Raw genomic sequence first — 56,885 nt, 5'->3', positions numbered from 1 at the left:
CAGAACCGGGACGGTCATGAAGGCTTCGTGTTCATGCGTGCCGTTGTCGTTCAGCAACAGCAGGGCTGCGGCAACCGCGATAACGCCTACGACACCGAACACGAGCAGGCCCCAGGTTCTTAGGAAGGCATAGATTGTCACGGCGCGGTGTGGGCCAAAAATGGCAGACAATATGTTCAGCATCAGAGTCTCGTCAAAAAAGCCCCGGCCAGTTTGACCGGGGCTGTCTGCGTATCAGAAACGCGGATCGCTTTCGTCTTCATCCTCGGCCTCGCCTTTGGGCAAGTTGAAGAAACTGTCGGCGTCGATGATCGGCTCTTCTTTCTCCTCGGGGGAGTCATCAGACAGCGAGAAGGTCTCGAGACCCTCGATCGCCGTTGGAATTTTGGGCGCTGCGTCCATTTCCAGTGACTGCTCGGTCGAAACCAGCTTGCGGCGCTCATCATCGCTCATGACGCCACCTTCAGCGGCTTTCTTGGCGGCGGCTTTCTGCACGATTGCGTCCAGCTCGGACTGTTTACACAAGCCCAGAGCGACGGGGTCAATCGGTTGCATGTTCGAGATGTTCCAGTGCGTCCGCTCGCGGATCGACTGGATGGTCGGCTTGGTGGTGCCGACCAGCTTGGCAATCTGACCGTCGCTGAGTTCGGGGTGGAACTTGACCAGCCACAGGATCGAGTTCGGACGGTCCTGACGCTTGGACAGCGGGGTATAGCGCGGGCCACGACGTTTTTCCTCGCCACTGGCAGCGGGGTTGAACTTGAGCTTCAGCTTGTGCAGCGGGTTGCCCTGCGCCACATCAATCTCTTCCTGCGTAAGCTGGTTGTTGGCGATCGGGTCGAACCCTTTCACGCCAGCGGCCACGTCGCCATCGGCGATGCCCTGCACTTCCAACTCGTGCATTCCTACGAAATCCGCGATCTGCTTGAAGCTGATCGTTGTGTTGTCTACTAGCCATACGGCTGTTGCCTTGGCCATAAGCGGTTTTGCCATCAGCCCGTCTCCTATGCATACATCTTTCCCGTCGCCGGAATTCGGCGGCCCCGTGATCTTGGGGCAGGTTTCCGTTGTCGGGGAACTTGGGCTGTATATAGTCGCGGCAGGGCAAGAAGGGAAGAGGCGAATGCGCTGGCTGGTTCTATGGGTTTTCAGTGCAATGACGGCGCTGGCCGAGGGTGAAAAACCGGGTGAGTTCGACTACTATGTCCTGGCACTTAGCTGGTCGCCGAACTGGTGTGCGCGCGAAGGCGACGCGCGTGGGTCCGATCAATGCGTTGTACGGCATGATCACGGCTGGATTCTACACGGGCTTTGGCCGCAATTCCATCAGGGCTGGCCATCTTATTGTCGAACGGCTGAGGCCCCGCCGACGCGGACCATGACCCGTGAAATGGAAGATATTCAGGGCAGTTCCGGCCTTGCCTGGCATCAGTGGAAGAAGCACGGCACCTGCTCGGGCCTGAGCGCTTCGGACTATTACATCTTGTCGCGGCAGGCCTATAGGTCGGTGGAGCGCCCAAAGGTGTTCCGCCAGTTGGACACATCTGTGAAGCTGCCCGCATCGGTCGTGGAAGAGGCGTTTCTGAAGGCCAATCCGGGCCTGGAGCGCGACATGATCACCGTCACCTGCAAACAAGGCTATATCGAAGAGGTGCGCCTGTGCCTGTCGCGCGAACTTGATCCGGTGCCGTGTGGCCGGGATGTGATCAAGGACTGCGCGGCCAAAGACGCGCTTTTTGATCCGATTCGTTAGGGTTTGCGGTAAAGGCGAGATGGTGGGTAATCGCAACTTCTACGTTGTTGCCACCGCATCCTGTTCAATAGCCAGATCGTGCCGAGGCTAAGGCCTACCTTGCTATTCCAAAGTCCTCAGGGCCACTGCGATACCATAAAGCTAGTCGGAATTGCGTTTCGGTTTTACTTCGGAATGGAACGCGCGCATGTTTCCCTTTTGGCGTGCGGCTGCCCGCCAGAGTTTCTTTCGCGCATCGCCCGGCTCTAAATGCGCGTATTCACCGCCGCAAAACTTGGGCCAGTTCAGAGCCAGTCCAAGTTTAACCAATTCTGCGGCGACATCAGTACCATCTGGAAGCGTGCACTTGGCGACGATCCGATCGTAGGAAACCTCTTCTTTGATTTCGGCTGTGATCATCATGCCTTTGCACATCTTGATCAGCGCAAACTTGGATTTCTTGCCCCAGGGATGCTCAAGCTCGGGCGCATCGATTCCGGCAACCCTGATCTTGGTGCCGCTTATCACGATCGTGTCGCCGTCGATTACGTGGCACTTGCCTTTGAGAGTCCGTGTGGTTGGATAAGCCGAGGGCGGCTGCTTTGACGGAACCGGTCGTGCTCCGGTGATCGCAGGTCGTTTAGTTGGTTGGAAGGGCACCACCCTGGATCGTTTGCGCGATGATTCGAACAGGGCCTTCAATATATATCTCAACATATGAAAAACGCATTCTAAATCTGCTTAATCGATGCGTAGAATGTTAGGCTGGATACAGTATTTGTGTAAACTTGATATTTGAATTCGACCAAGTGTCGAAGCTCAACTACAACTCCTTCCGCGCCCTCAGCGCCGCCGTAATCGTCCCGTCATCCAGGTAGTCCAACTCGCCGCCAATCGGCACGCCCTGCGCCAGCGAGGTCAGGCGCACCTGCCCGTCCAGTTGATCGGCTATATAGTGCGCGGTGGTCTGGCCATCGACAGTGGCGTTCAGCGCCAGAATGACTTCGGTGATCCCCTCGGCTGTGACCCGATCCTTGAGGCGAGGAATGCGCAGCTCATCCGGGCCGACTCCATCTAATGCCGACAAGGTGCCGCCCAGCACGTGATAGCGGCCTTTGAAAACCGCTGCGCGTTCCATCGCCCAAAGGTCGGCGACGTCTTCGACGACGCACAGCTCTCCGGTCGCGCGGACTTCGCTATCGCAGATGTCGCAGATATCCGAAGTGCCTACATTGCCGCAATTCAGGCACTCACGGGCAGTGATGGCAACCTGTTGCATCGCGTCCGCAAGCGGTGTCAGCAGAAGGGCGCGTTTGCGGATCAAATGCAGCACTGCGCGACGGGCCGAACGTGGGCCGAGGCCTGGCAGTTTGGCCATCAGGTCGATCAGATTGTCGATATCGCTGTTCGAACTCACTGCGCTTGCTCCTGCATAAGGGCCGGGCAGTTGGGCCCGGCCGGTATTTCGTCAGGAGTGCCTATCAGAACGGCAGCTTGATGTCTGCGGGCAGGCCCATACCTTCGGTCAGCTTAGCCATCTCAGCCTGCGACCGTTCTGCGGCCTTGGCCTGAGCATCTTTGACGGCGGCCAGGATCAGATCTTCGACCACTTCCTTGTCGTCGCCGTTAAAGATTGACGGGTCGATATCGAGACCTTTCAGCTCTCCCTTGGCCGTGGCTGTTGCCTTGACCAGCCCTGCACCGGATTCGCCGACAACCATGATGGTATTCAGCTCTTCCTGCATATCCGTCATCTTGGTCTGTAGATCCTGCGCGGATTTCATCATCTTGGCCATGTCACCCAGGCCGCCGAGTCCTTTGAGCATCGGTATTCTCCTAATATCCGGTTTGACGCCTAAATACGGGCGCGGTCGGCGCGGCACAAGGGCCGAGCTGGCTCCCGCCCGTCGTCAAGGCCTTTCCTCCCGTTGGGCCCGGGAGGTTTCCAGTTGGGTCAGATGGGACGGTTTCAGTCTTCCTCGAACGGGTCCCATTCGTCTTCGACCTCGGGCAGCGCCTCGGTTTCTACTTTGGCGGCACGTTCTTCCGGTGTTTCAATCCGCTTGATGCGTGCCTTCGGAAATTGCATGAGCACCGCCTGAACCAACGGGTGTTTCTCAGCCTCTGCTTTCAACGCCAGCTCGGCGGCGTCTCGAATCTCGGCGATGGTCGCAACCTCACCATCGGCTACAATCGACACAGCCCAGCGGTTGCCAGTCCATCGTTGCAGCGACGAACCCAGTCTCGCTGCCAGATCTGTGGGTGCGTTTTGTGTCGGGGTGAATTCGATCCGCCCCGGTTGGTAAGAAACCAGCCGCACCCCGTTTTCGACCTCGACCAGAAGTTTCACATCCCGATTGGTGCGGATCAATTCAACCACGTGGTCAAAACTCGGATACCGTGCCAGCGCCGATTGGATATCATGGGCCAGAGCGGCCGACGGCGCGCCGGCAGGGCTGCTAGTTGCGGACACGTAAGAAGATGATGCCGCTGGTACCGGAGCCTGAGAGGGCACGGCCATACCACCGCCCGGACCACCATTCGGAGGCGGTGGCGGGTTGTCCTGCAGGCGCTTGATCAGCTCTTCGGGGCTGGGCAAGTCGGCAACATGGGTCAGGCGGATAACGGCCATTTCAGCAGCCATCATGGCATTTGGCGCGGCCGATACCTCTTCCAGCGCTTTCAGCAACATCTGCCACATCCGGGTCAAAACGCGCATTGGCAGGGCCTCGGCCATTTGCTGACCACGGGCACGTTCATCAGGGGAAACCGTCGGGTCCTCGGCTGCGTCTGGCGTGATCTTCACAACCGAAACCCAGTGCGTGATTTCGGCCAGGTCACGCAGCACGGATAGCGGATCGGCCCCTTCGGCATATTGCCCGCCCAATTCAGTCAGCGCGCTTGCTGCATCCCCTCGCAGGATCATTTCCATCAAGTCCAATACCCGGCCCCGGTCGGCCAGACCCAGCATCGCGCGCACCTGATCGGCGCTGGTTTCACCGGCCCCATGGCTGATTGCCTGATCCAGCAGCGAAGTTGCGTCGCGCGCCGACCCTTCGGCCGCGCGGGTGATCAGCGCCAGGGCATCCTCCGCGATCTGCGCCTTCTCAGCCGCTGCGATCTTATTGAGCAGGCCAATCATGTCCTCGGGTTCGATCCGGCGCAGGTCAAATCGTTGGCACCGCGACAGAACAGTCACCGGGACTTTGCGGATTTCGGTCGTGGCAAAGATGAACTTCACATGCGCAGGAGGTTCTTCCAACGTCTTGAGCAGCGCGTTGAACGCGCTGGTCGAAAGCATGTGAACTTCGTCGATGATGTAGATCTTATAGCGCGCACTGGCGGCACGATAGCGCACCGAGTCGATGATTTCGCGAATGTCATTTACGCCGGTGCGGCTGGCGGCGTCCATCTCCATCACATCGACATGGCGGCCTTCCATGATGGCGACGCAATGTTCGCACTGGCCGCAAGGTTCGGTCGTGGGCTTGCCTTGCCCATCAGGACCGATGCAGTTCATGCCCTTGGCGATGATCCGGGCCGTGGTCGTCTTACCGGTGCCGCGGATGCCAGTCATGATGAAGGCTTGCGCAATCCGGTCGGCCTCGAACGCGTTTTTCAGCGTGCGCACCATTGCGTTCTGACCGACGAGGTCAGCAAAAGTTTCCGGGCGGTATTTCCGCGCGAGAACCTGATAGGCGGGGCTGGGCGTGTCGGTCATGTCTGCTCTGTTGGATTCGTGTCAGGTTTGCAGCGTAGAGACCCCCGCCGTCCGCGTCCACCGCGCGCGAAAAGGAATTTCGTTTTGGCAAGTTGCATCAGAGCCGGTAAATCATGAGGGGCTTCAGCCCCATGTGGTGATGCAGGAAAAGGAGCTGTGTTGGAGAGTTTTGCAATTCACCCTCTTGGATTGGGCAAAGGGCAGATCGCTCTGTGCCCACTGCCGGGTGTCACGGGCGATTATGCTGGGGATTTCGCAGTAATCCGGGATTGGGCGCCGGACCTGGTCATCTCGATGACGACCTCGGATGAGTTCCAGCATTCCGGCGGGCTGTCATTCGAGGCGGACCTGCAGTGCGAACGGATTGCCTGGGTTCACCTTCCAATCCGCGATTTCGGCGTCCCCACGCCTGAGGTTGAGGCGCTTTGGCCGCAAGCCAGTGAGGCGGCCCAACATGTCCTTGCCAGCGGTGGCAAGGTGCTGGTGCATTGCCGCGGTGGGTGCGGTCGCTCGGGGATGGTTGTGATGCGGCTAATGGTGGAATGCGGCGAAGCGCCTGGCCAAGCGCTTCGGCGGTTGCGTGCGGTGCGGCCCTGCGCGGTGGAAACCGACGCGCAAAAGGACTGGGCCGGGTTGCCGGCCCGAACCCTTCCCTGATTCAGGCAGACACTTGATACGGAATACTGTCGCTGCGCGGCGGCAGGGTCGAAACGTCGAGCATCGCACAGGGTGGTTCTGACAGAAAACCAGCGGATTTCTGGATGAACTCCGGCCCGAACATCATGTCGCCATAGGCGTCCAGCATTTCTGTCGGCGTGTCCGTACTGGTGCCGCAATAGACCCTGATCTGTTCTGATTGGGCCCGAAAACGGGCCGTGCAGCCTTCGGTGCAATGGGTCAGATCGCTAGTGCCTTCGACCTCGAATGTTTTGGATGCTGCAGGCGTTGCCGTCGCCATCGCCTCGGCCATGGCGCGTGCCATTCGGGCCAGGGCGGGGCAGGGTTTCCCGGTCCTCTGACAGACGGTTGCGGTGAATTCATGTGTCTTTGTCTTCCAGATCATAATGCGCCCTCCGCGCGCAGGACGAAGGGTGAGGATCAGGTGTGACAGCGCGCTGACGACCTGCCCGGACACCCCGCCCGAGTTTCGGTTTCGATACGATGGCAGGTCTCCTGACTTGCGGGTCGTCGCTTTGCCGACCTTCCCAGCCCTGGGGCCAGTGGTATTTCGGCATTGCTCACCGCTTACAGTTGCGGGGGCAGTCGCGGAGTTGGCCCTTTCCGGCATCGCCGGGGCAGACCGCACCGTGTTCCCTTTTCATCCCGCCCCAATTCCGGGGCAAGAACCATCACCACATCGCTAGCGGCTATGCAGACCCCGAGTCAAGCCACCTGTTGGGGTTCAAACCGGACGTTTGGTCATCTTGATGAAATCTTGACTCTGGTGGCCGAAATCGGGCCGATTGTTGAGTGAACCGAGTAGTTCAGAATTTGTCGGAAGCGCCATGCTTGATACCACGCCCTGCGTCCAGACTAAGGACTTTGATTTTGCCTCAGGCTCTGCCAGCCTGTCGGCGCGGCTGTATCTGCCTGAAACCGAGCCGAAGGTCGCCGTGGTGATTCACAGCGCAACTGCAGTGCCGCGCGAATATTACCAGCATTTTGCCCGTTGGCTGGCCGCCGAACAGGGTATTGCCTGTTTGACCTATGACTACAGCGATTTCGGGCATTCGCTGCGCGACAAACTCAAAACCTCCGAGGTGACCATGGCGGATTGGGCCTTGGTCGACATGCCCGCCGCACGGGCTGAGATGCGCAGGCGGTTCCCGGACGCTTTGCAGTGGAGCATCGGTCATTCCCTTGGTGGTTTGCTGGGGCCGGTGCAGCCAGACATTGATCAGATCGACCGGATGATCTGTGTATGTTCGGGGCTGGTTACTCTGTCCGACCATCCCTGGCCCTATCGCGGGCTGGCGTGGATGTTCTGGCATGTGCATGGGCGTCTGGCAGTGAATGCGCTGGGCTATCTGCCGGGCAAAGCGGTGGGGATCGGTGCCGATTTGCCTGGTCCGGTCTATTGGCAATGGCGTAGCTGGTGCACGGCGCCGCAGAATTATGTGCCGCAGATCGGTGACGCTCTGCCCGAAGCGAGATGGGCGCAATCGAATACGCCGGTGGACCTGTTCACCTTCGAGGACGACCAGATGGTGCCGCCAGACGCTGTCTGGCGGCTTGCCGATCTGTATGGACCAAAGGCGCGGCGGCATCTGCTGTCTCCGAAAGAGATCGGAGTGCCCGAGATCGGTCATATCGGTGCCTTTGCCCGCAGAAATCAGGCGCTTTGGCCCCGGTTGATTGCCTGAAGACGCGCTTTTCCGTCCCCGTTAGGGTCTGTTGCGAGACTTTTTGTCATGCATGACAGACCGCACCATTTTACCAAAGGCTTTGTCGCGCGCCCGGGATTGCGCAAGGGTTTCAGAGTTCCTCTGATCCTCGCGCCGCAGCTTGTTCCAGCGTACCAGCCGGTCCGGCGAGAGCAGGCCATCGGCAATCGCCTCTTGCACGGCGCAACCGGGTTCGGCCTGATGCTGGCAATCTGAAAACCGGCAGGTCGCAGCCAATTCCAGAAGGTCTGAGAAAACCTCATCCACGCCGTCTTGGGCATCCATCAAACGCAGGGCGCGCATTCCTGGCGTATCAATCAGCCACCCCCCGTTTCGCATCGGGTGAAGCGCACGATGGGTCGTGGTGTGGCGACCCCGTGCGTCATCCTCGCGGATCCCCGCCGTTGCCCCGGCCTGACCAGTCATGGCGTTCGCCAATGTGGTTTTGCCGACACCGGATGAGCCGACCAAAGCAGCAGTTTGCCCGGCAGGGCACCAGGACAGGATCGGATGAATCTCTGACGCCTCCAGCGCGTTGACGGTTAGAACGGTCAGAAACCGAGCCAGCGAACTGGCCTGACTGGCATAGCTCTCTGGGTCAGGGCAGCTGTCGGCCTTGGTCAGGACAACAACCGGATAGCACCCGGCCTGATGCGCCAGCGCCAGATAACGCTCAAGCCGTGCCAGATTGAAATCGGCATTGCAGGAACTGACGATATACAGCACATCCACATTCGCCGCGATCAGCTGAACCTGCGCACCGGTGCCTGCGGCCCGGCGTTGCAAGAGGCTTTTGCGCTCCAAAAGATGCCGAATGCGGTTTTGATCATCCGCAAGGACCCAATCGCCAACCGCAAATTCGCCGGTTGATCGGTCAGGGGTCAGATCAGATGTGCCGCCAAGCGCATTCAGGCCGATCAGGCGATCACGATGGACGGCGTTGATGCGATGCGGTGTGCAGGTAGGGTTCACAGCATGTTGGGCTGCAAAATGAGAGGACCATCCCAGGTCCGAAAGTGTTTTGGACATTGTTCTGCCTGTGTTCAGATACAGGAAACCATCAGGGTGGCAGGCGCGCACCCATCGGTAACGTGTTCAGGCAAAAGCGGGGGTTAGTCCCGGAAACGCTCTGCCCGAAGGGTCATTGCTACAATCATAAAGTCCCTCCTGCGGCAGTCGTTGCGCGTAAGTGAGAGGTTGGACATCGACCCAAGCGGGGCTCGTTGTGGCTGCTTCCTTCCGGATCTGACCAGGTTGGCGAGGCGCTCGCCCGCGCCAACCTCTCGAGGGTGGATATAGGCAGTTGGCCGGAAAAACACAACCCGTCAGAAGGTCAGAAGAATCCGTAAAAAGCCATTTCCGTCAGTTCCAAGGACTTGTGGATCAAATTCCTGAATGTCCTGCAGATGTCGGTGGGCATTTGGACCGGTGCGTAAGATCGCCTGCGTACCCGTGTTACTAGTGATTCTGAAGGGTTCCTGGGCCTCTTCCAGCGGATCGCTGACCAAGGTGCCTGACAGATAATCCAGCAGGGCTTGCTGGACCGGCAGGATGGGCATGTCGATACGTTGCGCATTACCCGCAAATGGGAAATGCCCGCCCCCGCTGGCGCGATAATTGTTAAGCGCGACGGCAAATTGCTGATCCGGTGCAATGGGGGTGGCACCGACCAGAACCTCTGAAACACGCCGGTTTTCGGCATTGATCAAGGTGCCCATATCGTCGAAACGCGGAGGTTGTGTCAGATCAATTCTGCAGGACAGCCCGTATAGCACATCAAAGTTGTGACCCACCCGATTTTCGCAAATAAGTTCGGATGCAGATCCGGTCGAAATCTGGTTGAAAACAGCTGCGGACATCTCAAGCCAGTCCACGATTTGGTCACCGGATACAATGACACCCTGCAATTCGTTTGGAAAAACATGCAGGTCAACCACGTTACGCAGGAATATCTCGCCAGGCTTAACATCCGTATAGAATCGCGGCCCGGCCCGACCGCCGAATTTCGAAGGTGAAACCGCCGATAAAATCGGAATATCTGCCAGGTCGGTATCGGACATACACAGACGTAACGCGGCAGCCTGGGCGGCGGCGACCAGCCTCAGCCCACGGTCCTCGGCGCAAAAGCTGAAATAGCTGTGCAGATGGTGCGGGGTGCGGCCGACCGGCTGGCCCGCTCGCCTGCGGGTTTCGGCATGACCAGAGGAAAACAGATGCAACAATTCCGGATCTTCGGGCGCCAGTGATACCATTTCGTCGGGACGCCCTGCAGATATCGGTCGTAGCGCCGCCCGGGCTTCGCCAACGGTCCAGCCGCCGCGCTCTGCCGAGTGAAGTTTCAAGTCGATCACCCCCAGATGTGATCCGGCCGTTCCGGGTAAGACAACTGGTTTGCCATGCACCAGAGTGTTTTCAGAGCCGGCCTTGACGGGATAGGTCAAATGGGAATGACCAGCAATTATTGCGTCGATACCTTCGATTTCGGCCAGCGGAATAATCGCGTTTTCCATATTCCGTTGTGACCTGTCCGGTCCGAAACCGGTATGGGCCAGCGCGATGATCAGGTCGCAATTTTCGTCTTGGAGCTTTCTGACTTTGTTTGCCGCACAAGTCAGGATGTCCTGAGTGGTAAGGGTGTCGTGCAGCTTGTGCGCCTCCCATTGCGCTGTCTGAGGCGGGAGGACCGAAAAAACCCCAATTTTCAAGGCCATAGGTGTCGGCGAGCCAGGGATCTCTTTGTGCAAAATGACATGATCTTGCCAGATCTGAGGCCCATTCGTGCGCAAGGCGTTGCTGCTGAGCACAGGGCAGGGGGCGTCAGAGATAACGTGCTGTAAGAATTGAAGCCCGAATCCGAAGTCGTGGTTTCCCAGGCCAATCGCGTCATATCCCAGGCTGCCGAAGGCCTGCATCAGGATGTGCGGCGCATTGGCGGGATCGGCAGCCCAATCCCCCAACGGTGTACCCTGCAGAGCGTCTCCGTTGTCGAAGAGCAAGACGATATCTCCGTCTGCCTCAGCCTCGTTCCGCGCCTGCCGGATCAGGCTGGCCGTTCGGGTCAATCCGATCGTAGGTTCGTCTTGATCCGCGTAATAATCAAAACTGCACAGGTTCATGTGCAGATCGGTGGTCGCCAAAATCCGGATACCTACAGACTGATCAGACAAATGCGAAATTGTTTTTAATACTCTACTTTTGGCAGTTTTATGAATAACAACTTCAACAAAAAGCATAGTAAGTGCAAATTTTTTTATGCACTTGCGGTAATTTGACGGGATCGCCTCGGTTTTCGGTCGTGGAATTGTCGTTGCAACACCGAAGCTGTCATGGCAGCCCTGTGCAGGCGAACCAGAGGAATTTAAATGAAGAACGCGGAACAGGTAACGTTTGGTGGATCAGGGCTGGATCGTGCCGCACATCTTCGCGGAGACGTCGACACGATGGCAGCAGCGCGAGCACATCCGAAAGCGAAATGCCTGTTGCTGTGGCGCGGAAAGCTGCTGGTTCAAGGAGAGGCCCTTGATCAACTCTGCTTGTTACCTGTCTTGCATGAGCTGATCGCAAATGGTCCCGGTGGGATCGTCCCAGCGCCAGTATTGCTTGGTCTCTCGGATGAAGTTCCGGTTTTTGCCTTTGATATATCCGATTGGATGCCCGAGGGCGTTGACCTGTCCGAGCTTGGGGCATTCTTCGACCGATCAGAGCAACAGCACCCGGATTTGCCTGAAGGTCAGGTTTTTGTCGAATTGCGCCGCATCATGGCGCGCCTTTCCCCACGTGATGCCGAACTTTCGGCTTCCGCCAAGGCGGTCATCGCCTGGCATGAAACCCATAGGTTTTGCGCCCGTTGCGGCGCCGCCAGCGAGATGTCGCAAGCAGGATGGCAACGCAGTTGCCCGTCGTGTGGGGGGCAGCATTTCCCACGCACCGACCCGGTCGTCATCATGTTGATCACATATGGGAATTCGGTGCTGATGGGGCGATCCCCGGGATGGCCTGAAGGGATGTATTCGCTACTGGCCGGATTTGTCGAACCCGGAGAAACGCTGGAAGCGGCGGTGCGCAGAGAGGTGATGGAAGAGGCCGGTGTCCCCGTCGGGCAAGTAACCTATCTTTCCAGCCAGCCCTGGCCCTTTCCGGCGTCACTGATGTTTGGCTGTGCAGGCGAGGCATTGTCGCAAGAAATCACTATAGATCCGGTTGAAATCGAAGATGCGATATGGGTGAATAAGGCTGAAATGATGCAGGTCTTTGCTGGGGAACATCCCAGCCTTCTGCCAGCGCGCAAAGGCGCGATTGCGCATTTTCTGCTGCAAAACTGGCTTGCAGATACGCTCGACTGACAAAATACTGGGCGAATAGGCAAGAGAACGATAACCCACCATGCAATTCTCCGCACGTGAAGATATTCAGGCCCCCGTCAACGCAGTGTTCGAAATGTTTGCGGATTTCGAACGGTTCGAGCGGATGGCAATGCGCCGCGGGATCGAGGTCCGGCGTTTGTCAGGGCATATGGGCGTTGTGCCCGGTACATCCTGGGAGACCGAGTTCCGTATGCGCGGAAAGCCTCGGCGCGTGGAAATCAATATGGCCGAATGTGATCCACCGACCCATATGCGGTTCGAGGCGGCAAGCAAGGGAATGAATGGCTCAACCAGGGTCGAGTTTCTGGCCCTGTCGCAACGTAGAACCCGGCTGACCGTGGATATGTCGCTATCGGCCAAATCCCTGCCTGCACGGCTGTTGCTGCAATCGCTCAGATTGGGTCAGTCGCGGTTCCGGCGACAGTTTCAGGCCCGCCTCAGCGAATTCGCGCGGGAAATGGAAGAACGTCATCTGCACGGTTCTTGAGAATTCCGAGACAAGAGGCCCTGAATGTCTGATGTGATATTGCGCAGCGCTGTTGTGGATGACGCCAAAGGTATTTCCGAGGTCCTGCAAGAGATCGTGACCGCCGGTAAGCGCACCAAACCCAGCGATGAGGGTTTTGCCAAAGAGCATTACATCAGCCACCACGGCAGCATCCAATGCACCGTGGCGGTGCAGGGTTCACAGGTATTGGGCTTTCAGGCGCTGAAACTGGCCGTCGACGGAAACCCTTATGGCGTAACAGCCGGTTGGGGCATCATCGGAACACATATACGTCCATCAGTCGCGCGCATGGGGGTCGGGCGGGCCCTATTTCAGGAAACGCTGCTGGCGGCCCGCGCCGCAGGTCTGCCTGCAATAGACGCGACCATTGGCGCGCAAAATGCCGAAGGCCTGGCCTATTACGCGGCCATGGGATTTGTCGATTACCGCTCACATGAAGGGGCGATGTGCAAGAAATACCGGCTGGGTTGAGCTAGCCGCGCGGCTGGACTGCCGGATAGACGCCCAGAATCTCGACATTGGTGGTAAAATGTTCCAGCTCTTCCAGGGCCAGTTGCACATTGCGATCGTCCGGGTGCCCGACAATATCCGCATAGAACTGAGTGGCCGTGAACGACCCGTCGACCATATAGCTTTCCAGCTTGGTCATGTTGACACCATTGGTGGCGAACCCGCCCATCGCCTTATACAGCGCGGCCGGGATGTTGCGGACCTGAAACACAAAGCTGGTGATCATCCCATGCGCCCCGCGCCGCGACAGGTCCGCATCGCGTGACATGATCAAAAAACGCGTGGTGTTGTCGTCGCTGTCCTCGATATGGCGGGCAAGGACGTTCAGGTTATAGATCTCTCCGGCCAACTCGCTGGCCAGCGCGGCAGAATGCAGTTCGGCAGCCTCGGAAACCTCGCGCGCGGCGCGGGCATTGTCCGGGCTGACGCGTCCGTGAATGCCGTGCTGCTTCAGGAACCCAGCGCATTGTGGCAGCAGTACCAGATGCGAATGCGCTTCGGTGATGTCGCTCAGCTTGGCACCGGGGACGGCCAACAAATTGATGTGTACGCGAACAAAAGCTTCGTCGATGATATGCAACCCGCTATGGGGCAGCAGGCGGTGAATATCGGCCACCCGCCCATAGGTCGTATTTTCGACCGGAAGCATCGCCAGGTCTGCTTTGCCGGACCGAACTGATTCGATCACATCCTCAAATGTGCGGCAGGGCAGGGCCTCCATATCGGGACGAGCGTTTCGGCATGCCTCGTGGCTATAGGCACCGGGTTCTCCCTGAAATGCGATACGTTTTGTCATTTGGTCGATTCCGTGCAACAAGTTCCAGAATTGGGCGTTTAGTCGCGGTGTCTATACCTTGCCTCTTGTAAGGGGAAGCCTTAGACACCCCGCAGACAGCTGAAATGGACTCGCGATCAATGTTCGACACGATGACAGTTACCAAGGCCGCAGCAGGCCTGTTTGGCACCTTCCTGGTGCTGCTTCTGGCCAAATGGGCCGCAGAAGAGCTTTACCACGCCGATGCCCATGGCGAGACGGCTTCGTACATCATCGAAACCGAAAGCGCAGGCGAAAGCGCCAACGGTGAAGAGGTAGTATTTGAAGAGCTGCTGGCCGCCGCCGACGTTGAAAAAGGCGCCAAAGTTTTCCGCAAGTGTACCGCGTGTCACAAGCTGGAAGACGGTGCAAACGGCACAGGCCCCTATCTGTATGGTGTCGTTGACCGCCCTGTCGCAACGGCCAGCGGTTTTACCGGCTATTCGGCACCGATGCAGGCCCATGGCGGCAACTGGACACCCGAAGCACTGGATGCCTTCCTGACCAAGCCAAGCAGCTATATCTCGGGCACATCCATGAGTTTTGCTGGCCTGAAAAAACCGCAGGACCGTGCCGATCTGATTGCCTATCTGCAGACAATCGGCAACTGATGCCAGACCGGCACATCTGAAATTCAAAGCCGCTGCCCCGTGCAGCGGCTTTTTTTGTATGAAGAAACCTTCACAATGCGCTCACGCATTCTAAACTTGAATCAGTCAACGCTGGACCTTTAGCTTCGTTCAGGCGCAAGACTATAAGAAGTGACGCAACAGGGGATGAGCCAAATGGAATCCAACCGACAGATTGTTCAGGCACGTGCATTGGATTTCAGAGGTTGGTTGACCATACCGATTACCGGCTTTTTGCTGCTTGCGCTCATGACCTCTCAACTGTTTGCCGAAGAGACCATCATCAAAAGCCACGGATTCTCGGAATTTGGCGATTTGAAATACCCTGAAGGGTTTGCCCATTTCGATTATGTAAATCCTGATGCGCCGCGCGGCGGAGAGTTGTCTTATGCAGCGCAAGGGACATTTGACAGTTTCAACCCCTACACGCGGCAGGGCCGCGCGGGTGCGCGTTCGGCGGATCAGTATGAATCCCTGATGGTCGCGTCCTATGATGAAACGGCCACTTACTACGGTCTGCTGGCAGAAAGCCTTGAATACCCGGAAAGCCAGGATTGGGTCATCTTCAACATGCGACCTGAGGCGCGGTTTTCCGATGGAACCCCGGTGACTGCCGAAGATGTTGTGTTTTCGCATAATCTGCTGCTGGAACAGGGGTTAAAATCCTATGCCGACGCCGTCCGCGAGATGATTCCGCGTGCCGAAGCGCTGGATGATCATCGGGTTAAATTCTACTTCGCACCGGATATCCCGCGCCGTGGCCTAATAAGTCAGGTTGCCGGGACATCTGTGTTTTCCAAGGCCTGGTTTGAGGCAGACCCCGAAAACCGGCGGCTCGACAAATCCCGGCTTGAGCCCGGTATCGGATCCGGACCTTATGTTTTGGACAGCTATGACATCAACCGGCGCATCGTCTACAAGCGCAACCCGGACTATTGGGGCGACCACGTTAATGTGAATGTTGGCCGCAACAACTATGACTCCATCCGGATCGAATATTTCGCGGACTCGATTGCTGCGATGGAAGGGTTCAAGGCGGGCACGTTCACACTGCGCCAGGAAAACAACTCGAAAAGCTGGGCAACGGCCTATGATTTTCCTGCCATAGCAAACGGAACAGTGGTTCGGGTAGAGCTGGAAGACGGGGATGTCCCCAACGCTTCGGGCTTTGTCATGAACCTGGACCGGCCGCAATTTCAGGATCCCAAGGTGCGCGAAGCCGTCCAGTTAGGGTTCAACTTCGAATGGACGAATGAAAGCTTGCAATATGGCCTGTTTCAGCAGCGCGACTCATTCTGGCAGGGAACTCACCTAGAGGCGACGGGGCTGCCCGAGGGGCGTGAACTGGAGGTTCTGCAAAGCCTGGGCGATGCGCTGGACCCTGCGGTACTGACCGACCAACCGGTCGTTGCCCATGAATCCCGCGCTGAGCGTCAGAATGATCGTCGCAATCTGCGCGCCGCGATGAAGCTGCTGGATGAGGCCGGTTGGCAGGTGGGCGAAGACGGTATCCGCCGAAATCAAAACGGTGAAGTTCTGGCCATAGAATTTCTGTCAGACCAGCCGACTCTTGATCGTATAATCCAGCCATTTGTCGCTAACCTGAGGACGATGGGCATAGATGCAACCTACAATCGTGTGGACAATGCGCAATTCACCCTGCGCCGCCGTGACCGGGATTTCGACATGATTTTCGGCGGGTACCCAAGTTCGCTGCAACCTTCGACGGGACTGTACCAGCAATTCGGAACCGAGGCGGCCTCGTATTCCGTATTCAACCCGTCCGGCGCGCACGGCCCGGATATTGAACCGTTGATCGACAACATCGTGGCAGCGACCAACAGCGAAGAGTTGTTTGCCAATGTTCGCGCCCTGGACCGTGTTCTGCGGGCCAAGCGGATCATGGTGCCCACTTGGTATTTGGGCAAATACTGGGTTGCCTATTGGGACATGTATGAATACCCGGAAAACCTGCCGCCTTATTCATTGGGAGTCGAAGACCTGTGGTGGATCAACGCCGAGCAGGAAGCCCAGTTGAAATCCTCCGGCGCCTTGAGGTAATCCGCCCAAATGGGAGCATATATTCTAAGACGCCTGCTGCTGGTCATTCCCACACTGCTGGGAATCATGATCGTCAACTTCACCCTTGTGCAGTTTGTGCCAGGCGGCCCGATTGAACAGATCATCGCCCAGATGGAGGGTGGTGGAGATGTATTTGAAGGTATCGCTGGCGGTGGTGGCGATATTGAGCAGCAGACCGGCGGAACAAATGACCGCTATATCGGCGGGCGTGGCTTGCCGCCTGAATTCATCGAAGAACTGGAAAAAGAATTCGGGTTCGACAAACCGCCCTTGGAACGGTTTCTGAATATGATGGGTAATTACCTGACTCTGGATTTTGGCGAGAGCTATTTCCGGTCGATCAGTGTGACCGATCTGGTGCTGGAAAAGATGCCGGTGTCTATTTCGCTAGGGCTTTGGTCGACGCTGATTGCCTATCTGGTGTCGATCCCTCTGGGTATTCGCAAGGCGATCAGGGACGGATCAAGCTTTGACACCTGGACCAGTGGCGCCATCATCGTGGCCTATGCCATCCCAGGATTTCTGTTCGCTATTTTGCTGCTGGTGCTATTTGCCGGTGGGTCCTATTGGCAGATCTTTCCGTTGCGGGGGCTTACCTCGGATAACTGGGACAGCCTGAGTGTATTTGGCAAGATTGCCGATTACTTCTGGCATATCGCGTTGCCGATCCTGGCGCTGACCATCTCGGCCTTCGCAACGCTCACCTTGCTGACCAAAAACTCGTTTCTGGACGAGATTAAAAAGCAATATGTCATGACCGCCCGCGCCAAGGGCCTGAGCGAAAGCCGGGTGCTGTACGGCCACGTGTTCCGCAATGCGATGCTGATCGTAATCGCGGGTTTTCCGGCCGTCTTCATCGGTGTTTTTTTCGGAGGGTCAATCATCATCGAAACCATCTTTTCGCTGGATGGATTGGGTCGCCTTGGGTTCGAGGCGGCGGTCGCGCGCGATTACCCGGTTATCTTTGGAACGCTGTTCATCTTTGGCCTGATGGGTTTGGTGGTCGGCATCATCAGTGATCTGATGTATGTGTTGGTTGATCCGCGCATCGACTTTGAAAAGCGGGAGGGGTAAATGGCGCTTTCCCCCCTGAATCAGCGCCGGTGGCGCAACTTCCGTCGCAATGGCCGGGCGTTCTGGTCGCTGATCATCTTCTCGATCCTGTTCGGCCTGTCGCTATTTGCTGAATTTATCGCAAATGACAAACCGATCCTGGTGAAATACCGCGGTGAGCTTTATACGCCGATCTTCAATTTCTACCCAGAGACCGAGTTTGGCGGTGATTTCCAAACCGAAGCAATCTATCGCGACCCCGAAGTGCGTTGTCTGATAGACAGTGGCGGTTTGGATCAGTGCTTTGACGATCCTGACGGCATTATCGAACAGATCGAGGCCGGATCCTTTGCCGCCGACGGGTTCGAGCGCGGCTGGGCCATCTGGCCGCTGATCCCATACTCTTTCAAAACCAGCGTTGATCGGCCGGGCGCCGCCCCGCTGCCGCCCAATGGTCAGAACCTGTTGGGCACCGATGACACCAAGCGCGATGTGCTTGCACGGGTGATCTATGGGTTCCGTCTGTCCATTCTGTTCACGCTGATGGTCACAGGTGTCGCCAGCCTGATCGGTATCTTCGCAGGCGCAATTCAGGGCTTTTTTGGCGGCTGGCTGGATTTGATCTTTCAACGGATCATCGAGATTTGGTCGGCCACCCCATCGCTTTATGTGATCATCATCATGTTCGCTATTCTAGGGCGCAGTTTCTGGTTGCTGGTGTTGCTTATGATCCTGTTCAGCTGGACCGGATTGGTTGGCGTTGTTCGAGCTGAGTTCCTGCGGGCGCGAAACCTTGAATATGTCCGGGCGGCACGGGCGTTGGGCGTCAGCAACAGGACGATCATGTTTCGCCACATGCTGCCCAATGCAATGGTCGCCACGCTGACCTTCATGCCCTTCATCGTCACCGGAACGATTGGCGGGCTGGCCTCGCTGGATTTTCTGGGCTTCGGCCTGCCGTCCTCGGCTCCGTCACTTGGCGAGCTGACCTTGCAGGCAAAACAGAACTTGCAGGCCCCTTGGCTGGCCTTTACCGCCTTTTTCACCTTTGCCATCATGCTGTCGCTTCTGGTCTTCATTTTCGAAGGCGTCCGCGATGCGTTTGATCCCAGAAAGACCTTCTCATGAGCCTGCTGGATGTAAACAACCTCAAGGTTTCGTTCCGGCAGGACGGGCAGGTCAGTGCGGCGGTCAAGGGCGTGTCCTTCACGGTGGATCGTGGGGAAACCGTGGCTTTGGTAGGGGAATCCGGGTCCGGAAAATCTGTGACCGCCTTGTCGACCGTCTCGCTGTTGGGAGACAGCGCGATTGTCGAAGGTTCGGTGAAATATGACGGGCAAGAGATGATCGGGACGTCCGAGCAACATCTGATGGATGTGCGCGGCAACGACATCAGCTTCATCTTTCAAGAACCGATGACATCGTTGAACCCGTTGCACACGATCCAGAAGCAGATGGCAGAATCGCTGGCGCTGCATCAGGGGGTGGTGGGCGACGCGGCCCGTGATCGGATTGTCGAGTTGCTGACGAAGGTTGGTATCCGGGATCCGAAGGATCGGTTGGACAGCTATCCGCACCAACTTTCGGGCGGACAGCGGCAGCGCGTCATGATCGCCATGGCGCTGGCCAATAAGCCGGACATTCTGATCGCAGATGAACCGACCACGGCGCTGGACGTGACCATTCAGGCACAGATACTCGAGTTGCTGGCAGACCTGCAGAAAGCCGAAAACATGGGAATGCTGTTCATCACCCATGACCTTGGCATCGTGCGCCGGATCGCCGACCGAGTTTGCGTCATGAAGGACGGAGAGATTGTCGAAGCCGGTGCAACCGCGGACATCTTCGAGAACCCTCAGCATCCCTATACCCGGAAATTGCTGGCGGCCGAACCGTCGGGCCAACCCGATCCGGTCGCCGCGGATGCAGAAGAGGTCGCCCGCACCGATCACCTGAAAGTCTGGTTCCCGATCCAGCGCGGCTTTCTCAAGCGAACTGTCGGCCATGTTAAGGCGGTGAATGACGCCAGCCTCAGCGTGCGCGCCGGCGAAACCGTGGGGATCGTGGGCGAAAGCGGGTCGGGCAAGACCACGTTGGCGCTGGCCATCATGCGGCTGATCGCGTCCGAGGGTGGTATCACATTTCGCGACCAGGATGTGCGCCGTTGGTCCACACGCGAATTGCGCCGGTTGCGCAAGGATATGCAGATTGTGTTTCAGGACCCGTTTGGCAGCCTGAGCCCGCGCATGACCTGTATGCAAATCATCGCCGAGGGTCTGGCAATCCACAAGGTTGATCCACACCGCGCCCCGCGCGATCTGGTGGCGGATGTGATGACGGAAGTGGGGTTGGACCCGGCGTCGATGGACCGGTATCCGCACGAGTTCTCGGGCGGGCAGCGGCAGCGTATCGCCATCGCACGTGCGATGGTGCTCCGTCCCAAACTTCTGGTGCTGGATGAGCCGACAAGCGCGCTGGACATGACGGTTCAGGTGCAGATCGTAGACTTGCTGCGAGATCTGCAGCGGAAATACGGGTTGGCATATCTGTTCATCAGCCATGACCTAAAAGTTGTCCGGGCGATGTCACATAATGTCATCGTTATGCGGAACGGTGACGTGATTGAAATGGGCGCTGCCGAAGACCTGTTCGAAAACGCGCAGACAGATTACACCCGCGAATTGATTGCCGCAGCGGGCTGAAGCCCGCTCTCCGTGTTTTTCACGCGTTTGCGGTTTCCCGTGTTGTCGCTTTCGGTATCGGGCCGCGCAGTTCTTCATAGTGATCAAAGCTTAACTTTACCCAACCGGTGCCGCGCGTGGCGCTGGCCAGGGTGCGATGCAACTCATCCTCGGCCACGGCAGGGAGTTGGGCATTGAAAATCTCCCAGCCCGAAGCGTTGGGGTTGCCTTCGAATCCCAGCACTTGACCCTGTAAGGAACTGATCGTGGGGACAAGGTCGCCGACAAAATCGGATGGCAGGTGAATCTCTGCGTTCAGAATGGGTTGCAGGACCACCGGTTTGGCCTGAGGCAGCGCCTCGCGTACGGCGTTCTTGCCTGCGGTGCGGAAAGCATAATCGGAACTGTCCACATTGTGGTGTTTGCCGTCACTCAGCGTGATTTTGACATCAACAACAGGGAAGCCCTCAGGCCCCTGCTCCAGCGCGTCCTTGGCTCCGTGTTCAACTGAGGGAATATAGTTGCGCGGCACCGAACCGCCTTTCACGATCTCTTCGAACTGAAACCCTGATCCGCGCGGCATGGGCGTGACCGAGATCACGACATCTGCAAACTGACCCGCACCACCGGATTGCTTGCGGTGACGGTGGCGGTGTTCGATGGGCGCACGGATGGTTTCGCGATAGGCGGTCTCGATCGGGTCGGCCACGATTTCGATCCCGAAATCTTCGGCCAGTTTGGCGGTGATCCGGCGCATGTGCTGCGGGCCTTGAGAGCCCAGCACCGCATGGCCGCTCAGCTCATCCTGCTCCAGATGGAGACCGGGGTCGATCTCGACCAGACGGGTCAGAGCGTTCGACAGGCGCACGTCATCTCGCTCATGCGCGGGTGATACGATCTGACGTTGGGCGACTGGATGTGATGATGCCCATTCCGGCAACGGAGATTCGGATTTGCTGTCGTAAATATTGCCGGGGATCAGGTGATCGGATTTCACGGCCAGCCCGATCTGACCTGCCTCCAGCCCGGAAATCTGGGTCTTGGCGTCAAGTGTCGTCAGATTGCCGACCGTCTCACCTCCCAAAGCTTCATGCGCACGCACGCCATCTCCCAAGCCACGAAGGACGATGATCTTGCCGATATGTTTCTTCACGTCCGCGAATCCCGCAATGGCGCGGGCAGTCTCGGTGGCCTCATCGCGGTTGGCGGCAAGGTTGAACTCAGGGGCTTCGTGCCGCAGGGCTTTCATCAGGCGGGTCAGGCCATTGCCATGGCTGGCCGCGCCCAGACAGGCGGGGATCAACTGGTGGTTCTGCAAAACCTGCGCGGCCAGATCGTAGATCTCGGCACTTGCGGGCTGTTTGTCTTCGATCAGCTGCTCTAACAGGTGATCGTCAAAGTCCGACAGCGTCTCTAGCAGCTCGGTGCGGGCTTCTTGTTCGCGGTCCTCGACCGAGTGCGGCAGTTCGATCAGGGCCGAGGGCTGGCCTTCCTGATATTTCCAAGCCCGCTCCGAGATCAGGTCGACCGCGCCGACTATTGTCTCACCGTCGCGAATAGGGACCTGACGTAGGGCGATGTGGTGGGTGCAGTAGGTCTGTAGCGCGGCGATGATATCCCGGATACGGCCATTTGGGGCATCCATCCGATTGATGAACAGGAAACAGGGAATGCCCGCCTCTTCAACCAGCCGCAGATAGGGCGCGCACAAGACAGCCGCGTCTGGGTCCGGCGGGACAACCACAACCGCCGCATCCGAAATCGCCATGGCTGGTCCGACATAACCCAGATTGTCGCTGCCCCCGTCCACATCGATCGCGCACCAGGGCTCGTCCAAGTAAGAAAAACCGTGCAAGTGCACGGTTCCGGAGACATCGAATGTGGTGGGTCGGTTGTCGAGGCGGCTTATGGCCTCGACCAGGGTTGTCTTGCCAGATTGGCTGGGGCCGAGGACGGTGAATACGCGCATGAGTGATGTCCCTCTTTTCAGGTTGCAGTAATACCTGCACGAAAAGGGCCGACCCACACGGCTGCGTGGGCGAGGACTGACTGCGAATTCACCTGCCTCAGGGTTCGGATCGTTCCGCCCAAGTGTGAAGACAACCAGAGGCTCGCGTCAAGCCCCTGTACTGGTATCTAAGCGGCAGGCCGCACAACCGGGCCCACCTGTAAGCAATCAGATCGCCGAGCTGTGGCCAGCCTTGCTCAGGTCATAGGCGTCAAAGCTGCGGGCAATCATTCGGGTCAGCGGCCGGGCCTCGGGTGGAATGAACAGGCCATCCTTGGTGACGTGTAGCAGATTGTTGAAGTCGGCATTGGCCCTCTGGTACATCTCGTTCAGCTCTTGGGCGGATATGTTGTGGTCACGCAGAATCTCAGCCGAATTGATCTGAAAATCACACATCAGCGCTTCGATCAGACGTGCGCGCAAAATGTCCTGCCCTTTGAACAAATGTCCGCGCGAGGTTGCGAAGCGCCCCTCGCGGATGGCTTTCGTATAGGCCGATGTTGCCGGTGCGTTCTGGGCGTAGCCCTGAGGAAACCGCGAGATCGAGCTTGCGCCCACACCGATCAGCACCTCGGCCTGATCATCCGTATAACCCTGAAAGTTCCGTTTCAGTCGCCCGGTCCTGAGCGCATGTGTCAGACCATCATCCTGCGTGGCAAAGTGGTCAATTCCGATCTCGGCGTAATCATCCCAGAGGAACAGTCGACGCGCCGTCTCGAACAGCTCCAGACGTTGCTCGGGCGTGGGCAATGCGTCCGAAGGAATCAACTGTTGCCGCTTGGCCATCCACGGCACGTGGGCGTATCCGTACAGCGCAACGCGGTCGGGGTTCAGTGACAGCAGTTTCTGTACGCTTTCAGTCATCCTTGATTTGGTCTGATGCGGCAGACCGTACAGGATATCTGCGTTCAGACTGGTAATGCCGCGGGCACGGATCATGTCCACAGCTGCGCGCGTGGTGTCATAGCTTTGGACGCGACCGATAGTTTTCTGAATCTCATCGTCGAAATCCTGCACGCCGATCGAGGCACGGTTCATGCCCGCTTCGGCCAGCGCGTCCAGTCGGGCTTGGTCAATCTCGTTCGGGTCGATTTCGACCGAGAATTCAGCACCCGGGCCCAGCGGGATAACATCCAGAATGCGTGTGGCCAGATCTCGCATCAGATCGGGATTCAACAGCGTTGGTGTGCCGCCGCCCCAGTGCAGACGCGAGAGGGTGACGCCTTGAGGCAGGCGCGCGGCCAGCAGATCAAGCTCGGCCTTGAGGACATCGACATAGGCGATGACCGGGTTGTCAGTTTGCGTCCCCTGTGTTCGGCAGGCACAAAACCAACACAGCCTGCGGCAGAAGGGCACGTGTATGTACAACGAGACGGAGCTGCCGGGTTTAATGCCGGTAATCCAGTCTTCGTAAAGGTTTACCCCCACATCATTGTTGAAGTGAGGGGCTGTTGGATAGCTTGTGTAGCGCGGTACTTTCGCGTCAAATAGTCCAAGCTTTGCAAGTTGTGGTTTAACTATCATGGCGATACCGTTAGAGGACGGCACGCCTAGCAACCTTGATAGAGATCAAGTGGGAACGCGCATGACACAGATTTTCAAAATCGATCATACAAACTGTGAAGATTGTCCAATCCGCCACAGAGCAGTCTGTGCGCATTGCGATGTTCATGAGCTGGAGCTTCTTGAAGGTATTAAATATTATCGCAGCTTCGAGGCTGGGCAGACAATCATCTGGTCCGGTGATCAGATGAATTTCGTGGGCTCGGTCGTGTCGGGGATCGCTTCTTTGACTCAGACCATGGAAGATGGGCGCACGCAGATGGTTGGCCTTTTGCTGCCCAGCGATTTCGTCGGTCGTCCAGGTCGAGATTCAGCGCCTTACGACGTCGTGGCAACGACTGACATTGTCATGTGCTGTTTCCGTAAGAAGCCGTTCGAAGAACTGATGGGTGCGACTCCGCATATCGCGCATCGTTTGCTTCAGATGACATTGGATGAGCTGGACGCTGCCCGTGAATGGATGCTGGTGCTGGGACGCAAGACTGCGCGCGAAAAAATCGCAAGCCTGTTGTCCATCATCGCGCGCCGGGATGCGTCGATTGGGCAGAACGGGAGTTCCAGCCCAATCGTTTTTGATCTTCCGCTGACGCGCGAGGCGATGGCAGACTACCTTGGCCTTACACTGGAAACTGTCAGCCGTCAGATATCCGCCTTGAAGAAAGACGAGATCATCTTGCTAGAAGGAAAGCGCCGTGTATCTGTTCCGGATATGGGCCGGTTGATGGAAGAGGCAGGCGACGATTCCGATGGCGGATATCTGGTGTGATTCACATACGGCGTGACCCGTTGTCTTAACCGTGGTTTAGTGGGACCAGTGAAACTGCGTCAGGAGTAAGTCATGGGATTCAGCAGCCTTTTGGCCATGCTGCTTATTGGTGCCATCGCGGGATGGTTGTCCGGAAAGATCATGGAAGGTCGGGGATTCGGCCTGATTGGCAACATCATCGTCGGCGTAGTTGGCGCATTTCTGGCGGGGGTGATTTTCCCGGCCCTTGGCTTTGCCGTTGGCGGCGGTCTGGTCTCGTCCATTATTTTCGCCACCATCGGGGCGATCATTCTGCTTTTCCTGATCGGCCTTGTGAAACGCGGGTAAAAGCCGCCCGCTGGGCGGCTCTGCCGTTTCAATGTGCCATGAACACTGGAACAGTCGATTGTTCCAGCATATTACGTGTCGCGCCGCCCAGGATGGCTTCTCGGAATCGGGAATGCCCATAGGCGCCCATGACGATCATATCTGTTTCGGTATCCGTCGCATGGCGGTTCAGGATGTCCGATACACGCGACATTGTTTTGCTGAGCACGTCGATTTCGCACTTAACTCCGTGGCGCGACAGCATCTGGGACAACAACCCACCGGGGTCCGAGCGATCCGGCCCATGCGTTGGTGGGTCGATCACCACGATCCGCACCTGATCGGCCCCGATCAGGAAGGGTAGGGCGCAGCGAATTGCGCGCATGGCTTCGACGCTTTCGTTCCAGCCGACCAAGACAGTACCGGGCTTGTCAAAAGGCGTCGTGTTTTCGGGAATGACCAGAACCGGAGCGTGACCTTCGAACATGGCTGCCTCGACGATAGGCTCTGCTTCGACGCCGCGGTCTTTTCCGTAAGGTTGCGGCAGAATAACAAGGTCCGAGAACCGCGCCCGATGGGCGACGTGGCGACCAATATCGGCAATCTGGGCCACGCCGCTTTCTGCAGACCAGCGTACGCCGGAACTGTTCAGATAGGTCTCAGCATAGTGCAGGGTGTCCTCGGCCTCTGCTTTGGCGCGGGACAGGGTCTCCTGCAGAATCAGCGCGTTGGCGCCAGCATAGTAATAACCAGTCTGACTGCGATCGACCCCCAAGCACAGGGCTTCGGCATGCGCATCCTGGGCTGTGGCCAGAGCTGCCATCTGTGCCAGCGCCGGGGCCGATTGTTCCGTTTCCGTTAGAACTGTGAGAAGGGATTTATACGCCATCTTGACCTCTTGCCTCCAGGGCCGTTCCGTCCGCGACATTCCGGCCAAATCATTTCTGTAGCCTTGTCACAATATTCGCTATTCTGTCTTGATACAGATCAAAGCAGTTTGGGCTGTCCTCGGACAAAACAACGACCAGTCAAATGGGTTCCGCGACAAAAATGAATCGCGCGGAGCATGGCAAAGGGACGCAATATGTCAAATTACATCAAGCTGATCGTGCTTGGTCTGATCGTGCTGTTTGCAGCGATCGGGACCAATTATGCACGCGATTTGGCGTATCAGGTGCATGCAATTCTGGTGATGTTGATCGCCGCGGGATTGTTCATCTGGACGCTTAGAAACACGGATGAGCCAGATATCCTCATAGATCGTTCAGGCGAATACATGGACGATGTGGTCCGTTACGGCGTAATCGCGACGGCCTTTTGGGGCGTGGTTGGTTTTCTTGCCGGGACATTCATCGCATTTCAGCTGGCCTATCCGGTGCTGAACTTTGAATGGGCACAAGGATATCTGAATTTTGGCCGATTGCGTCCGCTGCATACATCGGCGGTTATCTTTGCCTTTGGCGGCAACGCACTAATCGCTACGTCCTTCTACGTCGTCCAGCGGACCAGCGCCGCGCGCCTGTGGGGCGGCAATCTGGCATGGTTCGTTTTCTGGGGCTATCAGCTGTTCATTGTGCTGGCTGCGACCGGGTATGTGCTGGGCGGAACCCAGTCCAAGGAATACGCCGAGCCGGAGTGGTATGTCGATCTGTGGCTGACCATCGTCTGGGTGGCCTATCTTGCCGTGTTCCTGGGAACAATCGTCAGGCGGAAAGAGCCTCATATCTATGTGGCGAACTGGTTCTACCTGGCCTTTATCGTTACCGTCGCCATGCTGCATCTGGTCAACAACATGACTATCCCTGTCAGCATCTGGGGTTCGAAATCTGTCATCGTCTGGTCAGGCGTTCAGGACGCAATGATCCAGTGGTGGTACGGCCACAATGCTGTGGGCTTTTTCCTGACTGCCGGTTTCCTGGGCATGATGTACTATTTCATCCCGAAACAGGCCGAACGTCCGGTGTTCAGTTACAAGCTGTCGATCATCCACTTCTGGGCGCTGATCTTCCTGTATATCTGGGCTGGTCCGCACCATTTGCACTATACAGCGCTGCCCGACTGGGCCTCGACACTCGGCATGGTGTTCTCGATCGTGCTGTGGATGCCGTCCTGGGGTGGCATGATCAACGGCCTGATGACCCTATCGGGTGCGTGGGACAAGCTGCGTACGGACCCGGTGATCCGGATGATGGTGATTTCGGTCGGCTTCTATGGCATGTCCACTTTTGAGGGCCCGATGATGTCGATCCGAGCGGTTAACTCTTTGAGCCACTATACCGACTGGACCATTGGTCACGTGCATTCGGGTGCGCTGGGCTGGAACGGCATGATCACCTTTGGTGCGCTGTACTTCCTGGTGCCCGTCTTGTGGAAGCGTGAGCGTCTGTATTCGTTGCAGATGGTCAGCTGGCACTTCTGGCTCGCCACTATCGGCATCGTGCTCTACGCCGCGTCGATGTGGGTGACAGGTATCATGGAAGGCCTGATGTGGCGCGAAGTGGATGCCAACGGTTTCCTTGTGAACTCGTTCGCCGACACCGTGGCTGCCAAGTTCCCGATGTATGTGGTGCGAGCTCTGGGTGGGGTCATGTTCCTCGCTGGGGCGCTGATCATGTGCTACAACCTGTGGATGACTGTGCGGAAAGCGCCGGCCAAAGAGGCCAGCCTGACCGTCGCGGTCCCGGCTGAATAAGGAGGGCCGGAGCAATGGCAATTCTCGACAAACATAAGATCCTCGAGACCAACGCGACCCTCCTGCTGATCTTCAGCTTCCTGGTCGTGACCATCGGTGGCATCGTGCAGATCACCCCGCTGTTCTATCTTGAGAACACCATCGAAAAGGTGGAGGGCATGCGCCCTTACACCCCCTTGGAAATGGCGGGCCGTGACATCTATATCCGCGAAGGCTGCTATGTCTGCCACAGTCAGATGATCCGCCCGATGCGGGATGAGGTCGAGCGCTATGGCCACTACTCGCTGGCGGCTGAATCAATGTATGATCATCCGTTCCAGTGGGGGTCCAAACGCACCGGCCCTGATCTGGCCCGTGTCGGTGGTCGTTATTCTGACCAGTGGCATGTGGATCACCTGCGCAACCCGCAGTCGGTGGTGCCTGAATCTGTAATGCCGAAATACGGCTTCCTCGAGCATCGCAAGATTGACGGTAAGTATATCGGTGATGTCATGAAGGCGAATGCGCTGGTAGGCACGCCCTATACCGAAGAGATGCTGGAGAACGCCGTGGCGGATTTCCGGGCGCAGGCCGATCCCGACAGTGACTATGACGGCCTGCTGGAACGCTATGGTGACAAGGTCAGCGTGCGGAACTTCGATGGTCAGCCCGAGCTGACCGAAGCGGATGCGATGGTCGCTTATCTGCAGATGCTGGGAACGCTGGTCGATTTCTCGACCTTCACCCCAGACGCGAACCGGTAAAGGAGGGTGTGATGGAAGAATATACACTCTTACGGCAATTCGCGGATAGCTGGATGTTGCTGCTGCTCTTTGTTTTCTTTGTTGGGATCATAATCTGGGTTTTTCGCCCGGGTTCCAGCAAGGAATACAAGGACACCGCGAATATCCCGTTTCGGCATGATGATGCACCAGCGCCCCTGCGGGGCGACGACAATCCCGCCACATCCAAGGAGGCGCGGCAATGAGCAAGACACCTGAAAAACAGCCGGGTGATCCGAGTACAACCGGCCACAGCTGGGATGGTATCGAAGAATTCGAAAACCCGATGCCGCGCTGGTGGTTGTGGACATTCTACGCCACCATCTTCTGGGCGGTGATCTATACGATCATGTATCCCGCATGGCCCTTGGTTCAATCCGCCACTGCTGGCGTTTTGGGCTGGTCCTCTCGCGCTCTGGTACAAGAAGAGATGATTGCGTTTGAAGAGGCGAATGCCCCTTGGAACGCCAAGCTTGTGGAAACATCGCTTGAAGATATCTCGGCAGATCCCGAACTGCAGCAATACGCGGCGAATGCCGGGGGCGCGGTGTTCCGTACCTGGTGTGCGCAATGCCACGGCTCAGGCGCGCAGGGTGCACCAGGATTCCCGAACCTGCTGGATGACGCCTGGCTGTGGGGCGGTTCGCTTGAGGATATCGAGACCACAATCGCCTATGGCATTCGCAACGAGGAAAGCGACGATGCGCGCTATTCCGAAATGCCTGCATTTGGCGAAATCCTGGAACATGACGAGATCACCCAAGTGGTTCAATACGTGATGTCCCTGACCAATGCGCAGACTGATGACGTAGCTGCGCAGGCAGGCAAGGTCGTCTTCGAAGATAACTGTTCGTCCTGTCATGGCGAGGATGGCACTGGTGACGTCTTTCAGGGCGCACCCAACCTGACCGATGCGATCTGGCTCTATGGTGGCGACGCAGAGGCATTGACTGAGACCGTGACCAATAGCCGTTTCGGTGTAATGCCTGCTTGGGAAAACCGCCTTACCGACGCGCAGATCCGCGCTGTGACGGCCTATGTCCACCAGTTGGGTGGCGGTCAGTAAGGCCAAAAGAATACCTTCGGACGGTTCGCCGCCCGAAGGTTAAGGCACCGGCTGTTCTCTCTGTTCGCGCGTTTCCTGAACAGCCGGTGCTACTATTTTCAGACTACAGGCCCCCATTGGTGCAGTCCAGATGCGCCTTTTCGCGCGGGCCAGACTTTTCAATCCACCAGTGATGGTCCGGCAGCCAACTGCCGCGCGCAAGGTCGCGGCTATCTGTGCCAGTGCCTTTGCCGTTAGCCTCTGTTTTGGTGGCTACCATGAAACTTCGTGCCAGTATCGCAAGCATCTGATCCCTCCTGGATTGTGTTGCCGCTGTTATCAGGATTGATCTTTAGCCTGATAAATGCGACTCAATTACCATTCCAATATGTAAGTAGGACTTACAGATGAACTGGATGGATATGCCGCCGCTTGCGGCTTTGCGCGCCTTTTCTGCCTTTGCTGAGACTGGAAATGTTGTTCAGGCAGGGGCGTCGCTGAATGTCAGTCACGCAGCGATCAGCCAACAACTGCGTGCGCTTGAAAAACACCTGGATCTGGCCCTTCTGGACCGATCCGGTAAATCCATGACCCTGACGGCCGAGGGCAAGGTTCTGGCGCGTGCCCTGCATTTGGGATTTGGGGCCATAGGTGCGGCGGTCACTGACCTGAAGCGTGCAACCGAGGATCGCCCGGTCCACGTATCGCTGACGGCCTCTTTCGCAGCTTCATGGCTTATGCCGCGCTTGCCCGCATTTCAGGCCGAGCATCCAGGCATTCACCTTGCGCTGGATCCCTCGCCCCGGTTGGTCGATCTGCGCCCGGGCGGCGTGGATCTGGCGATCAGATATGGGGCAGGGGACTGGCCCGATGTGACGGCCGAACTGCTGTTGCAAAGTCCGATCGTGATTGTCGCCGCGCCATCCCTGTTGACTGGGCGGGCACCTGTGACACCTAAAGCACTCAGCCGTCTGCCCTGGCTTGAGGAGTTCGGCACAACGGAGGCAACGCAATGGCTGGCCCGTCACGGCGTGGGCCATAGCCCCGGCGCTGGCCGCATCGCCTTGCCGGGAAACCTGCTGCTTGAGGGAGTGCGCGCCGGGCAGGGTGTGACGGCCACCGTGCGGCATTTTGTCGAAGCGGATATCATTGCGGGTCGATTGGTCGAACTGTTCCGCGAACTCGACGGGCGCGGATACCATATTGTCACCGGAAATATGCCGCTTCGTCCTGGGGTGAAGATATTTATCAGGTGGCTCAGGCGGCAAGCTGGTAAGATGTGACAAAAGGTGTCTTTACGATGCGCTTTTGACCCATGTCAAAGTGGCTGCCCGTATGATCTGGAAGAAGACGCCGTAGAACAGCTACATCTGGAGCCAGCCCGTGAGCGATTCCGACCCCGCCCCCAGCCTATACGCAGCGCGCGAACCGATCTTTCCCCGCCGCGTGTCCGGCCCGTTTCGCAACCTGAAATGGTTCATCATGGCGGTCACGCTGGGGATCTATTACGTCACACCCTGGATCAGATGGGATCGCGGTCCCAGCCTCCCGGACCAGGCGGTGCTGCTGGATCTGGCCAACCGGCGCTTTTACTTTTTCTGGATCGAGATCTGGCCGCACGAGTTCTATTTCGTGGCCGGGTTGCTGATCATGGCCGGTCTGGGCCTGTTTCTGTTTACATCGGCGCTGGGGCGCGTGTGGTGCGGCTATGCCTGCCCGCAGACCGTCTGGACTGATTTGTATATCTTGGTCGAGCGCTGGATCGAAGGTGATCGAAACGCCCGTCTGCGCCTGCATCGTCAGAAAAAGATGGATTTCCACAAAGCAAGGCTGCGTGTCACCAAATGGGTCGCTTGGCTGTTTATTGGCCTGGCAACGGGTGGTGCCTGGGTGTTCTATTTCGCGGATGCGCCAACGCTGGTCCGTGACCTAGTGACCGGAGATGCACATCCGGTCGCCTATACAACCATATTGATCCTGACGGGGACGACCTTTTTGTTTGGTGGGTTCGCACGCGAGCAGATCTGTATTTACGCCTGTCCCTGGCCGCGCATTCAGGCCGCGATGATGGACGAGGATACTCTGGTGGTTGGGTATCGCGAATGGCGCGGTGAACCGCGCGGCAAAGGCAAGCGGACCGCGGATTCCGATCTTGGGGACTGCATTGATTGCATGGCCTGTGTGAATGTCTGCCCTGTCGGTATCGACATCCGCGACGGTCAGCAGCTTGAATGTATCACCTGTGCGCTGTGCATCGACGCCTGCGATGACATGATGGCCAAAATTGGCAAGCCGCGTGGCTTGATCGACTACATGGCGTTGAGCGACGAATCGAGTGAACGCGCCGGTCATCCGCCCAAGAATGTCTGGAAACACATCCTGCGGCCTCGGACCATCATGTATACGGGTATGTGGTCTGCGGTTGGCTTCGCGCTTTTGTTCGCCCTGTTCATCCGGTCTGACATTGATCTGACCGTAGCGCCGGTGCGAAACCCGACATTTGTAACCCTTTCTGACGGAACTATCCGTAACACTTATGATGTACGACTGCGGAACAAACATGGCGAGGACCGCCCATTCCAACTGACCCTGTCCGGTGATCCGGCCCTGAAGATACAGATCGAGGGGGTTGAAGGTGAGACTGTCAATGTGACGGCGGATACGGCACAGTTGACCCGTGTTTACATCGTCGCATCGGGCGACACCGGGCCAGCAACTTTGGATACGACGCCGGTCCGCATCTGGGTCGAAGACCTGCAGAGCGGTGAGCGCGCCTATAAGGACACCACGTTTAACGGACGAGGGAACTGAACATGGCTGAACGTAAATTCACCGGCAAACATGCGCTGGCTGTGTTCGTTGCATCCTTTGGCGTGATCATCACGGTGAACCTGGTTCTGGCCTATAGCGCGGTGAAGACCTTTCCGGGGCTCGAGGTCAAGAATTCCTATGTCGCCAGCCAGGAATTCAACGAACGCCTGAAGGAACATCAGGCGCTGGGCTGGTTTATCCGCGCCGAGATTTCGGGCGGATTGCTGATCCTGCATATAACCGATCAGACGGGCGCACCGGTCAAGGTGGCTGACCTGCAGGCCGTTGTGGGCCGCGCGACCCATGTCAAAGATGATTTTGCTCCTGATTTCATATTCGACGGGACTGCATATGCGACTCCGGCATCGCTGGGTCCGGGCAACTGGAACATTCGGCTGGTTGCCAAAGATCACAGCGGGGCCGAGTTTGCACAGCGCGTGCCGCTTTATGTGAAAGGCTAGGGGATGTCTGCGCAGATGTCCTCTGGCACCGCAGCTTGCCCCGGCTGTATCGCCGCCCCGGCAGAGCCCGCAAGGCCGATCCCGCAGGATGTGCAGATCGCGCTGTCATTGCCGGGAATTCACTGCTCGGCCTGTATTGCCACGGTCGAGCGTGAATTGAATGCCCAGCCCGGGGTCGAAGACGCGCGCGTGAACCTGACCTTGAAACGTGCGATGGTCAAAGCCGCGCCCGATCTGCGGGCCGCCGATCTGATCACGGTGCTTGAACGCGTAGGCTTTGAGGCGCACGAGCTGGACCCTGGATCCCTGTCTGCCACGCAGTCCGACAAAGCCGGTCGCGACCTGTTGATGCGGTTGGCGGTGGCTGGTTTTGCCTCGATGAATGTAATGTTGCTGTCTGTCTCTGTCTGGTCAGGGGCAACCGATGCAACGCGCGACATGTTCCACTGGATTTCGGCAGCGATTGCTTTGCCTGCGATCGCGTTTTCGGCGCAGCCCTTCTTTGCCAATGCCTGGAGCGCCTTGCGCGTCGGTCGCCTGAATATGGATGTGCCAATCGTGTTGGCAATCCTGTTGGCATTGGCCACATCGCTGTGGGAAACCGCGCTGAGTGGTGAGCACGCCTATTTTGACGCCGCCCTGACCCTGACGTTCTTTCTGCTGGCCGGTCGCTATCTGGACTACCGTACCCGCGCCGCCGCCCGATCCGCAGCCGAGGAGTTGACCGCGTTGGAAGTTCCGCGCGCGATCAGGCTGGCCGATGGTCAAGAAGTTGAGGTGCCCGTCGCAACGCTGAGCGTGGGAGATCTGATCCTGGTACGTCCCGGAGGCCGAATGCCGGTGGATGGCGAAATCGTTTCCGGGCAATCCGAGCTCGACCGATCGCTGCTGACGGGTGAAACCTTGCCAGTATTTGCGGAAACCGGTCTGACGGTCAGTGCTGGCGAGGTAAATCTAACGGGTCCATTGACCGTACGGGCGACAGCCGTGGGTGAGGATACTTCGCTGCACCGCATGGCCGATCTTGTGGCCATCGCGGAATCTGGGCGGTCGCGTTATACTTCGCTGGCGGATAAGGCAGCCAAGCTTTATGCACCGGGCGTGCATATCCTGTCGGCGCTGAGCTTTCTGGGCTGGTATATCTATTCCGGCGATATCCGCACCGCGCTGAATATCGCAGCAGCGGTGCTGATCATCACCTGCCCCTGTGCGCTGGGTCTGGCCGTGCCGGCGGTGACGACTGCGGCCTCGGGCCGGTTGTTCCGCAAGGGGATGCTGATCAAACACGCCACAGCGCTGGAACGCCTGGCCGAGGTGGATACGGTTGTGTTCGACAAGACGGGAACACTGACCTCGGGAACGCCGGAGCTGACCAATCTCGCGGATCATGCGCCCGGAGATCTGGAAATTGCACTGGCACTGGCCGAGGCCTCGTCGCACCCGCTCTCTGTTGCGCTGGCGCAGGCTGCCCGTCAAGCGGGGGTCACGCCCGCAAATGTCGAGGGGATCTCTGAAGTTCCGGGGTACGGCACCGAAGGCATCTTTCAGGACCATCCCGTGCGTCTGGGACGCGCCGAATGGACCGGTGGGCAAGAGGCTGAACAAACTGCGGCCTGGCTGTCGTCAGCAGGGCGGGCGCCTTCAGTGTTCTTGTTCTCGGACAAATTGCGCGCCGGTGCGGCTGAGGCGGTTCAGGCGTTTCGCGATGAGGGGAAAAAGGTCATTTTGATCTCGGGCGATACGCAAGGCGCGGTTGAGATGCTGGCCGGTAAGCTGGGGATTGAGACATGGATTGCGCAGGCCCTGCCGCAGGACAAGGCAACCCATGTGCAAAGCTTGCGGGATCAAGGCTGCCACGTCCTGATGGTTGGTGACGGGCTGAACGACACGGCGGCGCTGGCCGCGGCGCATGTGTCGATTTCACCGGCCTCGGCGCTAGATGCTGCGCGCGTGGCATCCGATATCGTGCTGTTGGGTAACGACCTGTCGCCGATTGCGGGTGCCTGCGATACCGCGGTTAAGGCAACGAAACGGATTCGCGAGAACTTCCGTATTGCAACCATCTATAATATCATTGCAGTGCCGCTGGCGGTTGCGGGCCTAGCCACGCCGCTGATCGCGGCATTGGCAATGTCGACCTCGTCCATTACCGTTTCTCTGAACGCGCTGCGGCTAAGGTGATCTGAATGGAAGTTCTGGCCTATCTCATACCGATTTCCCTGCTTTTGGGAGGGGTTGGCCTGTTTGCGTTCATCTATACCGTTCGGTCGAACCAGTATGACGACCCTGAAGGCGATGCGCGCCGCATTCTAAGCGACGAATGGGACGATAAGCCCAAGCCCTGACGGCCCCCTTGAAATTGCCTCAATGCCCGGTTATGTCCGGCCCATCCGCTAGCAGAGAGAACAAAGCCAAATGGCAACTATGAATCCGATCCAGTTTATTCAGCAGGTCCGTGCCGAGGTTTCAAAGGTCGTCTGGCCAACCCGCCGCGAGGTGTTGCTGACCACGGTCATGGTGTTCATCATGGCAGCACTGACGGCTGTGTTCTTTGCGCTGGTCGATCTTGGTATTCGTGGTGGCCTGCAGCTGATTCTGGGCATGTTCGGTTAAACCGGGCCGGGCAGGTCGGAAACGTCGCTGCCCCCTTGCACAGCTTGCGATGTCAGAGTAGGTGACGCGGTACTATTCGGAATGGGCGTGCGGCGATTCGGGCTGTGCGCCGCTTTTTATTCCGGGTGACGCGACAGATTTTCAATAACGGCTTTTCCGGTAGATGGAATGCAGCCGAAGGCAAACAAGGACGACAGGTTCATGGCGAAACGGTGGTACTCGGTCAGCGTTCTTTCGAATTTCGAAAAGAAGATCGCAGAGCAGATCCGCACGTCGGTGGCCGAGCAGGGCCTTGAGGATGACATTGACGAAGTTCTGGTGCCCACCGAAGAGGTGATCGAAGTGCGCCGGGGCAAGAAAGTCACAACCGAACGTCGCTTTATGCCGGGTTACGTGCTGGTGCATATGGAAATGTCGGATCAAGGGTATCACCTGGTCAACTCGATCAACCGGGTCACTGGTTTTCTGGGTCCGCAAGGCCGCCCGATGCCGATGCGCGATGCCGAGGTGAACCAGATCCTCAACCGTGTCCAGGAGGGCGAAGAAGCGCCCAAGCTGATGATCTCGTTCGAAATTGGCGAGAAGGTCAAGGTGAATGACGGTCCGTTCGAAGATTTCGACGGCATGGTCGAAGGTGTGGATGACGATAACCAGAAGCTGAAGGTCTCGGTCTCGATCTTTGGCCGAGAAACCCCGGTCGAGCTGGACTTCACTCAGGTCACCAAACAAAGCTAATTTCCAATTAGCGAAATTTGACAACGCCGCGTTGCCCTGGGCACTGCGGCGTTTCTTGTTTTGGAGCCTTCAGCCCGTTATCAGACCCGGGCAAATCAGGGCGGAACTGATCTGTCGAAATCGGGATAATCTTTGTCGTAACCAATGGGGATGGAACCCGGCCGCCTGGCATATTTGGACAACCATACAAGGCAAGTGGGCAGGTAGATGAAATTCATACATATTACAGATATACACCTTGTTGACCAAGACGGGCACCTGAATGGCTGCGTTCCTTCGACCCAATTTTCCCGTTGCCTTGAGGACATCGCCAAATGGCATTCGGATGCAGCGTTTTGCGTGATATCCGGCGACCTGGCCGAGTTTGGAAGGGCTGAAGCCTATCAGGTGCTCAAGTCACATCTGGACGGTTTCCCGCTGTCTTGTCACCTGATGATCGGCAACCATGATGATCGTCAGGTTTTCAGAACGGTCTTTACGGATGACCATGTGGATTCAAATGGCTTTGTTCAGCACAGCATCGAGACCGACGCGGGAAAGTTTATCTTTCTGGATACGACAAAAGACGGTGCGGATATGCATGAAGGCCAGCTGTGCACCTTGCGTTTGAATTGGCTGAAAGAACAGCTGATCTCGGCGGGGGATAAGCCCTGCTATTTGTTCATGCACCACCCGCCTTTTGACATCGGCATTCCCTATGTGGACGACATCCGCCTGGTCGAAGCCGAAGTGTTTTTTGAAACACTCGGTCACGGGCGTAACATTCGCCACGTCTTCTATGGGCATGTCCATCGCATGACCTATGTGAATTGGCGTGGCATCCCGTTCACCAGTCTGCCCAGCCTCAATCACCAAATCCCTCTGACTGCCGACAGCGTTGACGGGGAATTCTGTGATGAACCGCCAGCCTATGGAGTTGTGCAGGTTGCGGACGACCAGATGACTGTGCACTATAACACCTTTCTGCAGCGCAATCCGCTTCATCAGACCTGAGATATGGAACTTGGCCTGATTGTTCTGGTTCTGATTTCGGCGGCGACACATCCGCTGCGGGATCTGTTGTTGAAAGACACGGCGCATCCGGTGTCCTGTTATGTCGGTGTAGCGCTGACCTGGGTCATTCTTGCGGCGCTTCACGCTCGACTGGTTGGCCAGCCCCTGACCGTCAGCCGCGAGGTCTGGCCTCTGGTGCTGGTTTCTTCCCTGGGGTTGAGTTTTTATTACTATGGCACGCTTTCAGCCCTGCGCCGGGGCAACCTTTCGGTGTATTATCCGATCATCCGTTCCTCGCCGATTGCCATCGTTGCCTTTAGCTGGCTTGCGCTGGATCAGCAGTATTCGTGGCTCATCCTTGTAGGGATTTCGCTGGTCCTGATGGGCAGCCTGATGATCCAGAAATCTCCGGGCGGATTGCTGCATGATCACAAGGCTTTTGCGCTGGCTGTCATGGCGATGCTTGGCTCGGCCGCCTATTCGCTGAGCGATGCAGGCGCTATGCAAAAAACAACCCCCGCGCCTTTCCTGTTCTACTGTTATATCCTGGTGACATTGACCCTTGCCGGCATCCGGGCCTGGGAAGATCGCCATATGTCGACCCCATTTCTAGGCGTGGTACGAGGCTGGACACTCGCCCCGTGGCGGATCGTATTCGCAGGGATTGCGTCCTATCTATCCTACCTTTTTATCCTGAAAGCTTTCCAGTTAGGCGCCGAGGCCGCACCTGTCAGCGCGGTCCGGCAGGCCTCGATTCCGGTATCCGTAGTCCTTGCCGCGCTCGTCCTGAAAGAGCCGCGCTTTCTTCACCGCATCGGCTGGGCCTGCCTGATCGCGCTTGGGATATTGGCAATCACACAGTCCTGATTAGCCTTTGCGCGACAACTGGCAAGCAAGGCAGAGGTGCACCAGGTTTTCTACATCATTCGGCGAGGCGGCGAAGCGCCCAAGCTGATGATCTCGTTCGAAATCGGCGAGTAGATCACGGCCTACTCTGGTCCATTCGTGGATTTCGACGGGATGGTCGAGGGCGTGGATGACCAGAGGCAGGAGGCAAAATTTATTCGGTGGATTTTGAGGCGTCGCATTGCCCTAGCCAGTGCAGGATCTTGGCTGGCTGAACGTTTACATTGATGATCTGGGTTGGTACAAAACTGCCCTATTGATTTGACCGAATGTTTTTTTCGAAAAGTGACCACAAGGCGTTTTTCATGCGTGCGTTCATCTATTTTGTTTTCTTGATTTTGGCTGCGTGTACCGCTGATGTTTTGTCACCCGAAGTGTTGTCCTCGAAAGTAGCGCGCGCATCGTCCGCAGAGCTGTGTTCCGCATATCGGCTCCCAAGTACGACATTGCGGGGGAAACTGATGATCGAAGCAGAGCTGGCTGCTCGAAAAGTGAACCAATGTGGTTATAGCAATTATGGTCAGTACAGCCTGTCTACAGCTGGGACCAAATCCTACGAGCGACCGTTTTCATCCGAGGCAGCAGGGGGTGACTAGTATTGTGATGACTTTCCGAATGGCGCAGCAGCGCAAAGGTTCTTCTTAGCCTCTGGTGGACCTGTATCTGATCCACATAATATGGATCTTGATGGCGATGGTCTCGCGTGTGAGTGGGGTGCTCAGATCAGGAGAGTATCTTCGTACCGCCGACCGGTTGCCAGCGTTAGGCGCGTGACCTCACGATGCTACACGGGTCCAAGAGGCGGAACCTACACAATCACGGCGAGTGGAAACAAGAACTATGGCGGCTGCTAAGTTGCTCTGATAGCGCGCAAGGTTGTGCATGTAGCGGGTGCAATCTCATTGGGCGATGACAGATGCTGGTTTGCTGTTGCTTAGCTTTTGTGCGAGGGTCGGTTTGGGTTCGATGTGGCTGCTTCAGGCCGTGATTCAAACCCTTGCCAACACTTCCGTTCCCCTGTAAATGCCGCCTCTATCGTCTTTGGGCGAGATTCTCTCGTGGGAGATTACCGGGATCGCGATCCCGGATCGGACCACGCAACATAATCTGGGTGAAACGCGTTTCACTTTAGTTGAAAGGAAAACCAAATGGCCAAGAAGCTTGCTGGTACAATGAAACTGCAGGTTCCTGCAGGTCAGGCGAACCCGTCGCCGCCAGTTGGTCCGGCGCTGGGTCAGCGCGGCATCAACATCATGGAATTCTGCAAGGCGTTCAACGCCAAGACCGCAGACATGGAGCAAGGCGCGCCTTGCCCGACCGTGATCACCTATTATCAGGACAAGTCCTTCACCATGGACATCAAGACGCCACCAGCGTCTTATTACCTGAAGAAAGCAGCTGGCCTGAAGCCGGTTGGCAAGCGTAATCGCCCCCGTGGTGCGGAAAACCCAGGTCGTGAGACCGTGGCATCCGTGACCTCGAAGCAGGTTCGCGAAATCGCCGAAGCCAAAATGAAAGATCTGAACGCCAACGACGTCGAAGGCGCAATGCAGATCATCCTGGGCTCGGCCCGCTCTATGGGCATCGAGGTGAAGTAAGATGGCAAAACTCGGTAAACGTACCCGCGCTGCGCGCGAAGCTGTCGCTGGCAAGGAAAACCTGTCGGTCGAAGAAGCAGTTGCCCTGGTCAAAGCCAACGCAACTTCGAAATTCGATGAGACCATCGAAATCGCTCTGAACCTGGGCGTTGACACCCGTCACGCGGACCAGATGGTTCGTGGCGTTGTTGGCCTGCCGAATGGCACCGGTAAAACAATGCGCGTTGCTGTATTCGCTCGTGGCCCCAAGGCTGACGAAGCGAAAGAAGCAGGCGCGGACATCATCGGCGCAGAAGACCTGATGGAAACCATTCAGGGCGGCACCATTGAATTCGATCGTTGCATAGCAACCCCGGACATGATGCCCATCGTTGGTCGTCTTGGTAAAGTTCTGGGCCCCCGCAACCTGATGCCGAACCCCAAGGTTGGCACTGTGACCATGGACGTGAAAGCGGCCGTAGAAGCAGCTAAAGGCGGCGAAGTTCAGTTCAAAGCTGAAAAAGGCGGCGTTGTGCACGCTGGCGTTGGCAAAGCGTCCTTCGACGAAGCCAAGCTGGCAGAAAACGTTCGTGCATTTGTGACCGCTGTTGCCAAAGCCAAGCCAACAGGCGCCAAAGGCACCTACATGAAGAAAATCGCGCTGAGCTCGACCATGGGCCCAGGCGTGACTCTGGATGTGGCTGCTGCTGCGGGCGAGTAAGCCCCTAGCTTACAGCTAAAATGATTAGACCCGAACGGTGAAGGCTGTTCGGGTCTTTCTTTTTCAGCCCTCACTCATACACGGCTTGCAGGCGCAGGTTCAGGCGGTCTCTGCGAAAGCTCTCGTATTCGCTGCAGGTTCTGTCCAATCGCCATAGGTCCAGCCAATCCATCGCCAGACGTGCGCGCATGCACATATCCAAAACGTCCATCTGAATTGGATGGCGATATTTGCTAAAGAACATGTCTTTGTTCGTTTTCAGGATGCCGCTTGGATCAATCTGATCACCAGTGCCATCACGAAAGATATCGGACTTTAGAAAGTCGACAATATCATATACAGCCAGCTTTTCCCGCGTTTCGGTAAAATCCAGGCCGATCATTTCGCCTTGCCCGACGATCAGATTTTGACTGTGACAATCTCCGTGTGCAAGGACCAGCAGTTCAGGGGTGCCTTTTAGCTGTAATGCCTCGTCAGTCAGATGCTGTACCATATTCCGCCCCCAGGGCTGTGCTATGTCCGGGGCAAGACGTAGCAAAGCCTGAAGCCTGTCGATCATCCAGCTAGGGCGGAAATCATAGGTCTTGATGGGTTGAAAGCTGTGCAGCTCGTTCAGCCACGATCCGGCGCGGCGATAGATGCGGCCGATCTGGTCGTCATCCAGGCTGTTATGGATAAGATCCGCAGCGGTGGGGCGGTCAATAAACTGCGTCACAAAAAACGCCTCACCCGGTGAAATATAGACTGGATCGACAACCCCCGCGGTTTCGTACTGCGCAAAGTGGTCGGTCAGCTTTCTGAGCATATCAAACTCATCGCGCAAACGTCCCGTCCCGGGCGATTCCGTATCGACCTTTAGGGCATAGTCCTGGCGCGCACCTCGGACCCTGAGCACTATACGCGAGCCCGCAAAATCATGAGAACGATAGACGCACTCGAAACCCGCCGGTCCATCCTCTGGCGTTTGATCCAGGAACTCCTGAACAAAGCCGCGCGCGCGTTCGTATTCGTCTGTGGTGAGAGTCAGCATTCAGGGATGGATACCTAAGAAGAAAGGGGCTTAGCCAGACTGGACCTCAGCGTATGGAACATGTCAATCTAGGACACTGTTCCGATGCCGGCTGCGCTGCTCGATCATTTCCGGTTTCGGCCCAATTTACCCCTTGGAAACCCGGCGTAACTGCCATAAAGAGAGCTGCGAAGTAAAGCGTGCGATTCGTCGTGCGCTTTATTTTGTTTCGTCCAAGACGGTGGGTGGTGTCATCTGACCCCTTAATTCCCTGCCTGAGACGGGTAAGACCAAAGAATTCTGAGGGCTTCGATCCTCGGGCGAATTTTGGCTAATCCCGTAACAACGGACCTGAACGCCGGAGCGTAAGCTGCGGCAAATATGAGCCGGGGTGAGATATCACCCCTAACTTGGAGAAAACTGTGGATAGAGCCCAGAAAGAGAAAGTGGTCGACGAGCTCGGCCAAATCTTCGAAAGCTCTGGCGTCGTAGTGGTTGCACACTACGCCGGTCTGACAGTTGCCGAGATGCAGGACCTTCGCGCACGTGCTCGTGACGCGGGTGGTGCCGTGCGTGTTGCCAAGAACAGGCTCGCCAAAATCGCCCTCGACGGAAAGCCATGTGAAAGCATTGCCGACCTGCTGACGGGGATGACCGTTCTGACCTATTCTGAGGACCCTGTGGCAGCAGCCAAAGTGGCCCAGGACTACGCCAAAGAGAACCAAAAGTTCGAAATTCTTGGCGGTGCAATGGGTGAGAACGCTCTGGATCGTGCCGGCGTTGAAGCCGTGTCCAAAATGCCTTCGCGCGAGGAGCTTATTGCTACTATCGCGGGCATGCTGGGCGCACCTGCTTCGAACATCGCTGGCGCAATTGGCGCACCTGCAAGCAACATCGCAAGCATCCTTTCCACCATCGAAGAGAAGGCGGAAGCTGCGTAAGCGGTTGGCACTGAATGATCTGCGTAGGGTAGTCACCCTGACGTTGGAACACACACTGTAAACGGAAAGAGCTGATAAAATGGCTGATCTGAAAGCACTCGCAGAAAGCATCGTGGGTCTGACCCTGCTGGAAGCACAAGAACTGAAAACCATCCTCAAAGACGAATATGGCATCGAGCCCGCAGCAGGCGGCGCAGTTGTCATGGCAGCCGGTGGCGACGCCGGTGGCGCAGCTGAGGAAGAAAAAACCGAATTCGACGTCGTTCTGAAGAACGCCGGCGCTTCGAAAATCAACGTGATCAAAGAAGTTCGCGGCATCACCGGTCTGGGCCTGAAAGAAGCCAAAGAGCTGGTCGAAGCTGGCGGCAAGATCAAAGAAGCTGTGTCGAAAGACGAAGCCGAAGACATCAAAGGCAAGCTGGAAGCAGCTGGCGCCGAGGTCGAACTGGCCTAAGTCAGTCTTTTGGTGCATCGCAGATGCACCGGAAATTTGGCTGGTCCCGGAGAAATCCGGGTCCAGCCGAACCTGTCTTAGAAAGGACCTCATGGATTGGGGTGTTTTCTAAGACGCGGTTCATGGATCGGGAGGCCGCCATTCGGGACGGTGGCCACGAATTGATCCGGACGTGTTGTCTCTAATGTGCAAGGCACCGGGGCCCGACGGTGTCTTTGTCCGCTGAGAACATCGAAAGGTGACATCTGACATGGCTCAATCGTTCCTTGGCCAGAAACGTCTTCGGAAATATTACGGCAAAATCCGCGAAGTGCTGGAGATGCCGAACCTCATTGAGGTACAAAAATCTTCTTATGATCTATTCCTGCGCTCCGGCGATGCAGATGTGCCGACAGACGGCGAAGGCATCAAAGGCGTGTTCCAGTCGGTTTTCCCGATCAAGGATTTCAACGAAACCTCCGTTCTGGAGTTCGTGAAATACGATTTGGAAAAACCCAAATACGACGTCGAAGAGTGCATGCAGCGCGACATGACCTACAGCGCGCCGCTGAAAGTCACTCTGCGTCTGATCGTGTTTGATGTCGACGAGGACACTGGCGCCAAGTCGGTCAAAGACATCAAGGAACAGGACGTGTTCATGGGGGATATGCCCCTGATGACACCAAACGGGACGTTCATTGTGAACGGTACCGAGCGTGTGATCGTGTCCCAGATGCACCGTTCGCCCGGTGTGTTCTTTGACCACGACAAGGGCAAGACCCATTCCTCGGGCAAGCTGTTGTTTGCCTGCCGCATCATCCCGTATCGCGGCAGCTGGCTGGACTTTGAGTTCGACGCCAAGGACATCGTGTTCGCCCGTATCGACCGTCGCCGCAAACTGCCTGTGACAACCCTGCTGTATGCGCTGGGTCTGGATCAAGAAGCGATCATGGACGCCTATTACAACACGGTGTCGTACAAGCTGGACAAGAAGAAGGGCTGGATTGCACCGTTCTTCCCCGAGCGTGCACGCGGTACGCGTCCGACCTATGACCTGATCGACGCCAAATCCGGTGAGGTGATTGCCGAAGCGGGCAAGAAAGTCACCCCGCGCGCGGTCAAGAAGCTGATCGATGAAGGCAACGTCACCGAGCTGTTGGTTCCGTTCGATCACATCGTCGGGAAGTTTGTCGCCAAGGACATCATCAACGAAGAAACCGGCGCGATCTATGTCGAAGCTGGTGATGAGCTGACGCTGGAATACGACAAAGACGGCGAGCTGATCGGAGGCACCGCGAAAGAGCTGATCGACGCGGGCGTCACCGATATTCCGGTTCTGGATATCGACAACATCAATGTCGGCCCCTACATGCGCAACACCATGGCTGCAGACAAGAACATGGGCCGCGACACAGCGCTGATGGATATCTATCGCGTCATGCGCCCGGGTGAGCCGCCCACCGTCGAAGCGGCCTCGGCGCTGTTCGAAACGCTGTTCTTTGACAGCGAGCGCTATGACCTGTCCGCCGTTGGCCGTGTAAAGATGAACATGCGTCTGGCTCTGGATGCGCCCGATACACTGCGCACCCTGCGCCGCGAAGACATAGTGGCCTGCATCAAGGCGCTGGTTGAACTGCGCGACGGCAAAGGGGACATCGACGATATCGACCACCTCGGCAACCGTCGTGTGCGTTCGGTCGGCGAACTGATGGAAAACCAGTACCGCGTTGGCCTGCTGCGCATGGAGCGCGCGATCAAAGAGCGTATGTCGTCGGTCGAGATCGACACCGTCATGCCGCAGGACCTGATCAATGCGAAACCGGCTGCTGCTGCTGTCCGCGAATTCTTCGGCTCGTCGCAGCTGTCGCAGTTCATGGACCAGACCAACCCGCTGTCGGAAGTCACTCACAAACGCCGTCTCTCGGCGCTTGGCCCCGGTGGTCTGACACGCGAGCGTGCGGGCTTTGAGGTGCGCGACGTTCATCCGACACACTATGGCCGGATGTGCCCGATTGAAACGCCGGAAGGCCCGAACATCGGTCTGATCAACTCGCTGGCGACCTTTGCCCGTGTGAACAAGTATGGCTTCATCGAAACACCGTACCGTGTCGTCAAAGACGCCGAGGTGACTGATGAGGTTCACTACATGTCCGCGACCGAGGAAATGCGTCACACAGTGGCACAGGCGAACGCGACACTGGATACGGATGGCAAGTTCATCAACGATCTGGTTTCGACCCGCCAGTCAGGTGACTACACTCTGGCCCCGCGCGAGAATGTGGACCTGATCGACGTCAGCCCAAAACAGCTGGTATCGGTTGCTGCATCGCTGATCCCGTTCCTTGAAAATGACGATGCTAACCGCGCTCTGATGGGCTCGAACATGCAACGTCAGGCGGTTCCACTGCTGCGGGCCGAGGCGCCGCTGATTGGTACCGGGATCGAGGAAAAGGTTGCGATTGACTCAGGCGCTGCAATTCAGGCGAAACGCGCCGGTATCATCGACCAGGTCGATGCCCAGCGTATCGTTATCCGCGCGACTGAGGATCTGGAACTGGGCGACGCTGGCGTTGACATCTATCGTCTGCGCAAATTCCAGCGGTCGAACCAGAACACCTGCATCAACCAGCGTCCGCTGATCAAGGTGGGTGACACCGTCCAGAAGGGCGAGGTCATTGCCGATGGTCCGTCGACTGATATGGGTGAACTGGCCCTGGGTAAGAACGTGGTCGTCGCGTTCATGCCGTGGAACGGTTACAACTACGAAGACTCGATTCTGATCTCGGAACGTATTGCGCGTGACGACGTCTTTACCTCGGTCCATATCGAGGAATTTGAAGTCGCCGCCCGTGACACCAAGCTGGGTCCGGAAGAGATCACCCGCGATATTCCGAATGTCGGTGAAGAAGCGCTGCGTAACCTCGACGAGGCGGGCATCGTTTACATCGGCGCGGATGTTGAACCGGGCGATATCCTGGTCGGCAAGATCACTCCGAAGGGCGAAAGCCCGATGACCCCGGAAGAAAAGCTGCTGCGCGCCATCTTTGGCGAAAAAGCATCTGACGTGCGCGACACTTCGCTGCGCGTGAAGCCGGGCGATTACGGTACGGTCGTTGAGGTCCGCGTCTTCAATCGTCACGGCGTCGAGAAAGACGAGCGTGCGCTGCAGATCGAGCGGGAAGAAGTCGAACGTCTGGCCCGTGACCGGGACGATGAGCTGGCGATCCTGGACCGCAACATCTATGCGCGCCTGCAAGGCCTGATCATGGGTAAAACCGCGGTCAAAGGCCCGAAAGGCGTCAAGCCAGGGTCGGTGATCACCGAGGACCTGTTGGAAACCCTGACCCGTGGTCAGTGGTGGCAGCTGGCGCTGGAAGATGAGCAGGACGCACAGATCGTTGAGGCTCTGAACGAGCAGTACGAAGTGCAAAAGCGTGCTCTGGACGCCCGTTTCGAAGACAAGGTCGAGAAGGTTCGTCGTGGCGACGACCTGCCGCCGGGTGTGATGAAGATGGTCAAAGTCTTCATCGCCGTGAAGCGCAAGCTGCAGCCGGGCGATAAGATGGCCGGTCGTCACGGGAACAAAGGTGTAATTTCCAAGGTTGTTCCGATGGAAGACATGCCGTTCCTGGCCGATGGTACGCCGGTTGACTTCTGTCTGAACCCGCTGGGTGTTCCTTCGCGTATGAACGTTGGTCAGATCCTTGAAACCCACATGGGTTGGGCCGCGCGCGGTCTGGGTCTGAACATCGACGACGCGCTGGGTGAATATCGCCGCTCTGGCGACCTGACCCCGGTTCGCGAAGCAATGAAGCTGGCCTATGGCGACGATGTCTATGAAGAAGGCATCACTGGCATGGACGAGGGTCACCTGATCGAGGCTGCGGGCAACGTGACCCGTGGTGTTCCGATCGCGACTCCGGTCTTTGATGGCGCCAAAGAGGCAGACGTCAATGACGCTCTGGTGCGCGCGGGCTTCTCGCAAAGCGGTCAGTCGGTTCTGTTCGACGGTCGTACGGGTGAGCAGTTTGCACGTCCGGTGACCGTGGGCATCAAGTACCTGCTGAAACTGCACCACCTTGTGGATGACAAAATCCACGCGCGTTCAACCGGGCCTTACAGCCTGGTTACCCAGCAGCCGCTGGGTGGTAAGGCGCAGTTCGGTGGTCAGCGCTTTGGTGAGATGGAAGTCTGGGCTCTGGAAGCTTACGGCGCCGCCTACACCCTGCAGGAAATGCTCACCGTGAAATCGGATGACGTCGCCGGCCGGACCAAAGTGTACGAGTCGATCGTCAAGGGCGAGGATAACTTTGAAGCGGGCGTACCGGAATCGTTTAACGTTCTGGTGAAAGAAGTCCGTGGCCTCGGCCTGAATATGGAACTCCTGGATGCGGAGGAAGAGTAGGGGCGGCAACGCCCCAAACTCATCCCATCCCAATTTGTAAGGACGCAAAATGAACCAGGAAATTACCAATAACCCGTTCAACCCGCTGACGCCGCCTAAGGTCTTTGACGAGATCAAGGTCTCATTGGCCAGCCCGGAACGGATTCTCTCTTGGTCTTATGGCGAGATCAAGAAACCCGAAACCATCAACTACCGGACGTTCAAACCCGAACGTGACGGTCTGTTCTGCGCGCGTATCTTTGGCCCGATCAAAGATTACGAATGTCTGTGCGGTAAATATAAGCGGATGAAATATCGCGGCGTTGTCTGCGAGAAATGCGGTGTGGAAGTCACCCTGCAGAAAGTCCGCCGCGAGCGTATGGGTCATATCGAGCTGGCCGCGCCCGTCGCACACATTTGGTTCCTGAAATCGCTGCCGTCCCGCATCGGTCTCATGCTGGACATGACGCTGCGCGATCTGGAACGCGTTCTGTACTTTGAAAACTATGTCGTCATCGAGCCCGGTCTGACCGACCTCTCCTATGGTCAGATGCTGACCGAAGAAGAGTTCATGGACGCGCAGGATGCCTATGGCATGGACGCGTTCACCGCGAACATCGGTGCCGAAGCTATCCGTGAGATGCTGGCCCAGATCGATCTGGAAGCCGAAGCCGAACAGCTGCGTGCTGATCTGGCCGAAGCAACCGGTGAACTGAAGCCCAAGAAGATCATCAAGCGTCTGAAGGTTGTTGAATCCTTCCTTGAGTCGGGCAACCGGCCTGAGTGGATGGTGATGACCGTGATCCCGGTGATTCCGCCGGAACTGCGTCCGCTGGTTCCACTGGATGGTGGTCGTTTTGCGACTTCGGATCTGAACGATCTGTATCGCCGCGTCATCAACCGGAACAACCGTCTGAAGCGTCTGATCGAACTGCGCGCACCTGACATCATCGTCCGCAACGAAAAGCGGATGCTGCAGGAATCCGTCGATGCTCTGTTCGACAATGGCCGTCGTGGCCGCGTGATCACCGGCGCCAATAAGCGTCCGCTGAAATCGCTTTCGGACATGCTGAAGGGTAAGCAGGGTCGCTTCCGTCAAAACCTTCTGGGTAAGCGCGTCGACTTCTCGGGCCGTTCGGTCATCGTGACCGGTCCGGAACTCAAGCTGCACCAGTGTGGTCTGCCCAAAAAGATGGCGCTGGAACTGTTCAAGCCGTTCATCTACTCGCGCCTTGAAGCCAAGGGTCTGTCTTCGACCGTGAAACAGGCGAAGAAACTGGTCGAGAAAGAGCGTCCCGAAGTGTGGGATATCCTCGACGAGGTGATCCGCGAACACCCTGTCATGCTGAACCGTGCGCCGACCCTGCACCGTCTTGGCATTCAGGCGTTTGAACCGGTTCTGATCGAAGGTAAAGCCATCCAGCTGCACCCGTTGGTCTGTTCGGCCTTTAACGCCGACTTCGACGGTGACCAGATGGCCGTTCACGTCCCGCTGAGCCTTGAGGCCCAGCTGGAAGCCCGCGTGCTGATGATGTCGACAAACAACGTTCTGTCGCCAGCAAACGGCGCGCCGATCATCGTTCCCTCGCAGGATATGATCCTGGGTCTGTACTATGTGACACTGGAACGCGAAGGTATGCCGGGCGAAGGCAAGGTCTTTGGCTCGATCGACGAAGTTCAGCACGCGCTGGACGCCGGTGAAGTGCATCTGCACACCAAGATCACTGCGCGGATTACTCAGATCGACAGTGAAGGCAATGAAGTTCAACAGCGGTTTGAAACCACTCCGGGCCGAGTGCGCCTGGGTGCTCTGCTGCCGATGAACAACAAGGCGCCGTTCGAACTGGTCAACCGTTTGCTGCGGAAGAAAGAAGTGCAGCAGGTGATCGACACCGTCTACCGTTACTGCGGTCAGAAAGAGTCGGTCATCTTCTGTGACCAGATCATGTCGATGGGCTTTAAGGAAGCGTTCCGCGCCGGTATCTCGTTCGGTAAGGACGACATGGTGATCCCTGATGACAAATGGGGCATCGTCGATGAAACCCGCAGTCAGGTGAAGGATTTTGAACAGCAGTACATGGACGGCCTGATCACTCAGGGTGAAAAGTACAACAAAGTTGTTGATGCCTGGTCGAAGTGTAACGATCGTGTAACCGAAGCGATGATGAGCACGATCTCATCTTCGGATCGGGCAGAGGACGGGTCTGAAAAGGAACCGAACTCGGTCTACATGATGGCCCACTCGGGCGCGCGTGGTTCGGTCACTCAGATGAAACAGCTGGGCGGTATGCGCGGCCTGATGGCCAAACCAAACGGTGACATCATCGAGACGCCGATCATCTCGAACTTCAAGGAAGGTCTGACCGTTCTTGAATACTTCAACTCGACCCACGGCGCCCGTAAGGGTCTGTCGGATACCGCTCTGAAAACGGCGAACTCGGGTTACCTGACCCGTCGTCTGGTGGACGTGGCACAGGACTGCATCGTGCGTGAGCTCGATTGTGGAACCGAGCGCGCGATCACTGCGGAAGCCGCGGTAAACGACGGTGAAGTTGTTGCTTCGCTAGCCGAACGTGTGCTGGGCCGTGTCTCTGCCGATGACGTTCTGCGTCCCGGTACCGATGAGGTTCTGGTCGCTGCGGGTCAGCTGATCGACGAACGTATGGCTGATATCATTGATGAGGCCGCTGTTGCGTCGATGCGCATCCGTTCGCCTCTGACCTGTGAGTCCGAGGAAGGCGTCTGTGCAACCTGCTACGGTCGTGACCTTGCACGCGGTACTATGGTCAACACGGGTGAGGCTGTCGGCATCATCGCCGCCCAGTCCATCGGTGAACCCGGTACGCAGCTGACAATGCGGACCTTCCACATCGGTGGTGTTGCGCAAGGTGGTCAGCAGTCGTTCCAGGAAGCCAGCCACGACGGTGTCGTTTCGTTCGAGAACCCGCAGATCCTGGTCAATTCCGCGGGCGAAAGCCTGGTCATGGGCCGGAACATGAAGATGGTGATCAAAGACGAACATGGCGAAGAGCGTGCCAACCACAAGTTGGGTTATGGCTCGAAGCTGTTCGTCAAGGATGGCACCAAGGTGAACCGTGGCGACAAGCTGTTCGAATGGGATCCTTACACCCTGCCGATCATCGCCGAAAAGTCCGGTACCGCGAAATATGTTGATCTGGTTTCGGGCATTGCTGTCCGCGACGTGACCGACGATGCAACCGGCATGACCCAGAAGATCGTGATCGACTGGCGCGCGGCCCCCAAAGGCAGCGACCTCAAGCCGGAGATCATTCTGGTTGGCGAAGATGGCGAACCGGTCCGTAACGATGCGGGCAACCCGGTTCACTATCCGATGTCGGTGGATGCGATCCTGTCGATCGAAGACGGTCAGCAGATCGAAGCTGGTGAAGTTGTCGCGCGTATCCCGCGTGAAGGTGCCAAGACCAAGGACATCACCGGTGGTCTGCCGCGTGTTGCCGAACTGTTCGAAGCCCGTCGCCCGAAAGATCACGCGATCATCGCAGAAGCCGATGGTTACGTGCGCTTTGGCCGCGACTACAAGAACAAGCGCCGTATCAGCATTGAGCCGGCGGACGAGTCGATGGAAACGATCGAGTATATGGTGCCCAAGGGCAAGCATATCCCGGTTGCGGAAGGCGACTTCATCCAGAAGGGTGAATACCTGATGGACGGTAACCCGGCTCCGCATGACATCCTGTCCATCATGGGTGTCGAAGCGCTGGCGGATTACATGATCGACGAGGTGCAGGATGTTTACCGTCTGCAAGGCGTGAAGATCAACGACAAGCACATCGAAGTCATCGTGCGTCAGATGCTGCAGAAGTGGGAGATCCTGGATTCAGGTGACACCACCCTGCTGAAAGGCGAGCATGTCGACAAGCAGGAGTTTGACGCGGCCAACGAGAAGACCCTCGCCCGCGGTGGACGTCCGGCTCAGGGCGAGCCGATCCTCTTGGGGATCACCAAAGCCTCGCTGCAGACGCGTTCGTTCATCTCGGCGGCGTCGTTCCAGGAAACCACACGGGTTCTGACCGAGGCTTCGGTTCAGGGCAAGAAAGACAAGCTGGTTGGCCTGAAAGAGAACGTGATCGTCGGTCGTCTAATCCCTGCCGGTACCGGTGGCGCAACGCAAAGCGTACAGCGCGTCGCGCAGTCGCGTGACAACGTTGTCATCGAAGCCCGCCGGGAAGAGGCCGAAGCCGCCGCTGCTCTGGCTGCGCCGATGATGGATGACGATATGGTCGGGGATGAGCTGGATGTTCTGGTGGAAACACCGGAAAGCCGCGAATAAGCGATCCTAAATTCCAAAGATCAGGCCCCGCGATTTCGCGGGGCCTTTTCATTTCAGGCTCGGGTGTGGCTCTGCATGAAGCGCCATTGGAAATGTCATGCTAGCAGAGCATTGGCGGGCGGAGCCATATTGACATCTCTTTCTTGAACGCCGCCAAATGCACCTCGTGGCCAAATGCGGAGTTCAGAAAGAGTGACGCCGAATTTCAAGGGTGCTTTGCTGATGATGGGCAGCATGGCTGCCTTCACCATCAATGACACTTTGATCAAGGCCGCCGGAGCTCAGTTACCGCTGTTTCAGATGGTTGCCATCCGCGGGGTTTTGGCGACCATTCTGGTGTATCTTCTGGCACGGTACTATGGGGCGTTGCATCTGAACTTTCCGCGTCATGACAAGTGGTTGGTCGCGGCACGTTGTCTCGCCGAATTGTTGGCGACAATTTTCTTTTTGGTCGCGCTGCTTCATATGCCGCTGGCAAACGTGACTGCCATTCTGCTGGCCTTGCCATTGACCGTAACACTTGGAGCCGCGTTGTTTTTTCAAGAGCATATCGGTTGGCGTCGGATTCTTGCCATCGTTTTCGGGTTCGCCGGTATGTTGCTGATCGTTCGCCCGGGCACGGACGGTTTTAGCATCTACGCGATATATGCTTTGATCGCAGTTGCTTCGGTAACTGCCCGGGATTTGATTACGCGACGCATGTCAGTGCATGTGCCATCACTTGCAGTAACGCTGGCAACAACCGCGACGATTACATTGACGGCGGTTCTTGTCACCTCTGTCTCGGGCTGGGTTCCGGTTCCGGCAGCCGCCGGTTCGATGGTAGCGTGTGCTGCAGTCTTTGTTCTGACGGGATATTTGTTCAGCGTCATTGTCATGCGCGCTGGTGAGATCGGCTTTATCGCGCCGTTTCGTTATTCCAGTCTGATCTGGGCGTTGGGTTTGGGCTGGGCCGTATTTGGGGACTGGCCCGACAGGATTACGATGGCGGGCGCGGCCTTAGTGGTTGGGGCAGGAATGTTCATGCTGTTCCGTGAAAGGACGCGTCAATCTGCCGAATGAATGCGGCGAACGGCGTCCTGGTCGATGGCGAACCGTGCGATGAATTCGCCTTCCTGTTCAGAGGTTAGGGGGGACAGCTCGGTCTTGCTGTTTCGCGCATGCGGAGAATCGTTGAACTGGTTAAGCGTGCGGACCCACATAGGTGCGTCCGGATAGCTGATAACGGGCATGAAATTTCCGATCCGGTGATGTGCGAAATTCATGATCGTCAAGTCGCTCCCCCCGTCGGAGTACATCGCAAAGCCGACCCCCAGCAAAGGTTGATACACCTGTGCCGCCCTGATGCCATCAGCACCGAAACGGGCCAGGAACCCCTGATTGTAGTCTATCGCAACGGTTCTGTGGTTCCGCATTAAGCCCTGACCCTCATCTGCGGCGATGCGCAAGCGCTCAACGAAATCGACCGAAACCGCATCGTCATCATCGTGGCGGAACTGGATGCAGGGGGCGTCCGGTTTGGTGCGTGCTGAATTCAGGATTTCTTTCATGACCCTGCGATGACGCTTTGGTTCGCGCGCGATGATCTGTACCTGAGGCATGCCCGCTGTTAAGTCGTAAAGACGTTCGCGTGCCGGGTTTGGCAGGCATTCACCGATCACGATGAGAAACTGAAAATCCTCGTCGGTTTGCTCTTTTATGCAGGGCAGGCTAGTAGTTTCAAACAGGCGAAACCGCTCTTCCAGCCGGTCAGGTTGATACAGATAGGAGCGCCGGTCCTCGATCGTTTCGTGTTCGATCTGAAAGCCGCCATGGGCGGGATAGGAAAAACGACACAGGCCAAGTATTTGCATGATTCATCCGTGGTCCAGACCAATGGGCTGACTATGCCTGCACGGACCTGTTCCTGCAACGGGCGGTAAGACTGGATGAGCTTTGGTTCCAGCGCGAAACGGCCTGATGTGGAACGGATCAGCTGTACTGTTGACACTGGGTCCGACTCCCCCTATTACGCGCCACATCTCGGTACCGGGGGCCGCCCCAAAACCGATTTCAGTAATGAACTGGTCAAGGCCCGAACTCTTTTATCGTTCGCGCCCTCTGATAACAAACCGCGACGTTCACCTCGGAATGGGAACGCTCGCGGGTTTTGCGCTTGTGGACGCACGAGTGCAGCGAATTTAACCGCACGCATCACGCGTGCATGTCATGTGTGTTGCAAAACGGGGATATAACCGGAATGCCAACGATCCAACAGCTGATCCGCAAGCCGCGGCAGCCGAAAGTAAAACGCTCGAAGTCCATGCACCTGGAGCAGTGCCCGCAGAAACGCGGCGTCTGCACACGTGTTTACACAACCACACCGAAAAAGCCGAACTCGGCGATGCGTAAGGTTGCCAAAGTGCGCCTGACAAACGGGTTCGAGGTCATCTCGTACATCCCCGGTGAAAGCCACAACCTGCAGGAACACTCGGTTGTTCTGATCCGTGGCGGCCGTGTAAAAGACCTTCCCGGTGTCCGTTACCACATCCTGCGCGGTGTTCTGGATACCCAAGGCGTCAAAGACCGTAAGCAACGTCGTTCGAAATACGGCGCGAAGCGTCCCAAATAAGAAGGAGAGGCTGATATGTCACGTCGTCACGCCGCCGAAAAACGCGAAGTCCTGCCTGACGCCAAATTTGGCGACAAGGTACTGACTAAATTCATGAACAACCTGATGATCGACGGTAAAAAGTCGGTTGCAGAGCGCATCGTTTACAACGCCTTTGACCGCGTTGAAGGCAAGATCAAGCGCGCCCCTGTCGAAGTGTTCCACGAAGCACTCGACAACATCAAGCCGTCGGTCGAGGTTCGCTCGCGCCGGGTTGGTGGTGCAACTTATCAGGTTCCGGTCGAAGTGCGCCCCGAGCGCCGCGAAGCACTGGCCATCCGTTGGCTGATCACTGCTGCGCGTGGCCGCAACGAAAACACCATGGAAGAACGCCTCGCCGGTGAGCTGCTGGACGCTGTACAGTCCCGCGGTACCGCTGTGAAGAAGCGTGAAGACACCCACAAGATGGCCGAGGCGAACAAAGCCTTCAGCCACTACCGTTGGTAATTCCAGAGGCTTATTGAAATGGCACGCGAATATACACTCAACCATTACCGTAACTTCGGTATCATGGCGCATATCGATGCAGGTAAAACGACCTGCTCGGAACGCATCCTGTACTACACCGGCAAATCCCACAACATCGGTGAGGTGCACGACGGTGCAGCCACCATGGACTGGATGGAGCAGGAGCAGGAACGCGGAATCACTATCACTTCGGCTGCGACCACCACTTTCTGGGAACGCACTGAAGACGGTGTAACTGCCGACTCGCCCAAGCACCGCCTGAACATCATCGACACCCCCGGCCACGTTGACTTCACCATCGAAGTTGAACGCTCGCTGGCGGTTCTCGACGGTGCCGTCTGCGTTCTGGACGCAAACGCCGGTGTTGAACCTCAGACCGAAACGGTGTGGCGTCAGGCTGACCGCTACAAGGTTCCGCGGATGGTGTTCGTCAACAAGATGGACAAGATCGGCGCGGACTTCTTCAACTGCGTTGCAATGATCGAAGACCGTACCGGCGCACGCGCTGTTCCGGTTGGTATTCCGATCGGCGCAGAGACCGAATTGGAAGGCCTGATCGACCTGGTCACCATGGAAGAATGGCTGTGGCAGGGCGAAGACCTGGGCGCAAGCTGGGTCAAAGCACCGATCCGCGACAGCCTGAAGGACATGGCTGACGAATGGCGCGGTAAAATGGTCGAAGCGGCCGTCGAAATGGACGACGACGCGATGATGGAATACCTGGAAGGCAATGAGCCCGACGTTCCAACCCTGCGCGCCCTGCTGCGCAAAGGTACTCTGGAAATCGCGTTTGTTCCGGTTCTGGGTGGTTCGGCGTTCAAAAACAAAGGTGTTCAGCCGCTGCTGAACGCTGTGATCGACTATCTGCCCAGCCCGCTGGACGTTGTCGATTACATGGGCTTCAAACCCGGTGACGAAGAAGAAACCCGTAACATCGCCCGCCGTGCGGATGATGATATGGCGTTCTCGGGTCTGGCGTTCAAAATCATGAACGACCCCTTTGTTGGCTCGCTGACCTTTACCCGCATCTACTCGGGCACTCTGTCCAAGGGCGACACGCTTCTGAACTCGACCAAGGGTAAGAAAGAGCGTATCGGCCGGATGATGATGATGCACTCGAACGAACGTGAGGAAATCACCGAAGCGTTCGCGGGCGACATCATTGCGCTGGCAGGTCTGAAAGACACCACCACGGGCGACACTCTGTGTTCGACCGGCGATCCGGTGGTTCTGGAAACCATGACCTTCCCCGATCCGGTGATCGAGATCGCGGTTGAGCCGAAAACCAAGGCTGACCAGGAAAAAATGAGCCAGGGTCTGGGCCGTTTGGCCGCCGAAGACCCGTCCTTCCGTGTGGAAACTGATCTGGAATCGGGTCAGACCATCATGAAGGGCATGGGCGAACTTCACCTGGACATCCTGATTGACCGTCTCAAGCGTGAATTCAAGGTTGAAGCGAATATTGGTGCGCCGCAGGTGGCCTATCGCGAAACCATCGGTCACGAAGCCGAGATCGTTTACACCCACAAGAAACAGTCGGGTGGTTCGGGTCAGTTCGCCGAGGTGAAGATGATCATCACCCCAACAGAGCCGGGCGAAGGTTATTCGTTCGAATCTCGTGTTGTTGGTGGTTCGGTGCCCAAGGAATACATCCCGGGCGTTGAAAAAGGCATCAGATCCGTCATGGATAGCGGCCCGCTGGCTGGCTTCCCTGTGATCGACTTCAAGGTTGCCCTGATCGAAGGTAAATTCCACGATGTGGACTCTTCGGTTCTGGCCTTTGAAATCGCCGCTCGTATGGGTATGCGCGAAGGCATGCGCAAAGCGGGTGCGAAACTGCTTGAACCGATCATGAAGGTCGAAGTGATCACACCGGAAGAATATACCGGTGGCATCATTGGTGACCTGACATCGCGTCGGGGACAGGTTTCCGGGCAGGAAAACCGTGGCAACGCCATCGCGATTGACGCGTTTGTGCCGCTGGCCAACATGTTCGGCTACATCAACACCTTGCGTTCGATGTCGTCTGGCCGTGCCCAGTTCACCATGCAGTTCGACCACTACGATCCGGTTCCGCAGAACATCTCGGACGAGATCCAGGCGAAATACGCATAAGCGAAAATTTGAGGGAGCTCGATTAGCGGGCTCCCTTCATTACCGATAAAGGAGGCCATCATGGCAAAGGAAAAGTTTGAGCGTAATAAGCCGCACGTCAACATCGGCACGATTGGCCACGTTGACCACGGCAAGAC

At 57.2% G+C, this 56,885-nt stretch carries 53 protein-coding genes, 1 other RNA gene, 1 pseudogene and 1 riboswitch (1 of these 56 running past the window's edge); of the genes and pseudogenes, 38 read left to right on the top strand and 17 right to left on the bottom strand.

Features of this window, described 5'->3' with window-relative positions; translation table 11 throughout:
• Together AC2FH2_RS11770 and AC2FH2_RS11765 are read right to left on the bottom strand one after the other, a co-directional pair.
• Nucleotides 1-183: the beginning of a hypothetical protein gene (locus tag AC2FH2_RS11770; protein ID WP_496823666.1), read on the bottom strand. Its footprint begins 207 nt before the window's first position; 183 of the gene's 390 nt are visible here — the first part of the coding sequence; it begins with the start codon at nt 181-183; its stop codon lies off the left edge, out of view.
• Between the two features lie 51 nt (nt 184-234).
• Nucleotides 235-993: a DUF1013 domain-containing protein gene (locus AC2FH2_RS11765; protein ID WP_142636995.1), complete on the bottom strand. Its 759-nt coding sequence runs from the start codon at nt 991-993 to the stop codon at nt 235-237.
• A 130-nt stretch (nt 994-1,123) separates the two neighbouring features.
• On the opposite strand from AC2FH2_RS11765, the gene AC2FH2_RS11760 reads away from it, so the two are divergent.
• Nucleotides 1,124-1,753: a ribonuclease T2 family protein gene (locus AC2FH2_RS11760; RefSeq protein WP_496823775.1), complete on the top strand. Its 630-nt coding sequence runs from the start codon at nt 1,124-1,126 to the stop codon at nt 1,751-1,753.
• Nucleotides 1,754-1,894: 141 nt separating this feature from the next.
• On the opposite strand, the gene AC2FH2_RS11755 is transcribed toward AC2FH2_RS11760, so the two are convergent.
• From AC2FH2_RS11755 to AC2FH2_RS11740, 4 genes are all read right to left on the bottom strand, one after another.
• Nucleotides 1,895-2,392, bottom strand: a complete 498-nt coding sequence (locus AC2FH2_RS11755) for a thermonuclease family protein (RefSeq protein WP_496823664.1) — start codon at nt 2,390-2,392, stop codon at nt 1,895-1,897.
• Between the two features lie 163 nt (nt 2,393-2,555).
• Nucleotides 2,556-3,149 carry a recombination mediator RecR gene (recR, locus tag AC2FH2_RS11750; RefSeq protein ID WP_142636989.1) on the bottom strand — a complete coding sequence of 198 codons (594 nt, stop codon included), beginning with the start codon at nt 3,147-3,149 and terminating at the stop codon, nt 2,556-2,558.
• A 64-nt stretch (nt 3,150-3,213) separates the two neighbouring features.
• Nucleotides 3,214-3,558 carry a YbaB/EbfC family nucleoid-associated protein gene (locus AC2FH2_RS11745; RefSeq protein WP_142636987.1) on the bottom strand — a complete coding sequence of 115 codons (345 nt, stop codon included), beginning with the start codon at nt 3,556-3,558 and terminating at the stop codon, nt 3,214-3,216.
• Nucleotides 3,559-3,701: 143 nt separating this feature from the next.
• Nucleotides 3,702-5,453: a DNA polymerase III subunit gamma/tau gene (locus AC2FH2_RS11740; RefSeq protein ID WP_271949774.1), complete on the bottom strand. Its 1,752-nt coding sequence runs from the start codon at nt 5,451-5,453 to the stop codon at nt 3,702-3,704.
• A 156-nt stretch (nt 5,454-5,609) separates the two neighbouring features.
• Here AC2FH2_RS11740 and AC2FH2_RS11735 point away from each other — a divergent pair, with 156 nt between their 5' ends.
• The gene (locus tag AC2FH2_RS11735; RefSeq protein WP_425595928.1) at nt 5,610-6,110 is read left to right on the top strand and encodes a protein-tyrosine phosphatase family protein; all 501 of its coding nucleotides are present in this window, start codon (nt 5,610-5,612) and stop codon (nt 6,108-6,110) included.
• Between the two features lies 1 nt (nt 6,111).
• Here the strand turns inward: AC2FH2_RS11735 and AC2FH2_RS11730 are convergent, their stop codons facing one another.
• Entirely contained in the window at nt 6,112-6,516 is a 405-nt protein-coding gene (locus tag AC2FH2_RS11730) for a hypothetical protein (protein WP_271949778.1), read from the bottom strand.
• An 83-nt stretch (nt 6,517-6,599) separates the two neighbouring features.
• Nucleotides 6,600-6,819, bottom strand: a riboswitch (cobalamin riboswitch).
• 139 nt (nt 6,820-6,958) lie between these two features.
• Between AC2FH2_RS11730 and AC2FH2_RS11725 the strand changes: the two genes are divergently transcribed.
• Entirely contained in the window at nt 6,959-7,816 is an 858-nt protein-coding gene (locus AC2FH2_RS11725; RefSeq protein WP_282021949.1) for an alpha/beta hydrolase family protein, read from the top strand.
• A gap of 21 nt (nt 7,817-7,837) precedes the next feature.
• Here the strand turns inward: AC2FH2_RS11725 and rsgA are convergent, their stop codons facing one another.
• From rsgA to AC2FH2_RS11710, 3 genes are all read right to left on the bottom strand, one after another.
• Nucleotides 7,838-8,866, bottom strand: coding sequence for a ribosome small subunit-dependent GTPase A (gene rsgA, locus AC2FH2_RS11720; RefSeq protein ID WP_496823661.1), 1,029 nt, complete (start codon nt 8,864-8,866; stop codon nt 7,838-7,840).
• A gap of 158 nt (nt 8,867-9,024) precedes the next feature.
• Nucleotides 9,025-9,123: signal recognition particle sRNA small type (ffs, locus tag AC2FH2_RS11715), an RNA gene on the bottom strand.
• A 39-nt stretch (nt 9,124-9,162) separates the two neighbouring features.
• Nucleotides 9,163-11,004, bottom strand: coding sequence for a 5'-nucleotidase C-terminal domain-containing protein (locus AC2FH2_RS11710; RefSeq protein ID WP_496823659.1), 1,842 nt, complete (start codon nt 11,002-11,004; stop codon nt 9,163-9,165).
• A gap of 195 nt (nt 11,005-11,199) precedes the next feature.
• Here AC2FH2_RS11710 and nudC point away from each other — a divergent pair, with 195 nt between their 5' ends.
• From nudC to AC2FH2_RS11695, 3 genes are read left to right on the top strand one after another with little or no spacing between them, the layout of a single operon-like run.
• Entirely contained in the window at nt 11,200-12,180 is a 981-nt protein-coding gene (gene nudC, locus AC2FH2_RS11705) for an NAD(+) diphosphatase (RefSeq protein ID WP_496692479.1), read from the top strand.
• Between the two features lie 40 nt (nt 12,181-12,220).
• Complete coding sequence (locus AC2FH2_RS11700) at nt 12,221-12,688, top strand: SRPBCC family protein (RefSeq protein WP_142636970.1); 468 nt, start codon at nt 12,221-12,223, stop codon at nt 12,686-12,688.
• Between the two features lie 24 nt (nt 12,689-12,712).
• Entirely contained in the window at nt 12,713-13,180 is a 468-nt protein-coding gene (locus AC2FH2_RS11695) for a GNAT family N-acetyltransferase (RefSeq protein ID WP_496823656.1), read from the top strand.
• A gap of 1 nt (nt 13,181) precedes the next feature.
• Here AC2FH2_RS11695 and AC2FH2_RS11690 read toward each other — a convergent pair whose 3' ends face one another.
• A complete protein-coding gene (locus AC2FH2_RS11690; protein WP_271949791.1) occupies nt 13,182-14,015 on the bottom strand; it encodes a prephenate dehydratase in 834 nt (277 codons plus the stop codon).
• Nucleotides 14,016-14,134: 119 nt separating this feature from the next.
• Here AC2FH2_RS11690 and AC2FH2_RS11685 point away from each other — a divergent pair, with 119 nt between their 5' ends.
• The 5 genes from AC2FH2_RS11685 (at nt 14,135) to AC2FH2_RS11665 (ending at nt 20,499) form a co-directional block, all read left to right on the top strand.
• Complete coding sequence (locus AC2FH2_RS11685) at nt 14,135-14,644, top strand: c-type cytochrome (RefSeq protein ID WP_142637256.1); 510 nt, start codon at nt 14,135-14,137, stop codon at nt 14,642-14,644.
• 174 nt (nt 14,645-14,818) lie between these two features.
• Complete coding sequence (locus tag AC2FH2_RS11680; protein ID WP_185956686.1) at nt 14,819-16,723, top strand: extracellular solute-binding protein; 1,905 nt, start codon at nt 14,819-14,821, stop codon at nt 16,721-16,723.
• Nucleotides 16,724-16,732: 9 nt separating this feature from the next.
• Nucleotides 16,733-17,818: a microcin C ABC transporter permease YejB gene (locus tag AC2FH2_RS11675; RefSeq protein ID WP_142636962.1), complete on the top strand. Its 1,086-nt coding sequence runs from the start codon at nt 16,733-16,735 to the stop codon at nt 17,816-17,818.
• Nucleotides 17,819-18,925: an ABC transporter permease gene (locus AC2FH2_RS11670; RefSeq protein WP_142636960.1), complete on the top strand. Its 1,107-nt coding sequence runs from the start codon at nt 17,819-17,821 to the stop codon at nt 18,923-18,925.
• Nucleotides 18,922-20,499: an ABC transporter ATP-binding protein gene (locus AC2FH2_RS11665; RefSeq protein ID WP_496709407.1), complete on the top strand. Its 1,578-nt coding sequence runs from the start codon at nt 18,922-18,924 to the stop codon at nt 20,497-20,499. The genes AC2FH2_RS11670 and AC2FH2_RS11665 overlap by 4 nt, the downstream gene beginning before the upstream one ends.
• A 19-nt stretch (nt 20,500-20,518) precedes the next feature.
• On the opposite strand, the gene AC2FH2_RS11660 is transcribed toward AC2FH2_RS11665, so the two are convergent.
• Nucleotides 20,519-22,447, bottom strand: a complete 1,929-nt coding sequence (locus AC2FH2_RS11660; protein WP_496823654.1) for an elongation factor G — start codon at nt 22,445-22,447, stop codon at nt 20,519-20,521.
• A gap of 207 nt (nt 22,448-22,654) precedes the next feature.
• Complete coding sequence (gene hemN / locus AC2FH2_RS11655; protein WP_496823652.1) at nt 22,655-24,010, bottom strand: oxygen-independent coproporphyrinogen III oxidase; 1,356 nt, start codon at nt 24,008-24,010, stop codon at nt 22,655-22,657.
• Between the two features lie 61 nt (nt 24,011-24,071).
• Here hemN and fnrL point away from each other — a divergent pair, with 61 nt between their 5' ends.
• Together fnrL and AC2FH2_RS11645 are read left to right on the top strand one after the other, a co-directional pair.
• Nucleotides 24,072-24,815: a transcriptional regulator FnrL gene (fnrL, locus tag AC2FH2_RS11650; protein ID WP_281973102.1), complete on the top strand. Its 744-nt coding sequence runs from the start codon at nt 24,072-24,074 to the stop codon at nt 24,813-24,815.
• A 72-nt stretch (nt 24,816-24,887) separates the two neighbouring features.
• Nucleotides 24,888-25,142, top strand: coding sequence for a GlsB/YeaQ/YmgE family stress response membrane protein (locus AC2FH2_RS11645; protein WP_271949803.1), 255 nt, complete (start codon nt 24,888-24,890; stop codon nt 25,140-25,142).
• Nucleotides 25,143-25,170: 28 nt separating this feature from the next.
• On the opposite strand, the gene AC2FH2_RS11640 is transcribed toward AC2FH2_RS11645, so the two are convergent.
• The gene (locus AC2FH2_RS11640; RefSeq protein ID WP_496823650.1) at nt 25,171-26,010 is read right to left on the bottom strand and encodes a universal stress protein; all 840 of its coding nucleotides are present in this window, start codon (nt 26,008-26,010) and stop codon (nt 25,171-25,173) included.
• Nucleotides 26,011-26,205: 195 nt separating this feature from the next.
• Here AC2FH2_RS11640 and ccoN point away from each other — a divergent pair, with 195 nt between their 5' ends.
• The 4 genes from ccoN to ccoP are packed head-to-tail and all read left to right on the top strand — an operon-like array spanning nt 26,206 to nt 29,640.
• Nucleotides 26,206-27,813, top strand: coding sequence for a cytochrome-c oxidase, cbb3-type subunit I (gene ccoN / locus AC2FH2_RS11635; protein ID WP_142636945.1), 1,608 nt, complete (start codon nt 26,206-26,208; stop codon nt 27,811-27,813).
• A gap of 14 nt (nt 27,814-27,827) precedes the next feature.
• Nucleotides 27,828-28,556: a cytochrome-c oxidase, cbb3-type subunit II gene (gene ccoO, locus AC2FH2_RS11630; RefSeq protein WP_142636943.1), complete on the top strand. Its 729-nt coding sequence runs from the start codon at nt 27,828-27,830 to the stop codon at nt 28,554-28,556.
• 11 nt (nt 28,557-28,567) lie between these two features.
• Nucleotides 28,568-28,780 carry a cbb3-type cytochrome oxidase subunit 3 gene (locus tag AC2FH2_RS11625; protein ID WP_142636941.1) on the top strand — a complete coding sequence of 71 codons (213 nt, stop codon included), beginning with the start codon at nt 28,568-28,570 and terminating at the stop codon, nt 28,778-28,780.
• Nucleotides 28,777-29,640, top strand: a complete 864-nt coding sequence (gene ccoP, locus AC2FH2_RS11620; RefSeq protein WP_142636939.1) for a cytochrome-c oxidase, cbb3-type subunit III — start codon at nt 28,777-28,779, stop codon at nt 29,638-29,640. The genes AC2FH2_RS11625 and ccoP overlap by 4 nt, the downstream gene beginning before the upstream one ends.
• Before the next feature lie 103 nt (nt 29,641-29,743).
• Here the strand turns inward: ccoP and AC2FH2_RS11615 are convergent, their stop codons facing one another.
• The gene (locus AC2FH2_RS11615) at nt 29,744-29,926 is read right to left on the bottom strand and encodes a hypothetical protein (protein WP_142636937.1); all 183 of its coding nucleotides are present in this window, start codon (nt 29,924-29,926) and stop codon (nt 29,744-29,746) included.
• 100 nt (nt 29,927-30,026) lie between these two features.
• Here AC2FH2_RS11615 and AC2FH2_RS11610 point away from each other — a divergent pair, with 100 nt between their 5' ends.
• From AC2FH2_RS11610 to rplA, 13 genes and pseudogenes are all read left to right on the top strand, one after another.
• On the top strand, nt 30,027-30,902 hold the full coding sequence (locus AC2FH2_RS11610) for a LysR family transcriptional regulator (RefSeq protein ID WP_496823648.1): 876 nt from the start codon (nt 30,027-30,029) through the stop codon (nt 30,900-30,902).
• Between the two features lie 100 nt (nt 30,903-31,002).
• Nucleotides 31,003-32,430, top strand: a complete 1,428-nt coding sequence (gene ccoG, locus AC2FH2_RS11605; RefSeq protein ID WP_271949814.1) for a cytochrome c oxidase accessory protein CcoG — start codon at nt 31,003-31,005, stop codon at nt 32,428-32,430.
• A gap of 2 nt (nt 32,431-32,432) precedes the next feature.
• Nucleotides 32,433-32,891, top strand: coding sequence for a FixH family protein (locus AC2FH2_RS11600; protein ID WP_271949816.1), 459 nt, complete (start codon nt 32,433-32,435; stop codon nt 32,889-32,891).
• Nucleotides 32,892-32,894: 3 nt separating this feature from the next.
• Nucleotides 32,895-35,072 carry a heavy metal translocating P-type ATPase gene (locus AC2FH2_RS11595; RefSeq protein WP_496823646.1) on the top strand — a complete coding sequence of 726 codons (2,178 nt, stop codon included), beginning with the start codon at nt 32,895-32,897 and terminating at the stop codon, nt 35,070-35,072.
• 5 nt (nt 35,073-35,077) lie between these two features.
• The gene (gene ccoS / locus AC2FH2_RS11590) at nt 35,078-35,236 is read left to right on the top strand and encodes a cbb3-type cytochrome oxidase assembly protein CcoS (RefSeq protein WP_142636927.1); all 159 of its coding nucleotides are present in this window, start codon (nt 35,078-35,080) and stop codon (nt 35,234-35,236) included.
• A gap of 70 nt (nt 35,237-35,306) precedes the next feature.
• Nucleotides 35,307-35,504, top strand: coding sequence for a preprotein translocase subunit SecE (gene secE / locus AC2FH2_RS11585; protein WP_142636925.1), 198 nt, complete (start codon nt 35,307-35,309; stop codon nt 35,502-35,504).
• 201 nt (nt 35,505-35,705) lie between these two features.
• The gene (gene nusG / locus AC2FH2_RS11580; protein WP_142637254.1) at nt 35,706-36,239 is read left to right on the top strand and encodes a transcription termination/antitermination protein NusG; all 534 of its coding nucleotides are present in this window, start codon (nt 35,706-35,708) and stop codon (nt 36,237-36,239) included.
• Nucleotides 36,240-36,446: 207 nt separating this feature from the next.
• Nucleotides 36,447-37,232, top strand: coding sequence for a phosphodiesterase (locus tag AC2FH2_RS11575; protein WP_496823644.1), 786 nt, complete (start codon nt 36,447-36,449; stop codon nt 37,230-37,232).
• Nucleotides 37,233-37,235: 3 nt separating this feature from the next.
• Complete coding sequence (locus AC2FH2_RS11570; protein ID WP_496823642.1) at nt 37,236-38,099, top strand: EamA family transporter; 864 nt, start codon at nt 37,236-37,238, stop codon at nt 38,097-38,099.
• 308 nt (nt 38,100-38,407) lie between these two features.
• Entirely contained in the window at nt 38,408-38,734 is a 327-nt protein-coding gene (locus tag AC2FH2_RS11565) for a hypothetical protein (protein WP_496823640.1), read from the top strand.
• 12 nt (nt 38,735-38,746) lie between these two features.
• A pseudogene (locus AC2FH2_RS11560) lies at nt 38,747-38,992 on the top strand (hypothetical protein); the annotation flags it as partial.
• 294 nt (nt 38,993-39,286) lie between these two features.
• Nucleotides 39,287-39,736, top strand: a complete 450-nt coding sequence (gene rplK, locus AC2FH2_RS11555) for a 50S ribosomal protein L11 (protein WP_085823307.1) — start codon at nt 39,287-39,289, stop codon at nt 39,734-39,736.
• A 1-nt stretch (nt 39,737) separates the two neighbouring features.
• Complete coding sequence (rplA, locus tag AC2FH2_RS11550) at nt 39,738-40,436, top strand: 50S ribosomal protein L1 (protein WP_142636917.1); 699 nt, start codon at nt 39,738-39,740, stop codon at nt 40,434-40,436.
• Nucleotides 40,437-40,506: 70 nt separating this feature from the next.
• Here the strand turns inward: rplA and AC2FH2_RS11545 are convergent, their stop codons facing one another.
• A complete protein-coding gene (locus tag AC2FH2_RS11545; RefSeq protein WP_496823638.1) occupies nt 40,507-41,466 on the bottom strand; it encodes a phosphotransferase in 960 nt (319 codons plus the stop codon).
• 401 nt (nt 41,467-41,867) lie between these two features.
• Between AC2FH2_RS11545 and rplJ the strand changes: the two genes are divergently transcribed.
• The 5 genes from rplJ to AC2FH2_RS11520 all read left to right on the top strand — a co-directional run bounded on the left by rplJ (nt 41,868) and on the right by AC2FH2_RS11520 (nt 52,577).
• The gene (gene rplJ / locus AC2FH2_RS11540) at nt 41,868-42,386 is read left to right on the top strand and encodes a 50S ribosomal protein L10 (RefSeq protein WP_142636913.1); all 519 of its coding nucleotides are present in this window, start codon (nt 41,868-41,870) and stop codon (nt 42,384-42,386) included.
• 79 nt (nt 42,387-42,465) lie between these two features.
• On the top strand, nt 42,466-42,840 hold the full coding sequence (rplL, locus tag AC2FH2_RS11535; protein WP_142636911.1) for a 50S ribosomal protein L7/L12: 375 nt from the start codon (nt 42,466-42,468) through the stop codon (nt 42,838-42,840).
• Nucleotides 42,841-43,090: 250 nt separating this feature from the next.
• A complete protein-coding gene (gene rpoB / locus AC2FH2_RS11530) occupies nt 43,091-47,224 on the top strand; it encodes a DNA-directed RNA polymerase subunit beta (protein WP_271949830.1) in 4,134 nt (1,377 codons plus the stop codon).
• A gap of 49 nt (nt 47,225-47,273) precedes the next feature.
• Nucleotides 47,274-51,515, top strand: a complete 4,242-nt coding sequence (rpoC, locus tag AC2FH2_RS11525) for a DNA-directed RNA polymerase subunit beta' (RefSeq protein ID WP_271949832.1) — start codon at nt 47,274-47,276, stop codon at nt 51,513-51,515.
• Between the two features lie 174 nt (nt 51,516-51,689).
• The gene (locus AC2FH2_RS11520) at nt 51,690-52,577 is read left to right on the top strand and encodes a DMT family transporter (protein ID WP_496823636.1); all 888 of its coding nucleotides are present in this window, start codon (nt 51,690-51,692) and stop codon (nt 52,575-52,577) included.
• Here the strand turns inward: AC2FH2_RS11520 and AC2FH2_RS11515 are convergent.
• Nucleotides 52,562-53,368, bottom strand: a complete 807-nt coding sequence (locus AC2FH2_RS11515) for a putative rhamnosyl transferase (protein ID WP_496823634.1) — start codon at nt 53,366-53,368, stop codon at nt 52,562-52,564. The two genes, AC2FH2_RS11520 and AC2FH2_RS11515, sit on opposite strands and share 16 nt — an antisense overlap.
• A 386-nt stretch (nt 53,369-53,754) precedes the next feature.
• Between AC2FH2_RS11515 and rpsL the strand changes: the two genes are divergently transcribed.
• The 3 genes from rpsL to fusA are packed head-to-tail and all read left to right on the top strand — an operon-like array spanning nt 53,755 to nt 56,748.
• The gene (rpsL, locus tag AC2FH2_RS11510) at nt 53,755-54,126 is read left to right on the top strand and encodes a 30S ribosomal protein S12 (RefSeq protein WP_005621086.1); all 372 of its coding nucleotides are present in this window, start codon (nt 53,755-53,757) and stop codon (nt 54,124-54,126) included.
• A gap of 15 nt (nt 54,127-54,141) precedes the next feature.
• On the top strand, nt 54,142-54,612 hold the full coding sequence (rpsG, locus tag AC2FH2_RS11505) for a 30S ribosomal protein S7 (RefSeq protein WP_008756926.1): 471 nt from the start codon (nt 54,142-54,144) through the stop codon (nt 54,610-54,612).
• Nucleotides 54,613-54,630: 18 nt separating this feature from the next.
• A complete protein-coding gene (gene fusA / locus AC2FH2_RS11500) occupies nt 54,631-56,748 on the top strand; it encodes an elongation factor G (protein ID WP_142636902.1) in 2,118 nt (705 codons plus the stop codon).
• The last annotated feature ends 137 nt before the right edge of the window (nt 56,749-56,885 follow it).

The sequence above is a fragment of the Ruegeria sp. YTSA105 genome (genome assembly GCF_059610225.1).
The sequence above is the reverse complement of the archived record's forward strand: the minus strand, read 5'-3'. Positions and strand labels throughout refer to the sequence as shown.

Coding starts and splice junctions, on each gene's coding strand:
- AC2FH2_RS11765 (WP_142636995.1), bottom strand. CDS start 993: ATGGCAAAACCGCTTATGGCCAAGGCAACAGCCGTATGGCTAGTAGAC.
- AC2FH2_RS11760 (WP_496823775.1), top strand. CDS start 1,124: ATGCGCTGGCTGGTTCTATGGGTTTTCAGTGCAATGACGGCGCTGGCC.
- AC2FH2_RS11745 (WP_142636987.1), bottom strand. CDS start 3,558: ATGCTCAAAGGACTCGGCGGCCTGGGTGACATGGCCAAGATGATGAAA.
- AC2FH2_RS11740 (WP_271949774.1), bottom strand. CDS start 5,453: ATGACCGACACGCCCAGCCCCGCCTATCAGGTTCTCGCGCGGAAATAC.
- AC2FH2_RS11730 (WP_271949778.1), bottom strand. CDS start 6,516: ATGATCTGGAAGACAAAGACACATGAATTCACCGCAACCGTCTGTCAG.
- AC2FH2_RS11725 (WP_282021949.1), top strand. CDS start 6,959: ATGCTTGATACCACGCCCTGCGTCCAGACTAAGGACTTTGATTTTGCC.
- rsgA (WP_496823661.1), bottom strand. CDS start 8,866: ATGTCCAAAACACTTTCGGACCTGGGATGGTCCTCTCATTTTGCAGCC.
- nudC (WP_496692479.1), top strand. CDS start 11,200: ATGAAGAACGCGGAACAGGTAACGTTTGGTGGATCAGGGCTGGATCGT.
- AC2FH2_RS11700 (WP_142636970.1), top strand. CDS start 12,221: ATGCAATTCTCCGCACGTGAAGATATTCAGGCCCCCGTCAACGCAGTG.
- AC2FH2_RS11695 (WP_496823656.1), top strand. CDS start 12,713: ATGTCTGATGTGATATTGCGCAGCGCTGTTGTGGATGACGCCAAAGGT.
- AC2FH2_RS11690 (WP_271949791.1), bottom strand. CDS start 14,015: ATGACAAAACGTATCGCATTTCAGGGAGAACCCGGTGCCTATAGCCAC.
- AC2FH2_RS11685 (WP_142637256.1), top strand. CDS start 14,135: ATGTTCGACACGATGACAGTTACCAAGGCCGCAGCAGGCCTGTTTGGC.
- AC2FH2_RS11680 (WP_185956686.1), top strand. CDS start 14,819: ATGGAATCCAACCGACAGATTGTTCAGGCACGTGCATTGGATTTCAGA.
- AC2FH2_RS11675 (WP_142636962.1), top strand. CDS start 16,733: ATGGGAGCATATATTCTAAGACGCCTGCTGCTGGTCATTCCCACACTG.
- AC2FH2_RS11670 (WP_142636960.1), top strand. CDS start 17,819: ATGGCGCTTTCCCCCCTGAATCAGCGCCGGTGGCGCAACTTCCGTCGC.
- AC2FH2_RS11665 (WP_496709407.1), top strand. CDS start 18,922: ATGAGCCTGCTGGATGTAAACAACCTCAAGGTTTCGTTCCGGCAGGAC.
- AC2FH2_RS11660 (WP_496823654.1), bottom strand. CDS start 22,447: ATGCGCGTATTCACCGTCCTCGGCCCCAGCCAATCTGGCAAGACAACC.
- hemN (WP_496823652.1), bottom strand. CDS start 24,010: ATGATAGTTAAACCACAACTTGCAAAGCTTGGACTATTTGACGCGAAA.
- fnrL (WP_281973102.1), top strand. CDS start 24,072: ATGACACAGATTTTCAAAATCGATCATACAAACTGTGAAGATTGTCCA.
- AC2FH2_RS11645 (WP_271949803.1), top strand. CDS start 24,888: ATGGGATTCAGCAGCCTTTTGGCCATGCTGCTTATTGGTGCCATCGCG.
- AC2FH2_RS11640 (WP_496823650.1), bottom strand. CDS start 26,010: ATGGCGTATAAATCCCTTCTCACAGTTCTAACGGAAACGGAACAATCG.
- ccoN (WP_142636945.1), top strand. CDS start 26,206: ATGTCAAATTACATCAAGCTGATCGTGCTTGGTCTGATCGTGCTGTTT.
- ccoO (WP_142636943.1), top strand. CDS start 27,828: ATGGCAATTCTCGACAAACATAAGATCCTCGAGACCAACGCGACCCTC.
- AC2FH2_RS11625 (WP_142636941.1), top strand. CDS start 28,568: ATGGAAGAATATACACTCTTACGGCAATTCGCGGATAGCTGGATGTTG.
- ccoP (WP_142636939.1), top strand. CDS start 28,777: ATGAGCAAGACACCTGAAAAACAGCCGGGTGATCCGAGTACAACCGGC.
- AC2FH2_RS11615 (WP_142636937.1), bottom strand. CDS start 29,926: ATGCTTGCGATACTGGCACGAAGTTTCATGGTAGCCACCAAAACAGAG.
- AC2FH2_RS11610 (WP_496823648.1), top strand. CDS start 30,027: ATGAACTGGATGGATATGCCGCCGCTTGCGGCTTTGCGCGCCTTTTCT.
- AC2FH2_RS11600 (WP_271949816.1), top strand. CDS start 32,433: ATGGCTGAACGTAAATTCACCGGCAAACATGCGCTGGCTGTGTTCGTT.
- AC2FH2_RS11595 (WP_496823646.1), top strand. CDS start 32,895: ATGTCTGCGCAGATGTCCTCTGGCACCGCAGCTTGCCCCGGCTGTATC.
- ccoS (WP_142636927.1), top strand. CDS start 35,078: ATGGAAGTTCTGGCCTATCTCATACCGATTTCCCTGCTTTTGGGAGGG.
- secE (WP_142636925.1), top strand. CDS start 35,307: ATGGCAACTATGAATCCGATCCAGTTTATTCAGCAGGTCCGTGCCGAG.
- nusG (WP_142637254.1), top strand. CDS start 35,706: ATGGCGAAACGGTGGTACTCGGTCAGCGTTCTTTCGAATTTCGAAAAG.
- AC2FH2_RS11575 (WP_496823644.1), top strand. CDS start 36,447: ATGAAATTCATACATATTACAGATATACACCTTGTTGACCAAGACGGG.
- AC2FH2_RS11570 (WP_496823642.1), top strand. CDS start 37,236: ATGGAACTTGGCCTGATTGTTCTGGTTCTGATTTCGGCGGCGACACAT.
- AC2FH2_RS11565 (WP_496823640.1), top strand. CDS start 38,408: ATGTTTTTTTCGAAAAGTGACCACAAGGCGTTTTTCATGCGTGCGTTC.
- rplK (WP_085823307.1), top strand. CDS start 39,287: ATGGCCAAGAAGCTTGCTGGTACAATGAAACTGCAGGTTCCTGCAGGT.
- rplA (WP_142636917.1), top strand. CDS start 39,738: ATGGCAAAACTCGGTAAACGTACCCGCGCTGCGCGCGAAGCTGTCGCT.
- AC2FH2_RS11545 (WP_496823638.1), bottom strand. CDS start 41,466: ATGCTGACTCTCACCACAGACGAATACGAACGCGCGCGCGGCTTTGTT.
- rplL (WP_142636911.1), top strand. CDS start 42,466: ATGGCTGATCTGAAAGCACTCGCAGAAAGCATCGTGGGTCTGACCCTG.
- rpoB (WP_271949830.1), top strand. CDS start 43,091: ATGGCTCAATCGTTCCTTGGCCAGAAACGTCTTCGGAAATATTACGGC.
- rpoC (WP_271949832.1), top strand. CDS start 47,274: ATGAACCAGGAAATTACCAATAACCCGTTCAACCCGCTGACGCCGCCT.
- AC2FH2_RS11520 (WP_496823636.1), top strand. CDS start 51,690: ATGCGGAGTTCAGAAAGAGTGACGCCGAATTTCAAGGGTGCTTTGCTG.
- AC2FH2_RS11515 (WP_496823634.1), bottom strand. CDS start 53,368: ATGCAAATACTTGGCCTGTGTCGTTTTTCCTATCCCGCCCATGGCGGC.
- rpsL (WP_005621086.1), top strand. CDS start 53,755: ATGCCAACGATCCAACAGCTGATCCGCAAGCCGCGGCAGCCGAAAGTA.
- rpsG (WP_008756926.1), top strand. CDS start 54,142: ATGTCACGTCGTCACGCCGCCGAAAAACGCGAAGTCCTGCCTGACGCC.
- fusA (WP_142636902.1), top strand. CDS start 54,631: ATGGCACGCGAATATACACTCAACCATTACCGTAACTTCGGTATCATG.